44 protein-coding genes are annotated in these 57,298 nt (G+C 63.9%); 16 read left to right on the top strand and 28 right to left on the bottom strand.

The genetic code is table 11. The features are described from left to right. Nucleotides 1-57: 57 nt before the first annotated feature. The 3 genes from cmoB to F3J43_RS08010 form a co-directional block, all read right to left on the bottom strand. Nucleotides 58-1,014 carry a tRNA 5-methoxyuridine(34)/uridine 5-oxyacetic acid(34) synthase CmoB gene (cmoB, locus tag F3J43_RS08020; RefSeq protein ID WP_166884493.1) on the bottom strand — a complete coding sequence of 319 codons (957 nt, stop codon included), beginning with the start codon at nucleotides 1,012-1,014 and terminating at the stop codon, nucleotides 58-60. Next, on the bottom strand, nucleotides 1,011-1,754 hold the full coding sequence (gene cmoA / locus F3J43_RS08015; protein ID WP_166884491.1) for a carboxy-S-adenosyl-L-methionine synthase CmoA: 744 nt from the start codon (nucleotides 1,752-1,754) through the stop codon (nucleotides 1,011-1,013). Before cmoA ends, cmoB begins: the two co-directional genes overlap by 4 nt. An 89-nt stretch (nucleotides 1,755-1,843) precedes the next feature. Beyond that, nucleotides 1,844-2,236: a protease inhibitor I42 family protein gene (locus F3J43_RS08010; RefSeq protein ID WP_166884488.1), complete on the bottom strand. Its 393-nt coding sequence runs from the start codon at nucleotides 2,234-2,236 to the stop codon at nucleotides 1,844-1,846. A 124-nt stretch (nucleotides 2,237-2,360) separates the two neighbouring features. On the opposite strand from F3J43_RS08010, the gene F3J43_RS08005 reads away from it, so the two are divergent. The 3 genes from F3J43_RS08005 to F3J43_RS07995 all read left to right on the top strand — a co-directional run bounded on the left by F3J43_RS08005 (nucleotide 2,361) and on the right by F3J43_RS07995 (nucleotide 5,548). After that, a complete protein-coding gene (locus F3J43_RS08005; protein WP_166884486.1) occupies nucleotides 2,361-3,521 on the top strand; it encodes an alpha-xenorhabdolysin family binary toxin subunit A in 1,161 nt (386 codons plus the stop codon). 22 nt (nucleotides 3,522-3,543) lie between these two features. Further along, a complete protein-coding gene (locus tag F3J43_RS08000; protein ID WP_166884484.1) occupies nucleotides 3,544-4,542 on the top strand; it encodes an alpha-xenorhabdolysin family binary toxin subunit B in 999 nt (332 codons plus the stop codon). A 61-nt stretch (nucleotides 4,543-4,603) separates the two neighbouring features. Next, nucleotides 4,604-5,548 (top strand): hypothetical protein, encoded by a 945-nt coding sequence (locus tag F3J43_RS07995; protein WP_166884482.1) that lies wholly within the window; start codon nucleotides 4,604-4,606, stop codon nucleotides 5,546-5,548. A 33-nt stretch (nucleotides 5,549-5,581) separates the two neighbouring features. Here the strand turns inward: F3J43_RS07995 and lon are convergent, their stop codons facing one another. The 4 genes from lon to F3J43_RS07975 form a co-directional block, all read right to left on the bottom strand. Beyond that, nucleotides 5,582-8,005, bottom strand: coding sequence for an endopeptidase La (lon, locus tag F3J43_RS07990; RefSeq protein ID WP_166884480.1), 2,424 nt, complete (start codon nucleotides 8,003-8,005; stop codon nucleotides 5,582-5,584). A gap of 177 nt (nucleotides 8,006-8,182) precedes the next feature. Then, entirely contained in the window at nucleotides 8,183-10,594 is a 2,412-nt protein-coding gene (locus F3J43_RS07985; protein WP_166884478.1) for a glucose/quinate/shikimate family membrane-bound PQQ-dependent dehydrogenase, read from the bottom strand. Nucleotides 10,595-10,625: 31 nt separating this feature from the next. Further along, nucleotides 10,626-11,972: a carbohydrate porin gene (locus F3J43_RS07980; RefSeq protein ID WP_166884475.1), complete on the bottom strand. Its 1,347-nt coding sequence runs from the start codon at nucleotides 11,970-11,972 to the stop codon at nucleotides 10,626-10,628. 262 nt (nucleotides 11,973-12,234) lie between these two features. Then, a complete protein-coding gene (locus F3J43_RS07975; protein WP_166884473.1) occupies nucleotides 12,235-14,280 on the bottom strand; it encodes a TonB-dependent receptor in 2,046 nt (681 codons plus the stop codon). 190 nt (nucleotides 14,281-14,470) lie between these two features. Here F3J43_RS07975 and F3J43_RS07970 point away from each other — a divergent pair, with 190 nt between their 5' ends. Next, nucleotides 14,471-14,692, top strand: coding sequence for a VF530 family protein (locus tag F3J43_RS07970; RefSeq protein ID WP_011532490.1), 222 nt, complete (start codon nucleotides 14,471-14,473; stop codon nucleotides 14,690-14,692). Then, entirely contained in the window at nucleotides 14,692-15,318 is a 627-nt protein-coding gene (locus F3J43_RS07965) for a Pr6Pr family membrane protein (RefSeq protein ID WP_166884471.1), read from the top strand. The genes F3J43_RS07970 and F3J43_RS07965 overlap by 1 nt, the downstream gene beginning before the upstream one ends. A gap of 122 nt (nucleotides 15,319-15,440) precedes the next feature. Here F3J43_RS07965 and F3J43_RS07960 read toward each other — a convergent pair whose 3' ends face one another. The 3 genes from F3J43_RS07960 to F3J43_RS07950 form a co-directional block, all read right to left on the bottom strand. Next, entirely contained in the window at nucleotides 15,441-16,202 is a 762-nt protein-coding gene (locus tag F3J43_RS07960) for a siderophore-interacting protein (RefSeq protein ID WP_166884469.1), read from the bottom strand. Then, nucleotides 16,199-16,741, bottom strand: a complete 543-nt coding sequence (locus F3J43_RS07955) for a PadR family transcriptional regulator (RefSeq protein WP_166884467.1) — start codon at nucleotides 16,739-16,741, stop codon at nucleotides 16,199-16,201. The genes F3J43_RS07960 and F3J43_RS07955 overlap by 4 nt, the downstream gene beginning before the upstream one ends. Nucleotides 16,742-16,896: 155 nt before the next feature. Further along, nucleotides 16,897-19,950, bottom strand: a complete 3,054-nt coding sequence (locus F3J43_RS07950; protein WP_205297716.1) for a biosynthetic peptidoglycan transglycosylase — start codon at nucleotides 19,948-19,950, stop codon at nucleotides 16,897-16,899. A 493-nt stretch (nucleotides 19,951-20,443) separates the two neighbouring features. Between F3J43_RS07950 and F3J43_RS07945 the strand changes: the two genes are divergently transcribed. Next, nucleotides 20,444-21,862 carry an amino acid permease gene (locus F3J43_RS07945; protein WP_166884463.1) on the top strand — a complete coding sequence of 473 codons (1,419 nt, stop codon included), beginning with the start codon at nucleotides 20,444-20,446 and terminating at the stop codon, nucleotides 21,860-21,862. An 86-nt stretch (nucleotides 21,863-21,948) separates the two neighbouring features. On the opposite strand, the gene F3J43_RS07940 is transcribed toward F3J43_RS07945, so the two are convergent. Further along, nucleotides 21,949-23,568, bottom strand: coding sequence for an FMN-binding glutamate synthase family protein (locus tag F3J43_RS07940; protein ID WP_166884461.1), 1,620 nt, complete (start codon nucleotides 23,566-23,568; stop codon nucleotides 21,949-21,951). Between the two features lie 182 nt (nucleotides 23,569-23,750). Between F3J43_RS07940 and F3J43_RS07935 the strand changes: the two genes are divergently transcribed. Continuing rightward, nucleotides 23,751-24,008 (top strand): type B 50S ribosomal protein L31, encoded by a 258-nt coding sequence (locus F3J43_RS07935; RefSeq protein ID WP_166884459.1) that lies wholly within the window; start codon nucleotides 23,751-23,753, stop codon nucleotides 24,006-24,008. Between the two features lie 108 nt (nucleotides 24,009-24,116). Here the strand turns inward: F3J43_RS07935 and F3J43_RS07930 are convergent, their stop codons facing one another. After that, nucleotides 24,117-28,397, bottom strand: a complete 4,281-nt coding sequence (locus F3J43_RS07930) for a DEAD/DEAH box helicase (protein WP_166884457.1) — start codon at nucleotides 28,395-28,397, stop codon at nucleotides 24,117-24,119. Between the two features lie 146 nt (nucleotides 28,398-28,543). On the opposite strand from F3J43_RS07930, the gene F3J43_RS07925 reads away from it, so the two are divergent. Beyond that, a complete protein-coding gene (locus tag F3J43_RS07925; RefSeq protein ID WP_166884455.1) occupies nucleotides 28,544-28,957 on the top strand; it encodes an NUDIX hydrolase in 414 nt (137 codons plus the stop codon). Here the strand turns inward: F3J43_RS07925 and metR are convergent. Beyond that, nucleotides 28,941-29,858 carry a transcriptional regulator MetR gene (gene metR / locus F3J43_RS07920; protein WP_166884452.1) on the bottom strand — a complete coding sequence of 306 codons (918 nt, stop codon included), beginning with the start codon at nucleotides 29,856-29,858 and terminating at the stop codon, nucleotides 28,941-28,943. The genes F3J43_RS07925 and metR overlap by 17 nt on opposite strands. 200 nt (nucleotides 29,859-30,058) lie before the next feature. On the opposite strand from metR, the gene F3J43_RS07915 reads away from it, so the two are divergent. Continuing rightward, entirely contained in the window at nucleotides 30,059-31,054 is a 996-nt protein-coding gene (locus F3J43_RS07915; protein ID WP_166884450.1) for an alpha/beta fold hydrolase, read from the top strand. A 15-nt stretch (nucleotides 31,055-31,069) separates the two neighbouring features. Here the strand turns inward: F3J43_RS07915 and F3J43_RS07910 are convergent, their stop codons facing one another. The 7 genes from F3J43_RS07910 to F3J43_RS07880 form a co-directional block, all read right to left on the bottom strand. Beyond that, on the bottom strand, nucleotides 31,070-31,405 hold the full coding sequence (locus F3J43_RS07910; RefSeq protein ID WP_166884447.1) for a GlpM family protein: 336 nt from the start codon (nucleotides 31,403-31,405) through the stop codon (nucleotides 31,070-31,072). 25 nt (nucleotides 31,406-31,430) lie between these two features. Continuing rightward, nucleotides 31,431-32,759 (bottom strand): two-component response regulator AauR, encoded by a 1,329-nt coding sequence (aauR, locus tag F3J43_RS07905; protein WP_166884445.1) that lies wholly within the window; start codon nucleotides 32,757-32,759, stop codon nucleotides 31,431-31,433. Then, on the bottom strand, nucleotides 32,756-34,654 hold the full coding sequence (aauS, locus tag F3J43_RS07900) for a two-component sensor histidine kinase AauS (protein WP_166884443.1): 1,899 nt from the start codon (nucleotides 34,652-34,654) through the stop codon (nucleotides 32,756-32,758). The genes aauR and aauS overlap by 4 nt, the downstream gene beginning before the upstream one ends. Before the next feature lie 60 nt (nucleotides 34,655-34,714). After that, on the bottom strand, nucleotides 34,715-35,449 hold the full coding sequence (locus tag F3J43_RS07895; RefSeq protein ID WP_166884441.1) for an amino acid ABC transporter ATP-binding protein: 735 nt from the start codon (nucleotides 35,447-35,449) through the stop codon (nucleotides 34,715-34,717). Next, on the bottom strand, nucleotides 35,446-36,117 hold the full coding sequence (locus tag F3J43_RS07890; RefSeq protein ID WP_166884439.1) for an amino acid ABC transporter permease: 672 nt from the start codon (nucleotides 36,115-36,117) through the stop codon (nucleotides 35,446-35,448). Before F3J43_RS07890 ends, F3J43_RS07895 begins: the two co-directional genes overlap by 4 nt. Further along, entirely contained in the window at nucleotides 36,118-36,864 is a 747-nt protein-coding gene (locus tag F3J43_RS07885) for an amino acid ABC transporter permease (protein WP_166884438.1), read from the bottom strand. Between the two features lie 145 nt (nucleotides 36,865-37,009). Next, nucleotides 37,010-37,927, bottom strand: coding sequence for a glutamate/aspartate ABC transporter substrate-binding protein (locus F3J43_RS07880; protein WP_166884436.1), 918 nt, complete (start codon nucleotides 37,925-37,927; stop codon nucleotides 37,010-37,012). A 321-nt stretch (nucleotides 37,928-38,248) separates the two neighbouring features. Here F3J43_RS07880 and F3J43_RS07875 point away from each other — a divergent pair, with 321 nt between their 5' ends. Beyond that, nucleotides 38,249-42,367, top strand: coding sequence for an NEL-type E3 ubiquitin ligase domain-containing protein (locus F3J43_RS07875; protein WP_166884434.1), 4,119 nt, complete (start codon nucleotides 38,249-38,251; stop codon nucleotides 42,365-42,367). A gap of 45 nt (nucleotides 42,368-42,412) precedes the next feature. Here F3J43_RS07875 and glpD read toward each other — a convergent pair whose 3' ends face one another. From glpD to F3J43_RS07855, 4 genes are all read right to left on the bottom strand, one after another. After that, nucleotides 42,413-43,951, bottom strand: coding sequence for a glycerol-3-phosphate dehydrogenase (gene glpD, locus F3J43_RS07870; RefSeq protein ID WP_166884432.1), 1,539 nt, complete (start codon nucleotides 43,949-43,951; stop codon nucleotides 42,413-42,415). A gap of 208 nt (nucleotides 43,952-44,159) precedes the next feature. After that, nucleotides 44,160-44,915: a DNA-binding transcriptional repressor GlpR gene (gene glpR, locus F3J43_RS07865; protein WP_166884430.1), complete on the bottom strand. Its 756-nt coding sequence runs from the start codon at nucleotides 44,913-44,915 to the stop codon at nucleotides 44,160-44,162. Nucleotides 44,916-45,069: 154 nt separating this feature from the next. Beyond that, nucleotides 45,070-46,569, bottom strand: coding sequence for a glycerol kinase GlpK (gene glpK / locus F3J43_RS07860; protein WP_166884428.1), 1,500 nt, complete (start codon nucleotides 46,567-46,569; stop codon nucleotides 45,070-45,072). 67 nt (nucleotides 46,570-46,636) lie between these two features. After that, nucleotides 46,637-47,488, bottom strand: a complete 852-nt coding sequence (locus F3J43_RS07855; protein WP_166884425.1) for an MIP/aquaporin family protein — start codon at nucleotides 47,486-47,488, stop codon at nucleotides 46,637-46,639. A gap of 306 nt (nucleotides 47,489-47,794) precedes the next feature. On the opposite strand from F3J43_RS07855, the gene ybaK reads away from it, so the two are divergent. After that, complete coding sequence (gene ybaK, locus F3J43_RS07850) at nucleotides 47,795-48,265, top strand: Cys-tRNA(Pro) deacylase (protein ID WP_166884423.1); 471 nt, start codon at nucleotides 47,795-47,797, stop codon at nucleotides 48,263-48,265. 99 nt (nucleotides 48,266-48,364) lie between these two features. Then, nucleotides 48,365-49,144: a PhzF family phenazine biosynthesis protein gene (locus tag F3J43_RS07845; RefSeq protein WP_166884421.1), complete on the top strand. Its 780-nt coding sequence runs from the start codon at nucleotides 48,365-48,367 to the stop codon at nucleotides 49,142-49,144. 79 nt (nucleotides 49,145-49,223) lie between these two features. On the opposite strand, the gene F3J43_RS07840 is transcribed toward F3J43_RS07845, so the two are convergent. Together F3J43_RS07840 and argF are read right to left on the bottom strand one after the other, a co-directional pair. Next, nucleotides 49,224-50,333 carry an ABC transporter ATP-binding protein gene (locus F3J43_RS07840; RefSeq protein ID WP_166884418.1) on the bottom strand — a complete coding sequence of 370 codons (1,110 nt, stop codon included), beginning with the start codon at nucleotides 50,331-50,333 and terminating at the stop codon, nucleotides 49,224-49,226. Next, the gene (argF, locus tag F3J43_RS07835; protein ID WP_166884416.1) at nucleotides 50,330-51,250 is read right to left on the bottom strand and encodes an ornithine carbamoyltransferase; all 921 of its coding nucleotides are present in this window, start codon (nucleotides 51,248-51,250) and stop codon (nucleotides 50,330-50,332) included. The genes F3J43_RS07840 and argF overlap by 4 nt, the downstream gene beginning before the upstream one ends. Nucleotides 51,251-51,613: 363 nt before the next feature. On the opposite strand from argF, the gene F3J43_RS07830 reads away from it, so the two are divergent. The 3 genes from F3J43_RS07830 to F3J43_RS07820 all read left to right on the top strand — a co-directional run bounded on the left by F3J43_RS07830 (nucleotide 51,614) and on the right by F3J43_RS07820 (nucleotide 55,380). Further along, complete coding sequence (locus F3J43_RS07830; protein ID WP_166884414.1) at nucleotides 51,614-53,722, top strand: molybdopterin-dependent oxidoreductase; 2,109 nt, start codon at nucleotides 51,614-51,616, stop codon at nucleotides 53,720-53,722. A 90-nt stretch (nucleotides 53,723-53,812) separates the two neighbouring features. After that, nucleotides 53,813-54,148, top strand: a complete 336-nt coding sequence (gene grxD / locus F3J43_RS07825; protein ID WP_166884412.1) for a Grx4 family monothiol glutaredoxin — start codon at nucleotides 53,813-53,815, stop codon at nucleotides 54,146-54,148. Nucleotides 54,149-54,357: 209 nt separating this feature from the next. Next, on the top strand, nucleotides 54,358-55,380 hold the full coding sequence (locus F3J43_RS07820) for an alpha/beta hydrolase family protein (RefSeq protein WP_166884410.1): 1,023 nt from the start codon (nucleotides 54,358-54,360) through the stop codon (nucleotides 55,378-55,380). A gap of 48 nt (nucleotides 55,381-55,428) precedes the next feature. On the opposite strand, the gene bfr is transcribed toward F3J43_RS07820, so the two are convergent. Together bfr and F3J43_RS07810 are read right to left on the bottom strand one after the other, a co-directional pair. Further along, entirely contained in the window at nucleotides 55,429-55,902 is a 474-nt protein-coding gene (bfr, locus tag F3J43_RS07815; RefSeq protein ID WP_166884408.1) for a bacterioferritin, read from the bottom strand. A gap of 201 nt (nucleotides 55,903-56,103) precedes the next feature. Next, a complete protein-coding gene (locus F3J43_RS07810; protein WP_110995144.1) occupies nucleotides 56,104-56,325 on the bottom strand; it encodes a bacterioferritin-associated ferredoxin in 222 nt (73 codons plus the stop codon). A 213-nt stretch (nucleotides 56,326-56,538) separates the two neighbouring features. Between F3J43_RS07810 and F3J43_RS07805 the strand changes: the two genes are divergently transcribed. Further along, complete coding sequence (locus F3J43_RS07805) at nucleotides 56,539-57,141, top strand: peroxiredoxin (protein ID WP_009684560.1); 603 nt, start codon at nucleotides 56,539-56,541, stop codon at nucleotides 57,139-57,141. Nucleotides 57,142-57,298 lie beyond the last annotated feature (157 nt).

The raw sequence follows: 57,298 nt of genomic DNA, 5'->3' as shown, positions 1-57,298 counted from the left end.
TGCGCCGCGACAGCTCCCCGGCGCAGGTGGATTCGGGCGCCCGTACGGGCGCCTTTTTTATTTGCGCGCCAGCAAGGTCGCGCGGCGTGGGGCGGGCAGCCCCTCGATGGTCTTGCCGTGGTCTGCAGGGTCGAGGAAGTCGCCCAGCGACTGGTAGCGCATCCACTCGGTGCTGCGCTGTTCCTCGACGCTGGTGACGCTGACGTCGACGCAGCGCACATCGCTGAAGCCGGCGCGGCGAAGCCAGCGCTCCAGCGCTGGTACCGACGGCAGGAACCACACGTTGCGCATCTGTGCGTAGCGGTCCTCGGGCACCAGTACCTGGTTCTCGTCACCCTCGATCACCAGGGTCTCCAGCACCAGCTCGCCACCTTTGACCAGGCAGTCCTTGAGCGCCAGCAGGTGCTCGATGGGGGAGCGGCGGTGATAGAACACACCCATGGAAAATACCGTGTCGAAGCCTTCGAGGTTAGCCGGCAGGTCTTCCAGGGCGAACGGCAGGTGCCAGGCCGGTAGTTCCGGCAGGTACTGCTGTACCGCCTGGAACTGGCAGAAGAACAGCCAGTTGGGGTCGACACCGATGACCATGTCGGCGCCGGCGCCGAGCATGCGCCACTGGTAGTAGCCATTGCCGCAGCCGACATCGAGCACGCGCTTGCCCTCGAGGTCCAGGTGCGGGACGACCCGCGACCATTTCCAGTCCGAGCGCCATTCGGTGTCGACGTGCACGCCGAACAGCTCGAACGGCCCCTTGCGCCAGGGCGACAGACCCATCAGCGCCTGGCGCATCTGGGCACGGGTGGCGTCGTCGCAGGCGCAGTCCAGGCGCAGGCCATCGACCAGGTCGACGTCGCTGGGCGTCAGTCGCGGCAAGGCGTCGAGGGCACCGCGCCAGCGATCGAGGTCGCCATGGCCCTTTTCCAGCTTGGCTTCGAGTTGCGCCTGCAGGCCCTGGGACCAGGTGGCAAGGGGCGTGCCCGCCAGGCGGCGGACGAGGGGGGACAGATCGATCATGGCAGGGCTATCAGCGAGGCGAAGTTGAGGCATTGGAACCAGGGCACGACCTTGGAGAAACCAGCGGCGCGCAGGCGTTCCTGGTGCGTTTCCAGGGTGTCGGGCTTCATCACGTGTTCGATGGCGCTGCGCTTCTGGGCGATTTCCAGTTCGCTGTAGCCATTGGCACGCTTGAAGTCCAGGTGCAGGTCGTTGAGCAGTTGCTGTTGCTGGTCGTCGGCGAAGCGCAGCTTCTCGGAAAGAATCAGCGCGCCGCCGGGCAGCAGGGCCTGGCGAATGCGGCTAAGCAGTGCCAGGCGTTGTTCGGGAGCGATGAACTGCAAGGTGAAGTTCATCGCCACCACCGAGGCGGGCTCGAAGGGCAGGCTGAGGATATCGGCCTCGACCACTTGCACCGGCAGCAGCTCCTGGAACATCGAGTCCTGGGCGGTGAGGTACTGGCGGCAGCGTTCGACCATGGCCGCGGAGTTGTCCACCGCGATCACCCGGCAGCCATCGCTACGCACGTGGCGGCGCAGGGCCTGGCTGACCGCGCCCAGCGAGGCGCCAAGGTCGTACAGTGCCGAGTGGGGCTGGGCGAAGCGCGCGGCCAGCACCCCGAGGTTCTCGACGATGGTCGGGTAACCGGGCACCGAGCGCTTGATCATGTCCGGGAACACTTGCACCACGTCCTCGTTGAAGACGAAGTCGGGCACCTGCTCCAGGGGTTGGGCGAATAGGCGGTCGGGTTGTTTGCTCACGGTGGGTCCAGGCGGCTGGCAATCTACAGGGGCGGCATTCTAGCCAAACCGCGGCGAGCTTGCATGGCCGGCTGACCAGTGCCGTGGCTTCACTGCACCCGGACGGCGCAATCGAAGGTCTGTACCGGAGACTCTTCCGGGGCCCAGGGTTGCTGGTAGACCAGGATCAGGTGGCTTTCGCCTGCGGCCTTGGCCTGGAAGCGCCAGGTGGACTGGCCGCCGCTGCCGACGATGCCGGACGCTTCAGGGCCGCTGTAGACCTCGGGGCCGAGGCTGCGAAGGATCTCCGAGGCCGGGTTCTGCACCAGCCAGCGGTAGCCGGTGGTGGGGTTGCTGGGCAGGGTGAGGGTCAGGGACTGGCCGACGACCAGGTGCGTGGGGCATTCGCTTTCGCCGTCGAGTGCGACGGGGTGCTGGGCCTGTTGTGCGCAGGCGGTGAGCAGGGTCATGGCTAGCGGAACTAATGCGAGGTGGGATCTCATGGTTTCTCCTGTGAGAGGTTGGATGTGCAGATGTAGGAGGAATTACTGCCAACTGCAAGCCTTTGTTGGTGAGCTTTAGCTTTGTATCACCAAGCCATTCCGGTTTGGATACAAGGAGAAGCACATGAGCTTCAACAACGCGCAGTATGAAAAAGTTGCGGATGAGGCCACGACCCATCCAGGCACACTGGTGAACGCCATGGCCGAGCGTGATGGCGAGGCTGCAGGCGGCCTGACCCTCACCCGCGAGCACATCATCACCATCAACGAATATGCCAATTTTGCCTTTGCCTTGCCCGTAACTGCGGCAAGTGTCGAGCAGTGGCTGGGCTATCGAAAGATCGATGAACCTGAACTGGCTCCATCGTCCATGGGTACTTTATTCACCGACCTGCGCCGACACGCCGGTAGCTGGACGAAGTTGTCCGATACCAGCAAGGCGCTTTCCAGCCAGCTGGCCTCTACCGCGAACTTGATCAACACCACGGGAAATCGCATCGTCAAGGTGTGCGAGAACCTGAGTTTCCTCGAAGAAGAAGAGGCCTGGGAAAACCTCGAATTCAATGAACCCATCAGCCTTGGGGACAAGGACAAGCGAGTGGTCAGACGACTGAGCGCTTATATGGCGATCATCAAGGAAGACGTCGCGCAGTATGCCACGCGCGTGGCTGACGTGAAGAAAAGCAGTGAAGTGTTCCGAAATACCATCACCACACGTTTATTGCCAGCGGTGGGAAACAAGGACAGGGCACTGAAGCGTAAACAGCAAGATGGGCTAGTCGAGCGGCTTCGGAAAGAAATCAAAGACTATGACACGGATATCGCTGAGTTAAAGAAAGAGTACGACAAGTACTTGAGTGCCGGCTTGTCGGGATTGGCTGGCGGGCTCATCGGTGCCGCTATTGGTGACACGATCTACGGCATTAAAGCCGAGAAGGTCCGTAAAGAGCGGCTGCGCCTGGAAAAGAAGCGAAAGATAGCAGCTGCCCAACTGAAGGCTCGCGAGAATCTGGAGGGACGCATCAAGGAACTGGTTCAGTTTGTGGACGACCTTGACGCGCGTCTGCGTGAAGTGGGGACGTCGGCCTCTCATCTGCAATCGGCTTGGGCGAGTGTAGGTGTTTATATCGACACTTCGATCAAGGTACTGGCAGATATTACTGATGGCCAGGAACTATGGATCTTCATTACCCATTTCATGCGTTTTCTCGGGCAGTGGGAGCGTATTGAGACTACCTCGCTGCAACTGAACCGTGTTTTTGATGATGCCCTGTCGGCACGTTGATCAATATTCCAAGGCAATGACCATGAATACTAATGTTACCTACCTGACTGCTACTGTCCAACAACCAGAACTTGACCCGGTTCTCAGCGCTGCCGCCGCGTTCATGCTGGAGTGGCAGCGCGGCCACCTCAAGCCCCTGCCGACGCTTTATCGCTCGCTCGAGCGGCATGCCTATCAATTGAATGATGCGTCGAAAGAAATGATGGCTGCTGCCCAAACGTCAGAAGCTTATCTGCGGACCACAAACATGGGGCGAATCATTCAGCGAGCTGAAGTGCGTGGTGTGACGCCATCTGTCATATCGTTGGTTCAGTCAACGATCAATACAGTTCGGTCAAACCTGACGATCCAGACTGCCGAGCTCAAGAGTTCGCTCAAGCATGTATCGGCACTGCCTGTGCTCGATGCTTCTCGTGACCAGGCACGTCTGCTTCAGGAACAGGCGAGTGTGCAGACCATCCTCGCAGCCCGCAACGCCGAACTTGAGGTCGAGTCAGCGAAGCTGGAGGCGATGCAAGCGGCCTTGGCAGCGCTGGAGGCCATTGATGTCGAGGTCAAGTTCGACGGCATGCTGCCCACCCCTGAACAGCTGGCGGCACTGGCACTGCCGGGAGGGCAGGCGGCAGTTCTGGCCGAGGCCGCGGCCAAGGCGCTGAAAGATCTGGAGAAAGCGATCGGGCAACTGATCGGCAATCTGAACTACGGCCGACTGCAAGACGAACGTCGACAGCAGGCTGGCACGGTAAGGACTTTAAAGCAGGAGATTGCTGAGGCTGGCCAAGCCCTGAGGCAGTGCCAACTGCAGCTCAAGGCCCTGGAAATCATCCCTTCGCTGCTGGAGATGCGTAGTGGCTGGATGGCGGCGGTGAATGTGCTGATCGTGGCCATGGAGGGCTTCGGCAATCGATTGAGCATGGCCAAGCCAAAGGATGTAGAGGCCTTGCGAGATATCGAAGCGGTGTTCACTGCACTCCTGGCTTACCAGCGCAGCGTGATCAAGCAGATCAGCGATGCATTTTGATTCTTGAGTAGCCTGACCTTCGTCCGTGATGGCGCAGGTCAGGCTAGTGGAGTGAATGTCTATGAGAAGCATGATGCTGACGCCTGAATGGCAGATCGTCCAGGCGATGGAACAGAGGGTGCAAGCCCTGCGCAAAGAAGAGGCGGATGAAGAAAACCTTCTCAAGGTCGCGGTCACCGAACTGGATGCTTATGCCAGGACACTCGGTGGCTTACCACGTATTCCCGTTCTTTTTGAAGCATGGGCAGGTTATACGGCTGTTTCCGAATGGGTGCTGGAGCCTCGGCACATGGCACCGTTATTTTCCAAGCTAACGAAACATGCCATAAAATGGTGGGTGCTGCGAAAAAGCGGAGAGGTGTTGGGTAAAGCGCTGGTTGTTCATACTCAATCAGTCGCGCAGTTAGGTGCCCAACTAGAGAAGCTTGCGTCATCTCTGGATATGCTCGAAATCCGGGGGGCGGGATGGGAGCAGTTTTTAAACAGCGAAGAACGGATGTTGAGTGAGGGGGACCTTGCGTGCGTCGCGAAAATGCTTGGGCAGCTATTAACCCTGCGTCTTGAAATCTCGCTGTTCGGTGAATTGGTTGCTGGTTATCTGAACGCTATCGGATCATTTCGTGAGACGTACCGGCGTGATTTGCAAGCAGAGTTGAAACGGGCGCGAGCGGCGCTTGCCAAGGCCAAATTTCATGACTACAAGAAGTCTTATCCAGTCGTTATACCGCCCAATAAAGTACAGGTTATTACTCGCCCGGGCCTGGAAGCGCTCAGGCATGTATTGGGCGCGGATGCTTTTCAAGTTGAAGGGGTACTTGGAAGCACCGAGCGCTTGCACTCGGCCTGGCAAGTAATAGATACGTATGCCGAGAGCGCCAGTAGTAATTTGAAGCGTGTGAGCAGTCAGCGCGAACTGGCACTGTTCATGATCTATTTCGAGCGTTTTCTGGGGCAGTGGCAGCAGGTCGGGAAACAGTCGAAGAGGCTGCGTGATGCATTTGCCTGAGAGGCAGAGAGGGGCGTTAGCCCCTCTCTTCGTTCAGTTGAACAACACCTTCGCCACGTCGGCGAAGCGTTTGGCGAAGTGCACGGTCAGCCCTTCCTTCAGGTAGTCTGGCAGTTCCGCAAAGTCACCGCGGTTGGCCTCCGGCAGGATCAGCTCGAAGATCTTCTGTCGCCGCGCGGCGATCACCTTCTCGCGTACACCGCCAATCGGCAGCACCTGGCCGGTCAGGGTCAGCTCGCCGGTCATGGCCACACCTTTCTTCGGCGCCTGGTCGCGGGCCAGGGACAGCAGTGCGCTGGCCATGGTCACACCGGCGCTGGGGCCATCCTTGGGCGTCGCGCCCTCGGGCACGTGCAGGTGGATGAAGGCCTCGTTGAAGTAGCCAGGGGTACCGCCGAACTGCTTCAGGTTCGAACTGATGTAGCTGTAGGCGATTTCAGCCGACTCTTTCATCACGTCGCCCAGTTGCCCGGTGAGCTTGAGGCCGCGATTGAGGCTGTGGATGTGCGTGGCCTCGATCGGCAGGGTGGCACCGCCCATGCTGGTCCAGGCCAGGCCGGTGATCACACCTTTGCCGGCCAGCACCTGCTCGCTGCGGAACACCGGCATGCCGAGGGCAGGCTCGAGGTCCTTGGTGCCGATCTTGAGTTTCGCATCCGGGTTTTCCAGCAACTTGACCACCGACTTGCGCACCAGCTTGCCCAGCTGTTTCTCCAGCTGGCGCACGCCGGCTTCGCGGGCATAGCCCTCGATCACCGTGCGCAGGGCACCGTCGCTGATGCTCAGGCTGGTCTTGGCCACGCCGGCCTTGTCCAACTGCTTGGGCCACAGGTGACGCTTGGCGATGGCCAGCTTCTCTTCGGTGATGTAGCCGGACAGGCGGATCACTTCCATACGGTCGAGCAACGGGCCGGGGATCGAGTCCAGGGTATTGGCGGTGCAGACGAACAGCACCTTGGACAGGTCCAGGCGCAGGTCGAGGTAATGGTCGAGGAAGTCGACGTTCTGCTCCGGATCGAGGGTCTCCAGCAGCGCCGAGGCCGGATCGCCCTGGTAGCTCTGGCCCATCTTGTCGATCTCGTCGAGCATGATCACCGGGTTCATCACCTCGACTTCCTTCAGCGCCTGTACCAGCTTGCCTGGCTGGGCGCCGATGTAGGTGCGGCGATGGCCCTTGATCTCGGCCTCGTCGCGCATGCCGCCGACGCTGAAACGGTAGAACGGCCGGCCGAGGGATTCGGCGATGGACTTGCCGATGCTGGTCTTGCCGACCCCGGGCGGGCCCACCAGCAGCACGATGGAGCCGCTGATCTCGCCCTTCCAGGCGCCGACGGCGAGGAACTCGAGGATGCGCTCCTTGATGTCGTCAAGACCGGCATGATGGCGGTCGAGGACCTTGCGCGCGTGCTGCAGGTCGAGCTTGTCGTCGCCATAGATACCCCAGGGCAGGGCGGTGGCCCATTCCAGGTAGTTGCGGGTGACGGCGTACTCCGGCGAGCCGGTCTCGAGGATCGCCAGCTTGCCCAGTTCTTCGTCGATGCGCTTTTTCGCCTGCTCGGGCAGGGTCTTGCCTTGCAGGCGCTGCTGGAACTGCTCGAGGTCGGCGCTCCGGTCGTCCTTGGTCAGGCCGAGCTCCTGCTGGATGACCTTGAGTTGTTCCTTGAGGAAGAACTCACGCTGGTGCTCGCCGATCTGCCGGTTGACCTCGGCGGAGATCTCGTTCTGCAGGCGGGCGACCTCGACCTCCTTGCGCAGCATCGGCAGGACTTTCTCCATGCGCTTGAGCATGGGCACACAGTCGAGCACTTCCTGCAACTGGTTGCCGGTGGCAGAGGTGAGCGCGGCGGCGAAGTCGGTGAGCGGCGAGGGATCGTTGGGGCTGAAGCGGTTGAGGTAGTTCTTCAGCTCTTCGCTGTACAGCGGGTTGAGCGGCAGCAGCTCCTTGATCGCGTTGATCAGGGCCATGCCGTAGGCCTTCACCTCGTCGGTGGGCTCGGCCGGCTGGCGCGGGTACTCGACCTCGACCAGGTACGGTGGGCGATGGTGCTTGAGCCAGGTGCGAATGCGTACCCGGGTCAGGCCCTGGGCGACGAACTGCAGCTTGCCGCCTTCGCGGCTGGCATGGTGCACCTTCACCAGGGTGCCGTATTCGGGCAGGGCCTTGGTGTCGAAGTGGCGGTGGTCCTCTGGCGGGGTATCCATGAAGAACAGCGCCAGGGAGTGGTGCGGGGTCTTGGCCACCAGGTCGAGGGTTTCGGCCCAGGGCTCTTCATTGACGATCACCGGCAGCACCTGCGCCGGGAAGAAAGGGCGGTTGTGGATCGGGATCACGTAGACCTTGTCCGGCAACTGCTGGCCGGGCAGGGCGAGGTGGTGACCGGTGCCGGCCGCGCTGTCGCGAGGGTCGATTTCGCTGTGTTCGTCGGGGCGTTCCGGGAAATCCTGCTGGTCGCTCATGGGGCACCTGCGTGAATGACTATGGTGCTTAGATGGGGCGGGTCTGGACAGGTTTCAATGGTAGACGAAGGGCGTGTTCAGGCAGGGACCGCTGCGCCGGCAAGGCCGGCTCCTGCAGGTATTGAGCTACCCCTGCAGGAGCCGGCCTTGCCGGCGAAGAGGCTGGGTCAGGCGGGTTTACTCAGCCAATTTGTAAGCGATGATGTAATCGCCCATGCGGGTGCCCAGCGAGCCATGGCCGCCGGCGACGATCAGCACGTACTGCTTGCCGTCCTTGCCGGTGTAGGTCATCGGCGTGGCCTGGCCACCTGCCGGCAGGCGGGCTTTCCACAGCTCCTTGCCGTTGTTCACGTCATAGGCGCGCAGGTACTGGTCGAGGGTGCCGCTGAGGAAGCCGACGCCGCCGGCGGTGACGATCGAGCCGCCCATGCTTGGCACGCCAACCGGCATGCCGATCGGCACCGGGGTGCTGTCACGGGTGGTGCCGTTCTTGTGCTTCCACACGACCTTGTTGGTGAACAGGTCGATGGCCGCCACGTAGCCCCAGGCCGGGGCCTGGCACGGGATACCGATCGGCGACATGAACGGGTGCATGGTCACCGCGTATGGCGCGCCGGTGTTCGGCTGCACGCCGCTGGTCTCGCTCTCGCGCTTGCTGCCGGCGGCCACTTGCTCGCGTGGAATCATCTTCGACACGAAGGCCATGTAGTTCGGCGAGGTGAACATCAGCTGGCGCACCGGGTCGACCGACACGCTGCCCCAGTTGAACACGCCGACGTTACCCGGATAGATCAGGCTGCCCTGCTCGGATGGCGGGGTGTACTGGCCTTCGTAGCGCAGCTCGCGGAACTGGATGCGGCAGAGCATCTGGTCGAACGGCGTGGCGCCCCACATGGCCTTCTCGGTCAGCTCTGGGCCGAGCAGGTTGAGGTCGGAGCGGGCCTGGGTCGGCGCGGTGTGGTCGCCCTTGACGGCGCCTTGCGGTACCGGGATCTCGCGGATCGGCACGATCGGCGTGCCGTCGCGGCGGTCGAGCACGTACAGGCTGCCTTGCTTGGTCGGCACGATGACCGCAGGCTTGACGCCGTCATCGGTCTTCAGGTGGATCAAGGTCGGCTGGCTGCCGACGTCCATGTCCCACAGGTCGTGGTGAGTGAACTGGTAGTTCCAGCGCGCCTTGCCGGTGGCCAGGTCCAGGGCGACGATGCCGGCGCTGTACTTCTCGGCGCCTGGCGTGCGGTCGGCACCCCACTGGTCGGGGGTCTGGTTGCCCAGCGGCAGGTAGATCATGCCCAGGTCTTCGTCGACGCTGGCCAGCGACCACATGTTGGCCGAGTTGCGGCTGTACATCTTGCCATCAGCCAGAGGCTTGGTGTCGTCCGGGTTGTTGCTGTCCCAGTTCCACACCAGGCGACCATCGTGCACGTCATAGGCGCGGATCACGCCGGACGGTTCGTTGGTCGACTCGTTGTCGGTGACGTGACCGCCGATGATCACCAGTTCACGGGTGATCGCCGCCGGCGAGGTGGAGTAGTAGCCACCCGGGGTGAACGGGCCGATGCCACGGGTCAGGTCGATGGTGCCCTGGTTGGCGAAGCCTTCGCAGACCTTGCCGGTGTCGGCGTTGATGGCGATCAGGCGGGCATCGGCGGTCGGCAGGTAGAGGCGGCGCGGGCAGGCCTGGGCCACGGCCTGGCCGGCGTCGCTGACCTTCGGTGCCGGGCTGCCGTCACGGCTGACGTAGCTGTTCTCGTCATAGTACGAGACGCCGCGGCAGGTCATGTGGGCGAAGCCCTTGAAGGTCCCTACCGGGCTCTTGATCTGTGGGTCGAAGCGCCAGATCTCGTTGCCGGTGTCCGGGTCCAGGGCCAGTACCCGGCCGTGGGCGGTGCACGCGTAGAGCATGCCGTTGGCCTTGAGCGGGGTGTTCTCGTTGGTCAGCTCGACCGGATCGTTCTCGGTCGGCAGGTCACCGGTACGCATGCGCCAAGCTTCTTCCAGGCGATAGGCATTCTGCGGGGTGATCTGGCGCAGTGGCGAGTAGCGGTCACCGTGCTCGGTGCGACCGTAGGCCTGCCAGTCTCCGTCCGGCATGTCCGGCGCGGCGCTGGCCATCTCGCTGCTGTCGCGGCCCAGCTCGCCGAACACTTCGCCCGGATGGGTGAACTGGCTGCCCAGGGCGCTGGCGCCGGAGGCGACCACGGCAACGCTGAGCAAGGCGGTGTTGATCTTCGCGGCCGGGCCGATCAGCGGGCGGCGCGCCCAAGGCAGCAGCAGGACCACGCCGATGGCGAACCAGATGGCCAGGCGTGGCACCAGTTGCCACCAGTCCAGGCCGACTTCCAGCAGGGCCCACACCGTGCTGCCCAGCAGCACCAGGCCATAGAGGCCCAGGGCGATGCGGCGCATGGCCAGCAGCAGGATGCCGGACAGGGCGAAGCCGATACCGGCGATCAGGTAGTAAAGTGATCCGCCCAGCTGGCTCAACTTGATGCCGCCGGCCAGCAGGGCCAGGCCCATCAGCAGCAACAGCACGCCCATCAGGCGTGGCAGCCAGCGGGTTCCGTTGTTGGCACCTTCAGTGCTCATCGTAGGTTCTCCGTAGTGTGGAAGGGTCGGGTTAGAAACTGCTCTGGATCTTCAGGCCACCGATCAACGCGTCGTCGACGTGCGACACCCCGCCTGGATGGCGGATGTACTGCAGGTTCGGGCGAACGGTGAGCCAGTCGGCCAGATGGATGCCGTAGTAGAGTTCGGCGCTGTATTCGGTGTCCTGCACGGGCAGGAATCCGGGGTTGTCGTAGTCGTCGAGGTTGGCGACCTGGTTGTGCAGGCGGGCGTTCTTGCGGTAGCCGGGATTGACGTGCACGCGGGCCAGGGCGAAACCGATGTCGTCCTTGGCGCGGGCGTCGAAGGGCCCTTTGTAAACCACACCGGCCTGAACATAGTTGTCAATGGCATTGGTCTTCTTGTCGTGCACCGTGGCGTTGGCGAACAGGCTCAGGCCGCGCGACTGGTCCGATGCCAGCGAAGTCACCTGCTGCTGGGCGCCGAACCACATGCCATGCTTGCTCGAACTGCTGCGGTAGGCGGCGCCACTGATGGCGGCCGGCTGGCCGTTGCTGTCCTTGAGAACATCCTGTGCCTTGGCATTACTGTAGTAGTAGCCGGCGCGATATTCCCCTTTCAGGCCATCGATCCGTGGACTCCATACCAGTTCCACTGGCATCACCGCGCCCTGGGTGCCACTGCCGCTGAGCTTGAAGCCGTTGCCGCTCTCCAGGTTCGAGGGGTTCTGCTCGAACACGCCGACCTGCGCGTAGAGCTGGTCGGTGAGGTTGTAGCGCACGCGTAGCGCCCACTGGCTGACCGGCCAGTTGTACCAGATGCCTCCGACCCAGTTGCCGACCTGGGAGCCACAGAACGCCAGGTTCTGGAAGTCGCAGGGGAAGCTGTTGAAATCCTCGCCTTCGCCGAAGCGGCCGAATTTCACGTCCAGGGCGCCGTCGAAGTACTTCTGCTTGATCCACATCTGGGTGATTCGCCAGGTTTCGCCGCGGCCCCAGACTTCCTGGGCCGAGGTGAAACCACCGACCCGCGGATCATTGATGCGGTCGTTGCTGATGTTGTCGCCGTGGCGTTCGGTGAGGGTCAGTTGGAACTCGGTGTCGTGCCAGCCGAGGATCTTCTGCAGGTCCATGTTCACGCCGAAGGTGAACTGGTCGCTGTAGCGCGCAGTGCGGTCGTGGCTGTAGCCACCGTGCAGGTTGCTGCCCATCTCGCCGGTGTAGCCGAGGGTAAAATCGTAGCCTTTTTCCAGCAGTTCGCTGCGGGTTCCGCCCCAGTCGCCGAGCATCCATGGCGAATCCTTGGCGAACATTTCGCTGGCGCCGGTGGTAGGGGAGAGGCCGCCGAGCAGGGTGGCGAGGGCGAGTCCGGAGTAGCGGGTCTTGGGCAGTCGGAGCATGAGATAGCGCTGTCTTTTGATTATTGAAAAAACGGCAAGCGCAACGAAGCGCGGGTCTTCGAAGGGAATAGGTCGCAAAGGGTGTAAGTGAAGCGATTCAGCTTGCGGCGGGGAGGATATAGGGGAAGTTGTAAGAAAAAAAGACAAAATGTCGCAGTGGATTGTTGCTGATGAGGTAACAGTCATGTCGCACATCACGGGCAAGCCCGCTCCCACGTTCGCTGAACGAGCGTGTCGGAGCGGGCTTGCCGCCGCGATGACCTCAGAACGACGTGCGCAGACCGAACTCCACGCTGCGCCCCGGTGCCGGCGCGATGTCCCGCAGGATCGAACTGGCATAGCGCACCGTCTGGTCGGTCAGGTTCTCGCCGCGTACATAGGCCAGCCACTGGCTTTGGCCGATATCGAAGCGATAGCCCAGGCTGGCGCCGAGGGTGGTGTAGCCGTCGGTGCTGGTCTCGTTGGCCGGCTTGCGGTGCTGCGCAGCCGCGTGCTGCACGTCGACCCGTGCCTGCCAGCGATCCAGTTCCCAGACCAGGCCGCTGTTCAGGCGCAACGGGGCGATGCGTGGCAGTGGCTGGCCACTGTCGAGGTTCTTCGCCCGGGTGTAGTCGCCCGACAGTTCCAGGGCGAAGCTGCCGTAGCGGTTCTCCAGCAATTTCCAGCGATCCTGGGCCTCGATGCCGTAGAACCGTGCTCGCACACCCTGATAGGCGTACTCGGGGATGTCGCCGTGGTCGTGGTCGTGATCATGGTCATGGTCGTCGTGATCGTGATCATGTCCCTCGCGCAGGTTGCCGGTGCCGATCAGGCCGATGTAGTTGCGAAAGTGGCTGTAGAACACTCCGACGCTGCCCTTGTGCGTGCCGTTGTCGAAGCGCAGGGCCAGGTCGGCGGAGATCGCCTTTTCCTTGTTCAGGTTCGGGTCGCCCACTTCGTAGGCTCCGGTGGCGACGTGGGCGCCATTGGCGTACAGCTCGTAGAAGGTCGGCGCGCGTTCGGTGTAGCCCAGGTTGGCAGCCAGCGACCAGATCGGGTCGAGTTGGTAGACGGCACCGGAGGACAGGCTGAATGCGTTGAAGCTGCTGGCGCTGTCGGCATTGGCGAAGGTTTCGTTGCCCTTGGCGTCCGGATCGACCCGGGTATGCTCCAGGCGTGCGCCGAGGCTCAGGTTCAGGCGTTCGGTAGCCTGCCATTGTTCGAGCAGGAACAGCGCCAGGCTGTCGGTGTCGGTGTGTGGAACGAAGGCCTCTTCACCCAGGGCGGAGAACTCGTTGCGGCTGACCTGGGCGCCGATCACTCCTTCGATCGGACCGAGCGGCTGGTGGCGGGCTTCGATGCGTGCCTCATAGCCCTTGTTCTTGAAGGTGGTGTGCACCTCGCCGCTTTCGATTTCGCGATGCTGGTAGTCGGTATAGCCCGCGTCGACCTTGACCGAGCTGAACGGACCGTCGAGGTCGCGCAGTTCCGAGGCGAAGCCGTAGTGGTCCTGTTGCATGTCCAGGCGCACGCCGGGCTCGGCCACCGAGCCATAGTTGCTGTCGTAGCGGCTGTAGGACAGGCCGGCATAACCGTGATCCCAATGGTAGGAACCGCCGATGGCGCCGCCGTCCTGGCGACCGTCGCTGTTGTCCAGGCGATGCTTGGAGCCGGGGTCGTCAGCGTCGCGCACTTTCGAGCTGCGCGCGTAGCCGGGGATGCGCAGGTCGTTGAACTGGCGGCTGTTGGCGTCCAGGTGCAGGGCGAAGGCACCGTTGCCGGCCTCGAGCTTGCCGGCGCTGCTGCGGGTGGTGTCGGCGCCGCCATAGCGCAGTTCGCCGGCACCGTGGATACCGTCGATGGGCGAGTCGGGGATGCGATTGTCGAAGGTGTTGACCACCCCGCCGATGGCGTTGCCGCCGTAGAGCAGGGCCGCCGGACCGCGGACGATCTCGATCCGTTCGACGGTCACCGGATCCAGCGGCACGGCGTGGTCGTAGGACAGCGACGAGGCGTCCAAGGCACCGACGCCGTTGCGCAGGATGCGAATGCGGTCGCCATCCAGGCCCCGGATCACCGGGCGGCTGGCGCCGGGGCCGAACCAGGTGGAGGCGACGCCGGGTTGCTTGTTGAGGGTTTCACCCAGGCTGGCGTGCTGTTGTTGCAGCAAGGCGTCGCCCTCGAGCACGGTGCTTGGTGCGGCCAGTTGGGCGTTGCCGAGCGGGTTGGCGGTAATCACCTGGGGTTGCAGTTCCACGGCCTGGCTGGGCGAGGAGGCCAGCCAGAGCGTGACGGCAAGCGGGGAGAGGTGGAGCGGCATGTGACGCATGGGAATGTGGCGTTCCTTGGCAGAAGGGTCTTGTTGTTACAGTATAACATCACTATTTCAGCACAAGACTTTCCGCGAGTGCCAGTGGTTTTTGCAGGGCCGGCCCTGGCGCTATCACCGGGCCAGTCCGTTCCCACCAGCGCTCTACACTGGTGTAAGGTGCGCACCTTCCCGAACCTGGAGCATTGGCATGAGCACGGCCCAACACAACGCGCTGCACGGCAAGACCCTCGAGCAGATCCTCACCGAGCTGGTGGCGCACTATCAGTGGCAGGGGCTGGCCGAGCGCATCGACATCCGTTGCTTCAAGAGCGACCCGACCATCAAGTCGAGCCTGACCTTTCTGCGCAAGACGCCCTGGGCCCGGGAGAAAGTCGAGCAGCTGTACGTGAAGCTGCAGCGCAAAGGCTGATGCCGCGCCGCCCCTGGTTGACCTTGGCGGCCGTCCTGGGCTGGACGGGGTTGGCGGTCCAGTTGTATCTGGTGCTGCTGGCGCGCTGGCAGGAACAGGCCAGCCTGATCGGTGGGATGGTCAACCTGTTCTGCTTTTTCACGGTACTGACCAATACCCTGGTGGCGACCGTACTGAGCCAGGCGGCGTTCGGTCGCGAGTCGGCGGCCAGGCGCTGGTTTCTTTCACCCGCTGTCAGTTCGGGTGTCGCCGCCAGCATCGTTCTGGTGGCGCTGGCCTACAGCCTGTTGCTGCGGCATCTGTGGCAACCGCAGGGCTGGCAATGGCTGGCGGACGAGTTGCTGCACGACGTGATGCCGCTGGTGTTCGTCCTGTACTGGTGGTTCGAGGTACCCAAGGGGCACCTGCGGCTCTGGCACTTGCTGGCCTGGGCGCTGTATCCGGCGCTGTACTTTGCTTTCGTGCTGCTGCGCGGGCATGAGATCGGGGTGTATCCCTATCCGTTCGTGGACGTGGCGCGGCTGGGGTATGGGCAGGTGATGGTGAACGCGCTGGCGGTGCTGGCGGGGTTCTGGGGGATTGGCCTGGTGCTGGTGCTGGGGGATCGCTGGCGCGGGCGGAACTGAGGCTACTGGCGCCATCGCGGGGCAAGCCCGCTCTCACGATGTTGTCCGCCCAAGGCTGCAAGGCAGCCCTGAGTGAACAGTTTTACGCTCCCACGGCGGGCTTTGCGCGGCACAGGCGGGTATCACTCGTCGTCCGGAGTACCGTCCGCCCGCCAGTAGGCGGCCGCTTTCAGGGCGTTCTCCGGAATGCCTTTTTCCAGCAGCAGCGCCTTGGCCTGGCGGGTCAGCGCTTTCTCCAGCGCCACCCAGCCATACAAGCGGCCTTGAGGTAATGCCAGGTGCTTCACGCGCTCCAGCACATCCTCCTCGTGCCGACGCACCCAGATCACCTCGACCTGGGCCTTGCTCGCCAGCGCCTGGCGCTCCTGCTCGTCCTCGACCTGGATCAGCGCCAGCACCTGGCGCCCGGCTGGCAACTCCTCGAGGCGTCGGGCAATGGCCGGAATCGCGGTCTCGTCCCCGATCAGCAGGTAGCTGTCGAATATATCCGGTACCACCATGGACGCCCGGGGCCCGGCAATATCCAGGGTCTGGCCAGGCGCTGCCTGAGCGGCCCAGGTGGAGGCAGGACCGTCGCCGTGCAGGACGAAATCGATGTCCAGCTCATTGGCCGCCAGGTCGACACGCCGCGGCGTGTATTCACGCATGGTTGGCCGGGCGCCACCGTCACGGCCCAGGTTGCGAGCCTCGATGGCCTGCTGCTCTTCGGGCGTGCAGCCAAACAGCAACTTGATGTGATCGTCACTGCCGAGGCTGGTGAAGCCCGCCAGTTCCGCACCGCCCAAGGTGATGCGGCGCATGCGTGGGGTGAGGTCGGTGACCCGCAGGACGGTGAGGCGGCGTTGGCGGATCTCGTGGTTGACGCGATGGATGGTGTCGCTCATGGGGTGTTCTCCATAACGGCGGTGGCCGGCCCGGAGGCGATGGCCTTGGCGGTGTCGTTGAGCAGGGTACGCACGCGGTCGATTTCCTCGGGGGTCCAGTGACCACTGTGCATGTGCAAGGCGTGGCGCAGGTTGCCGACGGCCTCGTGGATCTCCGGCGGGCGGTCGTGGCCGCGCAGTGCACGCTTGCTGACTTCGATGCGCATGCGCACGCCGTCGAGGGCGACGGCTTGCTCGGCGAGGGCGTCACGGCCTGCGTCGGTGATGGCGTAGAGACGCTTGCTACCCTGGATCTGGCCGCTGACCAGCTCGGCTTCCTCGAGGTAGCTGAGGGTCGGGTAGATCACACCGGGGCTGGGGCTGTAGCTGCCGTCGAACAGGCCTTCGATCTGACGGATCAGGTCGTAGCCGTGGCCGGGCTGCTCGGCGAGCATCGACAGCATCAGCAGCTTCAGGTCGCCGGGGGCAAACACCCGGGGGCCGCGCTCGCCACGGCCGGGGCGGCGCTCGAAGGGATCGTGAGGGGCATGTTCACGCATGGCGGGGCGACTCCGTGTGTTTCGATATATCGCAAGATATTACTCAAGATATATCTAAAGACAAGCCCCTGAATGCGGATGATTATCATCTGATTAGTCGATGAGTAGAGGGGCATCGCCCCGGGCGCGGGCAAACCGCGTCGGGACGACATCGCTCAAGGCTGCGAAGCGACCTGCGGTGCCTTGCAGGCGTTGGGATTGCCGGGTTCCAGGTAGGGCATGAGAATCGGCGCCATGCCCTTGAGTACCTGCACCGGCAGCGCCGAGGTGAAGGTGAAGGCTTCGGCCGTGCGTCCAGGGACGAACGCGGTCAAGGTGCCGAAGTGGTTGTCGCCGAGGTAGAACACGAAGGTGGCGGTGCGGTTGAGCGAGCGCGAACCGATCAGCCGGCCACCGGCGCCGAAGCTTTCGATACGGTTGTCGCCAGTGCCTGTCTTGCCGCCCATCACCAGCGGCGTGCCGTCGTGCAGCTTGAAGCTGCCGGAGATACGCCGCGCGGTACCGGCATCGACGACCTGGGACATGGCGCCCTTGAGTGCCCGGGCGACCTCCACGGGCAGGATTCGCTGGCCCCGGTCGGGGTCGCTGATCAGTTGGGTCTCGTAGGGCGTGCCCTGGGCGAAGTGCAGGGTGTCGATGCGCAGCGTCGGCAGGCGCACGCCGTCGTTCTGGATGATGCCGACCAGCTCGGACAGCGCGGCCGGGCGATCACCGGAACTGCCGATGGCGGTGGCCAGCGATGGCACCAGGTGGTCGAACGGGTAGCCCACGCGTTTCCAGCGCTGGTGGATATCGGTGAAGGCTTCGATCTCGACCATGGTACGGATACGGCTGTCGCGGGCACCCTGGTGCCGGCTCTTGAACAGCCAGCTGTAGACCTCCTGGCGTTCGAAGCGGCTGGCGTTGAGGGTGTCCTTGAGCGAGGCGCCGGGGTTCTTCAGCAGGTAACCGAGCATCCACAGGTCCAGCGGGTGGACCTTGGCGATGTAGCCCTGGTCGGGCAGGTCGTACTTGCCTGGGCCATAGGCCTCGTACATTTCCACCAGACGGCTGTCGGTGAGCTTGGCCATGGCGGCCTTGTCGTCCTTGCTGTGGGCGCGGACGAAGGCGTTGAAGGTTTCCTGGCTGGCCTCGGGGAACAGGTAGCGATGCGCCGCGGCCAGGCGTTGCGGGGTTACCCGCATGCTGTCGAGGAAGGTGTCCAGGCGCTGCTGCGAGGTCTTGCGCTGGTACTTCTTCCAGAACCGCATCATGTAGTTGGTGCCTTCGCGGTCGGCGAAGCGGGCCAGGTATTCCTGACGGCGCGGATCGGCGTCGTCCTTGAGCAGCGGTTCGCGGTTGAATGGCTGCTGATAGGTGACGTAGCGCACGATGTCACGCATCAGGCGGATGAACGGCAGGTTGATCGACTCGCGCAGGGCGTCCTTGAGCGTCGGGTTGCGGTTGTTGTCTTCCTTGCGGAAGTTGTTGAACACGTGCATGCCACCGCCGGTGAAGAACGCCTCGCCGGTGTTGGCCGAGTACTTGCGGTTCAGCGCGGCATCGAGCATGGCGTCCAGATTCTGGTCCTTGCTGTTCTGCGCCAGCCATTCGAGTGACCACTGGGTGATCCGGTCGAGATCGGCCACCGGGACCTTCTTCAGTTCGGCAGGGGGCTTGCCGGCGTACTTGTCGTGCAGCTCGGCGATGATCTCCAGGTAGGTGGTCAGCACCCGCAGCTTGGCGGTGGAGCCGAGTTCCAGCTTGCTGCCTTCGTTGATGTCGAACGGCTGGTTGGTACTGTCGGTCTGCACCCGCACCCGCGAGCCGTCGGCGGTGCGTTCGAACAGGGTGAAACTGTAGCTCACCTGGTCGGTGGTCTTGCTGGTGAGCAGGCGCTCGCCGATCAGCCCCATCTGCGCGGCGAAGGCCGGGTCGGCCAGGTTCTTCAGGTACTGGCTGACTTGCACCTGCAGGTCAGCCTGCAAGGTGCTGGTGGCCGACAGGTCGAGGCGGTCGAGGTCGTACAGCGGGCGGTTGAGCATCGCGGCCAGGCGGTTGCGGGCCAGGCTGATGCCCTTGTTGGTGACGATCGGCACGATGGTCGGCTGGGCCACCCAGTCGCGGTACACCGCCTTGCTGGCCAGTGCTGCGTCGGCCAGCGGGCGGTCGACGATGCCGTTGGCGGCCAGTACGCGGATATGCGAGTCGGTCAGCTCGGCCAGTTCCAGGCGCCCCTTGGACAGGTAGTGGGAGGGGCGACGCTGGGCGATCATCAGCGACAGCACCTGGCGCAGGGCCAGGCCACGCTCGGCCAGGCTCTTGGCGTCGCTGGCGGTGGAGTTGAGCGTCTGGTTGACTTGGTCGAAGTCGGCGCCGTACCACACCCGCAGGCCTTCGGCCATGCCATGCACTTCGCCGTGGCCAGGCACCGCCGACAGCGGCACGCTGTTGAGGTAGTCGCGCACGATGCGTTCGCGGGCCTCGGTGGTGTCCGGGCCACCCTGGTAGGCGCGCACGCTGGCCGAGAGCATCTGGCGGATCTTCTCGGCGCCGGAGACGGTCAGGCCGTCCGGCGAATGGCGGTATTTCTCCAACTGGGTGGCCAAGGTACTGCCACCAGCCGACTGGCCGGGCAACGCCAGGTACTTGGCGATCTGGCTGTAGGCGGCCTTGGCGAAGCGTGGCCAGTCCACCGCGGGGTTGTTCTTCGGGTCTTTCGGGTCGAGCAACTCGCGGTTCTCGATGAACAGCAGGCTGTTGACCATCACCGGAGGGATCGAGGCGAAGTCCGGGTACAGGTGCTGCGGGTACTTGTACTGGTAGAGCATCTCGCCACGGCAGTCGGTAATCGCCAGGCCGGCCTGGATCTTCTCGACGTAGGGTACGAACAGGCCGTGCTCGACGTAGTTCATCAGGGCCGGCGAGAAGCGCACCTGCTGGTTGATCAGGTAGTCGCGCTTGAGCAGGCGCGGCAGGAACTCACCCAGCGCGCTGTAGCCCAGGCGCTTGTCGAAGGGGCCGTCGCCGGGATAGAGGATGGCGTCGCTGGGGCCGGGCTCGAGCCGGTAGGTGAGGGTGCTGGCCAGGCGGCTGAACTCGCGTGACTGCAGGCGCGAGCTCTGCATCTCGTCCCAGGCGGCAAAGCCCACCGCGACCATCGCCACGATCAGGATCAACAGGATCAGTCGCCACCACAGGCGGCGTTGACGGGGAGTTTTTTCTGGCAAGGGTGCTTCAGCCTGCGGTGCTTTGGGTGCTTCCGTTCTGGTTGGTTCCGATTGCCACAGTGCGCCCATAGTCTTGAGTCCGGCCAAGTGTTTTCGCGTTGCTTGCCTGAAGCTTAGACGGTGGTCGGGAACGATGAAGAATTTGTAGGAACCTTCTATTTATCAAGCATGAACATGAGTCTTTGGTGCGGCTTCCATTCTTTGGCAATGTTGCTATGGTAGCTGCCCCATTCCTGTGCATGGGCGGAGCGAGGCCATGTTGCACCTCCGTGAAAGGACTTTTGCCCGAGATTTCTCGCCAAATTTCCCGCTGTATATAGTGAAAAGCCCTACAAGTGCCTTCCTATACTGCTCGCCCCTTCGCCCTGCCGGCGCTTTGCCCGCAGCAGGCAGGCTGGCCCACAAGGCCACCTGGCAAGACGACGCCCCGCCTATCGGCGAGGCCGGTGCCGCACGAAGGATAAATCCAATAACAAAATGAGGTTGTATTGCTATGCCAGTCGGCAACCATCCTGCCCGCGGCGAGTCCGCCCAAGGCGGCCCGCTCAAGCGTGAACTGGGCGAACGGCACATCCGCCTGATGGCCCTTGGCGCCTGTATCGGCGTCGGCCTGTTCCTCGGTTCGGCCAAGGCCATCGAAATGGCCGGCCCCGCCATCATGCTGTCCTACATCATCGGTGGCCTTGCCATCCTGGTGATCATGCGCGCCCTCGGCGAGATGGCCGTGCACAACCCGGTCGCCGGTTCCTTCAGCCGTTATGCGCAGGACTACCTTGGCCCGCTGGCGGGCTTCCTCACGGGCTGGAACTACTGGTTCCTGTGGCTGGTGACCTGTGTCGCGGAAATCACCGCGGTGGCCATCTACATGGGCATCTGGTTCCCCGACGTGCCGCGCTGGATCTGGGCGCTGATGGCGCTGGGCAGCATGGGCGCGGTCAACCTGATCGCGGTCAAGGCATTCGGCGAGTTCGAGTTCTGGTTCGCCCTGATCAAGATCGTCACCATCATCGCCATGGTGCTGGGCGGCATTGGCATCATCGCCTTCGGATTCGGCAACGACGGTGTGGCGGTGGGGCTCTCCAACCTGTGGAGCAACGGCGGCTTCATGCCCAACGGCGTGACCGGGGTGCTGATGTCGCTGCAGATGGTGATGTTCGCCTACCTGGGCGTCGAGATGATCGGCCTGACCGCCGGTGAGGCACGCAATCCGCAGAAGACCATTCCCCAGGCCATCGGCTCGGTGTTCTGGCGCATCCTGCTGTTCTACGTGGGCGCGCTGTTCGTGATCATGTCGATCTACCCATGGAACGAGATCGGCAGCCAGGGCAGCCCGTTCGTGATGACTTTCGAGCGCCTCGGCATCAAGACCGCCGCCGGCATCATCAACTTCGTGGTGATCACCGCCGCGCTGTCGTCGTGCAACGGCGGTATCTTCAGCACCGGGCGCATGCTCTACAGCCTGGCGCAGAACGGCCAGGCCCCGGCCACCTTCGCCCGCACCTCGAAGAGCGGCGTGCCGCGCAACGCGCTGCTGCTGTCGATCGGCGCGCTGCTGCTGGGCGTGCTGGCCAACTACTTGGTGCCGGAAAAGGTGTTCGTCTGGGTGACCTCGATCGCTACCTTCGGTGCGATCTGGACCTGGGTGATGATCCTGCTGGCGCAGTTGAAGTTCCGCGCCGGGCTGAGCAGCGCCGAGCGCAAGGCGCTGAAGTACCGCATGTGGCTGTGGCCGCTGAGCTCCTACCTGGCCCTGGCATTCCTGGTGCTGGTGGTTGGGCTGATGGCGTACTTCGAGGATACCCGCGTGGCCCTGTACATCGGCCCGGCGTTCCTGGTGCTGCTGACGGCGCTGTACTACACCTTCCGCCTGGCGCCGAAAGAGGCCCAGGGGATGACGAGTAACGCCTCCTGACGAACAAAGCCCCGGCCAGTGCCGGGGCTTTGTTTTTGTGGGGTAGTCATTGCGGGGCAAGGCGTGCTTGTCCCGCGATGAGGCCTTCAGGCCGCCACTTCGCTGTTTGGCTCGAAGCTATCGGCCCGGGCCAGTTGCCACATCCGCGAATAGAACTGGCCACTGACCTCGCCGGTGAGCAGCTCGCCGGGCTTGAGGAACACATGCATCTGCGAGAACAGCTTGATCTCGGTGGCCGAGATGCGCCGCACCAGGTGCTTGGCCTCCAGCTGTGCCGGGTGTTCCAGGCCGGCCGCGGCGAGCATCTCGGCCAGGGCGCGCAGGGTGCTGTGGTGGAAGTTGAGCACCCGCTGGGCCTTGTCCGGCACCACTAGCGCGCGCTGGCGCAAGGCGTCCTGGGTCGCCACGCCGGTCGGGCACTTGTTGGTGTGGCAGCTCTGCGACTGGATGCAGCCGATGGCGAACATGAAGCCGCGCGCCGAGTTGGCCCAGTCGGCGCCGATGGCCAGCACACTGGCGATGTCGAACGCGCTGACGATCTTGCCGCTGGCGCCGAGCTTGATCTTGTCGCGCAGGTTCAGGCCCACCAGGGTGTTGTGCACGAACAGCAGGCCTTCGCGCAGCGGTACGCCGATATGGTCGGTGAACTCCACCGGCGCTGCGCCGGTGCCGCCTTCCTTGCCGTCGACGACGATGAAATCGGGGAGGATGCCGGTCTCCAGCATGGCCTTGGCGATGCCCATGAACTCCCACGGATGGCCCAGGCAGAACTTGAAGCCTACCGGCTTGCCGCCGGACAGTTCGCGCAACTGGGCAATGAACTGCATCATCTCGATGGGCGTGGAGAACGCGGTGTGGCGCGACGGCGAGATGCAGTCCTCGCCCATCAGCACGCCGCGGGTCTCGGCAATTTCTTTGGTCACCTTGTGCTTGGGCAGGATGCCACCGTGGCCGGGCTTGGCCCCTTGGCTCATCTTGATTTCGATCATCCGCACCTGCGGGTCGCGGGCCTGGGCGGCGAAGCGCTCGGGGTCGAAGCGCCCGTCGGGAGTGCGGCAGCCGAAGTAGCCGCTGCCCAGTTCCCAGGTCAGGTCGCCGCCGTGCTCGCGGTGGTAGGGGCTGATGCTGCCTTCACCGGTATCGTGGGCAAAGTTGCCGAGCTTGGCGCCCTTGTTCAGGGCTCGGATGGCGTTGGCGCTGAGCGAGCCGAAGCTCATGGCCGAAATGTTGAAGATCGATGCCGAGTATGGCTGGCTGCACTGCGGGCCGCCGACAATGATGCGAAAGCTCGCCGGATCGGCCAGGGGCGCCGGGCGCATGGAGTGGCCGATGAACTCGAAACCTGATTCGTAGACATCGATCAGGGTGCCGAACGGCTTGTCGGAGGCCTCGTTCTTGGCCCGGGCATAGACCAGCGAGCGCTGGGCCCGGGAGAAGGGCAGGGCGTCGCTGTCGGACTCCAGCAGGTACTGGCGGATTTCCGGACGAATGCCTTCGACCAGGTAGCGGATGTTGCCGAGGATCGGGTAGTTGCGGCGTACCGCGTGGCGTTGCTGCAGCAGGTCGAACACGCCGAGCAGGCTGAGTACCCCGGTGACCAGGGTAAAAGGCCAGAGCCAGTCGTATTCGAGGAACGGCAGGCTGGCGAGGGTGAACAGCACGCAGGCGGCGAAGAAGGCGTAACGACTGAGAAGTGACAGGCTCATACGGGGTCCTTGCGGATGGCTCGGTCAGGCTCAGGGCCTGGGGCAAAGTCCGACCATAGCCCGGTTGGGCGACGCTTTGCCAGCCTGTGGGAAGGTGGAAGAAATGAAAGTTAGGGTATCGAAAATCATTCGCGCTAATGTATGTTATAAAGTATCACTTTCGATCCTGAGGAGATTGCACCATGAAAGCTGGCATCCACCCCACCTATCGTCCTGTGCTGTTCCACGACACGGCTGCTGACGTGTACTTCCTGATCGGTTCGACGGTGGACACCGACCGTAGCCATGTGCACAGCGACGGCCGGACCTACCCCTACGTGGCCCTGGATGTCTCCAGTGCTTCGCACCCGGTGTACACCGGGCAGCAGCGCAAGACCACGGTGGAAGGGCGTGTGGCTGGGTTCAACAAACGTTTCGCCGGGTTCCAGGCCAAGCGCTGAGCGGGCTGCGCGGGAGCCAGCGCTGGAACGGTGGGCGGGTGGGGGCGGGCTACTGCGCGACAGGGCAGGCAATGCATTGCAGAGCCTGTTCGTTCAGCCGCTGTTCGATCAATACGTCATGCGCAACAACTGTTGCTGCCACTGCATCTGTTCGGCCGCCGATGCCTCCAGCAGAAGCTGATACCGTCCCGCCACCCGGGTGGCGACCGGCACGCCATCCCGGTAGAGCACGCGGTTGCCCGCCACCGCTGGCACCTTGGCCCCCGGCAGCAAGGTACCGACCAGGTTCAACGGGTCGCAGCCACTGACTACCTGCAACGCCCCGTCCGGCGCACGCTTGCGCACCTGGCGCAGCAAACCCACCGCTTCCGGCAAGGCGAACTGCTCGCCTGCCAGTCCGGCGATGAAGCGCCCGCCACGGATCTCGCCGCGGGCTTCGAGACGGTGATAACAGCGCAGCAGCTCGCGCCACGCTGGCAATACATCGCTCTCGCGCTCGAGCAGGCGCCAGCACACCACGCCATAGCGTCGCAACAGGCTGCGGGCCACGTGTTCCAGGCGCTGGTCGTTGTCCACGGCAGCGCCCGAGCGGCGCAACAGCGCCCAGCGTCCGGCTTGCGCCATGCTGCTCGACAGCGGCGGATGGCCGCGCCGGCTGTTGCGCGAGGTGCGTTTCGCCGCCGGGGTAATCAGGCTGCGCAGGCCGCAGAAGCCATCGGCGCTGACCAGGCCTGAGCCCACCAGCTCTTGCAGGGCCGTCTCCAGTTCGCTGGGCAGCAGGTGCGCTTCCTGGCCGAGTTCATCGAAGAACAGCGCGCCTTGTGCCTGCAGTGTCTGCAAGACCCGCTGGGCGCGTGTCCCCAGTTGTTCGAGGTCAGGTGCTGGCGCCAGGCTGCGCCATAGTCCCAGGTGCTCGCGAGGCAGCAGTACCAGCGGGGTGCTGGTCAAGGTACTGCTCGATACTGTCGCCGCCAGCCGGTTCCAGGCCCACTGGCCGCTACGACAGGCATCGTCGAGCCAGTGTGGGCTGTAGTCGCTGATTCGCGCGGGCAACAACTCGGCCTCCCAGGCCCCGGCCGCGGCGGGGAAGCCTTGCAACTGGGCAAGCACTTCGGCCACGGCCTGTGGCCCGCGCAGTCGGTTGTCGCCGGCCAGGTGCTGCCAGTCGAGCAGAAAGCGCAGGTAGTCCTGCAGGCTGACCGGCTCGATCTCCTGGCGCAGGCGCTTGACGGTATAGCGATGAATCCGCGCCAGCAGGTGCCGTTCGCACCACTGCAGGGTCGGCTGGCCAGGGCTGAAATGGCCACGCATCACGTAGCCTTCGCGCTCCAGGCGGGCCAGGGCCTGTTCGCAGTCCGCGGCGGCGAGCCCCAGGGGCGTGCAGATCTGCGTCAGGGTCAGCGGCCCGAAGCCGCCCAGGCGTGAGCGCAGCAGTTCGCTGAGCGCCGCGTCGGCATCGACAGGGGTATCGAACCCCGGCAGGACAGGCACGGCGGGTTCCTGCCGAGCAGCCGGGTACAGGGTCAGCATCGGCTGCAGGCGCTCACGGGCCAGCCACAAGGCCTGGCCGCCGATCTCCAGGCAACAGGCCCGGCCTGCCCTGAGCAACACCGCCAGCAGCGCCGGCCAATCGGCGCGGGCATCGATCTCCTGCTGGGTGAGGATGCCCAGGCTCATCAGCGCTTCGTGCAGTTCATCGGCGTTGCTTGCCTGCGGCCAGGCCTCTGCCTGCACGGCGGCAATGGCATCGGCGTCCAGCGCGCCCAGGTCATCGGCACTGTGCGCCTCGTTCCAGCGACGGTTGAGCACGGCCTGGGTCCGCCGTTCCTCCAGCGGTGCGTCGTCGAGGAAGGTGTACGGGCGGGCATTGAGAATCGCCGAGGCCAGTGGCGAAGGCGCCGGCAGGTCACGCGCGAGCAGGCACACCTCGCCGGCCTCCATACGACGTAGCAGGGCCAGCCAGCCTTCGCTGTCCATGGCCTCGTGCAGGCAGTCGTCGAGGGTCTGCTCGACCAGCGGGTGATCGGGGATCTGCCGCTCGCCGACGATGTTCTCCAGGCAGGCGATCTGGTCGGGGAACACTGCCGCGACCAGGTCTTCGCTCTTCATCCGCTGGATCTGCGGGGCGACCTTGCGCCCGCCCACGTAGCGCGGCAGGGCCAGGGCCACTGCGGCGTTCCAGCGCCAGCGCACGCCGAACAGCGGCGCGTCGAGCAGGGCCTGGACCAGGATCGGCTCGGCCGTGCGGCTGTTCAGGTAGCGCCACACTTCGTCCAGCGCGAAGCTGTGGCTGGTGGACAGCGACAGCACGATGGCGTCCTCGCTGGCGGCTGCCTGCAGTTCGAAGTTGAAGGTGCGGCAGAAGCGCTTGCGCAGGGCCAGGCCCCAGGCCCGGTTGATGCGGCTGCCGTAGGGCGAGTGGATGATCAGCTGGGTGCCGCCGGACTCGTCGAAGAAGCGTTCCATCACCAGTGTCTGCTGCGAGGGCAGGGCGCCCAGCACCTGCCAGGTGCGGCCGAGGTAGTCGAGCAACTGCCGGGCACAGGCCTCGTCCAGTGCATGCTCGGACTGCAGCCAGGCCAGCGCCTGGTCGAGGTCGCCGTCGTGCAATTGCTGGTCGAGCCGAGCTTGCAGGCGCGCCACCGCGGCGGACAGTTCGTCGCTGCGTCCCGGCGCTTCGCCGAGCCAGAATGGGAGGGTCGGCGGCAGGCCGTGGGCGTCCTCGACCCGCACCCGGCCGGGCTCGACGCGCAGGATGCGATAGGAGGCGTTGCCCAGCTGGAAAATGTCGCCGGCGATACTTTCCACCGCGAAGTCTTCGTTGACGCTGCCGATGTTCAGCGCCTGGGGTTCTAGCAGCACGGTGTAGTCGGCGGTGTCGGGAATGGTGCCGCCGCTGGTCAGCGCGGTCAGCTGGCTACCGCGGCGCCCACGCAGGCTGGCGTTGACCGCGTCGCGGTGCAGGTAGGCGCCACGCACGCCCTGGCGACCGCTGTAGCCCTCGGCGAGCATGTGCAGCAAGTCCTGGTAGTGGGCTTGGTCGAGGCTGGCATAGGGTGTCGCCTGGCGTAGCAGATCGAACAGCGCGACCTCGTCCCACGCCTGGTTGCTCACTTCGGCGACGATCTGCTGGGCCAGCACGTCCAGTGGCGCCCGGGGCACGTGCAGGGTGTCGAGCTCCCCCTGGCGCACGCAGTCGAGCAGTGCCACGCATTCGATCAGGTCGTCACGCGAGGTAGGGAACAAGCGCCCCTTGGGCACGCCGTCGACCTGGTGCCCCGAACGTCCGACCCGTTGCAGGAACGCGGCGATAGAGCCGGGCGAGGCGATCTGGCAGACCAGCTCGACCTCGCCGATATCGATGCCCAGCTCCAGCGAGGCGGTGGCCACCAGCACCTGCAGCTCGCCGGCCTTGAGCCGTTGTTCGGCGGCCAGGCGATGTTCCTTGGCCAGGCTGCCGTGGTGCGCGGCCACGGCGGTGTTGCCCAGGCGTTCGCCGAGGTGGCGGGTCAGGCGCTCGGCCAGGCGCCGGGTGTTGACGAACACCAGCGTGGTGCGGTGCGCGCGGGCAAGGGCGGCCAGGCGGTCGTACACCAGTTCCCAGGCATCGCTGGCCATTACCGCGCCCAACGGCACCGGTGGCACTTCCAGAGCGAGGTCGCGCTGGCGGACATGGCCAATGTCGACGATGGCGCAAGGGCGGTCGCGCCCGACCAGGAACTGCGCCACGCGCTCGACCGGGCGCTGGGTGGCGGACAGGCCGACACGCCGCAGCGGCCGACCGGCGAGGGCCTGTAGCCGCTCCAGGCTCAGCGCCAGATGGCAGCCACGCTTGTTGCCGGCCAGGGCATGGATCTCGTCGACGATCACGGTGTGCACGCTGGCCAGTCCCTCGCGTCCTGAGGCGGAGCCAAGCAGCACATAGAGCGATTCAGGGGTGGTCACCAGGATGTGTGGCGCTATCTTGCGCATGGCGGTGCGCGCCTTTTGTGGCGTATCACCGGTGCGCACGGCGGTGGTGATACGGGGCGCCTTGTGACCGAGCCGTTCGAGCTGTTGGGCGATACCTTCGAGCGGAGCTTCGAGGTTCAGGTGGATGTCATTGGACAGCGCCTTGAGGGGCGACACGTAGACCACTTGGGTCTGTGCTGGTAGTTCGCCGTCGTGCGCCAGCCCTTGACGGAACAGTTCGTCGAGCACCGCGAGGAAGGCGCTGAGGGTCTTGCCCGAGCCGGTCGGTGCGGCCAGCAGCATCGATTGGCCGGCGTGGATCAGCGGCCAGGCGCCAGCCTGGGCCTCGGTGACCGTGGCGAAACGCTGGCGGAACCAGGTGGCGACGGCGGGGTGGAACAGGTCGAGCACCGGGTGCTGGTGGGCGGGCAGGTTCATGAGGAGGTTATGGAGCGACGCTGCTGGTTTGGCAAGAGGCCATTCGTCCGGTGGACCCTGGCCGTAGGAGCCGGCCTTTGCGAAGTGACGCGATGAGGCGTCGTGTCGGGTATCCTGCGCTCCCTCCAACCCACCACGAGCCAGTCATGTCCAAGACCATCCATATCGCCGCCGCCCTGCTCGTCGACGCTCAGGGGCGGACCCTGCTGGTGCGCAAGCGTGGCACCCAGGCTTTCATGCAACCTGGCGGCAAGATCGACGCGGGCGAGTCGCCGGCCCAGGCCCTGGCGCGCGAGCTGCACGAGGAACTGGGGTTGCGTGTCGACCCTGCCGAGGCTGTCCACCTGGGCCGCTTCAGCGCCCCGGCCGCCAACGAGCCCGGCTTTGAGGTGCAAGCCGAGCTGTTCCGTGTCGAGTGCCATGAGGTCGTGGTGCCCGCAGCCGAAATCGAAGAGGTGACCTGGCTGGCCGCCGACCAGGCGAGCGAACTCAACCTGGCACCGCTGACCCGCGACCTGATCCTGCCGCTGTGGCGCGAAGGCCTCAACGCACCGCGCTGACCCCGTCGAGGGTGGCGAACGAGGTGTCCTTGGCAGTCAGCAGGAAGTCGCGCATGTACGGCGCATCGAGCATGTCGGTGCGCACCGCCGCGTAGAGCGTGGCGAACAGGCCTTTCTCGCCCAGGCGCTTGCCCTTCACATAGCCCCGCGAGCTGTACTCGTGCAGCGCCCAGTGCGGCATGCCGCACACGCCACGGCCGCTGGCCACCAGTTGCATCATCATCACCGTCAGTTCCGAGGTACGCACCGCGGCCGGCTCGATGTCGGCCGGCTCGAGGAAGCGGGTGAAGATGTCGAGGCGGTCGCGTTCCACCGGATAGGTGATCAAGGTCTGGTCGACCAGATCCTGGGGCACGATATAGGGTTTGCCGGCCAACGGGTGCTGGTTGGCCACGGCGAGCATGGCTTCATAGGTGAACAGTGGCACGTAGGTGATGCCGGCCAGGTCCAGCGGGTCGGAGGTCACCACCAGGTCGAGGTCGCCTCGGGCCAGGGCCGGCAATGGGGCGAAGGCGAAGCCCGAGGCCAGGTCCAGCTCCACTTCCGGCCAGACGTCGCGGAACTGGTCGATGGTCGGCATCAGCCACTGGAAGCAGCTGTGGCACTCGATGGCCATGTGCAGGCGTCCGGCGGTGCCACCGGCCAGGCGGGCGATGTCGCGTTCGGCGCCGCGCAGCAACGGCAAGGTAGCGTCGGCCAGTTGCAGCAGGCGCAGGCCGGCGCTGGTGAAGCGGATGGGTTTGGTCTTGCGCACGAACAGCGGCAGTCCCAGGCGTTCTTCCAGCTCCTTGAACTGGTGCGACAGCGCCGACTGGGTCAGGTGCAGGCGCTCGGCGGCCTCCACCAGGCTGTCGGCTTCGCGCAGGGCGTGAAGGGTTTTCAAGTGGCGGATTTCAAGCACGACGGGCTCCGTGAGCAATAACTGGGAGTAGCGAGAAGTGTTGTTGAGTTTCCCTCATACAGGCTTGCGCTGTCGACCGCGTCATAGGAGCGACCGTTCGGCAAGCTTCACGAAACTGTCACGGTTTTGTGGCAGCGCGCTCGAACGGATTTCATCAGACTCGCGCTCTACTGGGGATCTGCATTCTGGTGTTTCTTTTCATGCGGGCTTTTCTGTTTTTCTTTCTTTTACTGGTCAGCGTGCCGGCGAGCTTCGCCGATGCCCGCTGTGACGTTCATGTGCCGGTGCAGCGGGTCGAACTGGGCGAATTGAGCCTGGTCTACCAGAGCGTCGGCGCCCCCCGGGATCCGGCCTTGCTGCTGGTCATGGGGCTGGGTGGGCAGTTGATCCACTGGCCGGACGATGTGGTCGAGGCGCTGTGCCGCCAGGGCTTTCGGGTGATCCGCTACGACAACCGTGATGTCGGCCTGTCGCGCTGGAACCAGTTGCCAGCCTCGGCCAACCTGACCGTCGAGCTGTTGCGCTACAAGCTCGGCCTGCCGGTGGCCGCGCCCTATACCTTGACCGACATGGCCGGTGATGGCCTGAAACTGATGGATGCGTTGCAGGTCCGCCAGTTCCATGTGCTGGGGGTGAGCATGGGCGGCATGATCGCCCAGCGCATCGCGGCCATGGCGCCCGAACGGGTGCGCAGCCTGACCCTGGTGATGACCAGCTCGGGCGCTGCCGGGTTGCCGGCGCCAAACCCGGCGCTGGTGCAGTTGCTGGCGCGCCGCAACGCACCGAACCGCGAGGTGGCGATCGAGCAGCAAGCCGATCTGCTGGCGGCGCTGGGCAGCCCGCAGGTGAAGGACGAGCGCAGGGTGCTGCTGCGCCAGGCTGCCCAGGCCTATGATCGGGCATTCAATCCGGAGGGGGTGAAGCGCCAGATCATCGCGATTCTCGCCGAGCCGAGCCGGGTCGAGCTGCTCAATCAGCTACGCGTGCCGACCCTGGTGGTGCATGGCACCGCCGACCCGCTGTTGCCGGTGATGCACGGGGTGCACCTGGCGGCGCATATCCAGGGCAGCCAACTGCGGCTGATCCCGGGGCTGGCGCATCGCTTCCAGGAGCCGTTCAAGGCGCCATTGCTCGGGGCGGTGCTGCCTTACCTGCAGGCGCAGCGGCAGGACGGCACGCATATCGCCGGGCTATAGGCCGAATTGCAGGGCTCAATGCATTCTTATCCAAAGGCTCACCAGGACCGTCGCCGCCACCAGCCAGGCCACCGTGGCCAGCGCCAGCGATGCTTCCAGGCGCAGGCGGTCGACCAGCAGATACAGAGTCGCCAGGTAGACGAAGTACGGAATGATCGACCACATCCCGAACAGGATGGTGGTCTTCAGGTCTGCCAGCGGGCGGCCCTTGCCGACGATGTAGTGGGCGATCAGGGCGAAGGTCGGGAACAGCGGCACCAGGCCGGCGATGTAGTAGTTGCGGGTCTTCGACAGGACTGCCAGAAGCACCACCACGCCGGCGCCCAGCGCCGCCTTGAATACCAGGTCCACGTTGTCTTTCCAGGTTGGGTTGTGGTCAGCCGAGGCCGTACTTCTTCACTTTGTCGAACAGCGTGGTCTTGGCCATGCCCAGCTCCTGGCTGGCCTGGCTGAGGTTGCCGCCGCTGCGTTGCAGGGCGTCGGTCAGCAGGTTGCGCTCGAACGCCTCCACCGCCTCGGCGAATCCCAGCCCCTGGCTGGCACCGCCGCTGGGGCCTTTCTTGAAGGCCGGCAGGCCCAGGGCGTAGCGTTCGGCGACGTTGCGCAACTCACGCACGTTGCCCGGCCAGTCGTGGGCCATCAGCCGCGACAGGGTCTGGCTGTCGAGCTCAGGCGCCTCGCGGTCGAAGCGCAGCGCCGATTGCTGCAGGAAGTGTTCGAACAGCTGCAGGATGTCCTCGCGCCGCTCGCGCAGGGGCGGCAGTTCCAGGGTCACCACGTTGAGGCGGTAGTACAGGTCGCTGCGGAACTGGCCGCTCTGGCCGAGGGCGTCGAGATCGGACTTGGTCGCGGCGATCACCCGGCAGTCCACCGGGATGCTCTGGTTCGAGCCCAGGCGTTCCAGGGTGCGCTCCTGCAGCACGCGCAACAGCTTGATCTGCAGGTTGAGCGGCATGCTCTCGACCTCGTCGAGGAACAAGGTGCCACCATTGGCGTGCTCGATCTTGCCGATGCGCCGCTTGCCGGCGCCGGTGAAGGCATTGGCCTCGTGGCCGAAGATCTCGCTTTCGAACAGGTTCTCCGGCAGGCCGCCGCAGTTGAGGGCCACGAATGGCTGGGCCTGGCGCCGGCTGAAGTCGTGCAGGCAGCGGGCGACCAGTTCCTTGCCGGTGCCGGTCTCGCCTTCGATCAGCACATTGGCCGAGGTGTCGGCGACGTTGGCGATCAGCTCGCGCAACTGCTCCATGGCCGGCGAACGGCCGATGATACGGCCCTCCAGGCTGCTCTGCTCGGCCAACTGACGGCGCAGGGCGAACACCTCGCGAGACAGTCCGCGTTGCTCCAGGGCGCGGCGCACGACCTCGACCAGACGCTCTGGCGAGAAGGGTTTTTCCATGAAGTCATAGGCGCCGTTGCGCATGGCGCCGACTGCCATGTCGATGTCGCCGTGACCGGTGATCAGCACCACCGGCAGGCTGCGGTCGCGGGCCTTGAGACGGTTGAGCAACTCCAGGCCATCGATGCCGGGCAGGCGGATATCGCTGACGACGATACCGGCGAAGTCGTCGCCGATGCGCTCGAGTGCCTGTTCGGCACTGCCGACGCCTTCGCAGGCGATGTCTTCCAGGGCCAGCGCCTGTTGGCAGCCGAGCAGCACATGCGGGTCGTCCTCGACGATCAGGACGGTAAGGGGCGCTTGATTCATAGGGGTTCAGCCAGTTCGCTAGGGGGCGTGACCAGGGGCAGGGCAAGGACGAAGGCAGTGCCGCCACCGGCGGGGTGTTCGACGCTCAGTGTACCCTTGGCGGCGGTGGCCAGGCTCGCCGACAGCGTCAGGCCCAGGCCCAGGCCATGCTCGCCCGGTTTGGTGGTGAAGAAAGGTTCGAACAGGTGCTTGCGTGCCTCCGGATCGATGCCGTGGCCGTTGTCACGCACGCGCAGGCGGTACTTGTCGCCCTGGATTTCACCTTCGAGCCACAGCTGGGGCAGCGGTTGGCCGGCCATGGCGTCGAGGGCGTTGCCCAGCAGGTTGACCAGGATCTGCTCCAGCCGGGTCTGGTCGATGGCCAGCCACTGGTCGTCGAACTGGCGGTGCAGGCGGCAGTTGTCGATGCGGTTGGCCAGCACCTGCAAGGTGGCTTCGACGGCCTTCTCCAGGGAGGCTTGGCCGCTGTCGTCGCCACGTCGGGCGAACGAGCGCAGGCTGGCGGTGATCCGGCCCATGCGGTCGATCAGTTCGTTCATGGTGCGCAGGTTGGCGCTGGCGGTTTCCAGCGCACCGCGCTCGAGGAAGCGCACGGTGTTGCCGGAGAGCGTACGCAAGGCAGCCAGTGGCTGATTGAGTTCATGGGCGATGCTGGTGGACATCTGGCCGATGGCCGCCAGCTTGCCGGCCTGCACCAGTTCGTCCTGGGCGTGGCGCAGGGTCTGCTCGGCATGCCGGCGCTCACGGATCTGGCCCTTGAGACGCTCGTTGCTGGCGCGCAGGTCGGCGGTGCGCTCGGTGATCTTGCGCTCCAGCTGGCTGTTGGCTTCTTCCAGGGCCTCGCGGGCGGCCAGGCGCGTGGCGATCACCTTGCGCCGTTCGTTCCAGGCGATGGCGAGGATCGTCAGCAGGGCGAAGGCCACGCCGACCAGGATGCCCTGGACCATGGATTCACGGCGCAAGTCCTGCAACGGCGTGAGCAGGGTGAAGTGCCAGGGCGTGTCGGCCAGGCGCCGGGTCTGGGCCAGATAGGCCACCTCGCGCGGCTTGCCCTGGGAGTTCTCGCTGTTGGCCGGGAAGGTGAGTTTCTCGACGCCGTCGGCGAGGGTTTCGCGGGCCAGGGGTTGCAGTTCGTTGAGCGGCCACCAGTAGTATTGCAGGCTGCGGGCCAGGCGCTCCTTGATCTGCGGCGTCAGTGGACGTACCGATTTCAGGCGCCGGGCCGGGTCGCTGGAGAGGATGATGATGCCGTTCTCGTCACTGACGAAGGCTTCCAGGCGGGCACGCTGCCAGCGCTCCTCCAGGGTGTCCAGGCGCACCTTGATCACCGCCACGCCGATGATCTTGCCGTGCTCCTCCAGCCCATGGGCCAGGTAGTAGCCGGCTTCGCCGGTGGTGCTGCCGATGCCGTAGAAGCGTCCGGGCTCGCCGCGCACGGCGTCCTGGAAGTAGGCGCGGAACGACAGGTCCTCGCCAAGGAACGAGTCGGCGTCGCGCCAGTTGCTGGTGGCCTGGACCCGACCGCTGGTGTCGAGGACGAAGATCGCCCGGCTGCGACTGCGGCGGTTGAGGCCTTCGAGGTATTCGTTGACGGCCTGGCGGTAGCCGCCGTCCGGATCGGTGAGCAGGTGCGAGACGCTGTCTTCCAGCTCCAGCAGGCTGGGCAGGTAGGTGTACTTGCTGATTTCGCTCTCGACCGTGCGCGCGTGCAGCTCCAGCTGGCGCTCGCCGGTTTCGCTGAGGGTGCGGATGCCGTTGTTCTCGCTGACCAGGAAGCCGGCCATGCCCAGCCCGACCATCAGCAGGATGACCAGGGGCGGCAGCAGCAATTGGCGGATCAGGCGGGATTTCACGGCGGGCTGGACAGGCTGAAGGAGCGAAGGGTCGCATTTCATCACAGTGGCCTTGTCACGACCAGCACCCGCTGCCCGGCGTCAACCGGGCAGCAGGCCTGCTCAGTGCTGCAGGATCTTGCTGAGGAAGTGCTGGGTACGTTCGTGGCGGCCGGTGGGGTTGCCGAAGAAGTCTTCCTTCTGGCAGTCCTCGATGATGTTGCCCTTGTCCATGAAGATCACCCGGTTGGCGACCTTGCGGGCGAAGCCCATCTCGTGGGTCACGCACATCATGGTCATGCCTTCGTGGGCCAGCTCGACCATCACGTCGAGCACTTCGTTGACCATCTCCGGGTCCAGCGCCGAGGTCGGCTCGTCGAACAGCATGACGATCGGGTCCATCGACAGCGCGCGGGCGATCGCCACGCGCTGCTGCTGGCCGCCGGACAGCTGGCCGGGGTGCTTCTTGGCATGGGCGCCGAGGCCGACGCGGTCGAGCAGGGCCAGGCCCTTCTTGGTCGCCTCGGCCTCGCTGCGGCCGAGTACCTTGCGCTGGGCGATGGTCAGGTTCTCGGTGATGCTCAGGTGCGGGAACAGCTCGAAGTGCTGGAACACCATGCCGACCCGCGAGCGCAGCTTGGGCAGGTTGGTCTTCGGGTCGGCGATCGAGGTGCCGTCGACCACGATGTCGCCCTTCTGGAAGGGCTCCAGGGCGTTGACGCACTTGATCAGGGTCGACTTGCCCGAGCCGGACGGGCCACAGACCACCACCACTTCGCCTTTCTTGACCTCGGTGCTGCAGTCGGTCAGTACCTGGAAGTCCCCGTACCACTTGTTGACGTTCTTGATGGAAATCATACGGTGATCCTTTTTTGCAGGCGCTTGACCAGCCAGGAAGCGGAGAAGCTGATGATGAAGTAGACGACACCGGCGAAGATCAGGAACTCATGGGAGCGTCCGATGATGTCGCCGTTGGAGCGGGCCGAGTTGAGGAAGTCCACCAGGCCTACGGTGTAGACCAGCGAGGTGTCCTGGAACAGGATGATGCTCTGCTGCAGCAGCAGCGGGGTCATCTTGCGAAATGCCTGGGGCAGGATGATCAGGCGCATGGTCTGGCCATAGGTCATGCCCAGCGCCTGCGCCGCGCCCATCTGGCCCTTGGAGATCGATTGCACGCCGGCGCGGACGATTTCGCAGAAGTACGCGGCCTCGAACATCATGAACGCCACCACGCAGGAGGTGAACGCGCCCACGGGGGTGTCCTGGCCGGTGATCCAGCGCAGCACGAAGGGTACCGCCAGGTAGAACCAGGTGATCACCAGCAGCAGCGGGATCGAGCGGAAGTAGTTGACGTAGGCGCCGGCCAGGTTGGCCAGCAGCTTGTTCGACGACAGGCGCATCAAGGCCAGCAGGGTGCCCAGGGCGATACCGCCCACCACACCCATGACCATCAGTTGCAGGGTCATCACCATGCCGTCCCACAGGGCGGGCAGGGCGGGGATGATTTCGCTGAAATCCATGTCCATTTACTTGCCTCCCACGGAAATCAGGCCGGGCACGGCGACTTTCTTCTCGACCATGCGCATGAGCAGCATCAGGCCCATGTTCAGGGTGAAGTAGATCAGCGTGGCGAGGGTGAACGCCTCGAACAGGTTGGCGGAGAACTCGGCGGTCTGCTTGGTCTGTGCCAGCAGCTCCATCAGGCCGATCAGCGAGGCCACCGAGGAGTTCTTGAACACGTTGAGAAATTCCGAGGTGAGCGGCGGAATGATGATCCGGTAGGCCTGGGGCAGCAGCACGTTGGTGTAGATCTGCGGCAGGCTGAAGCCCATGGCGCGGGCGGCGGCTTCCTGGCCGCGGGGCAGCGCCTGGATACCGGTGCGCACCTGTTCGCAGACGCGTGCGGCGGTGAACAGGCCAAGGCAGACCACCACGCTGATCAGCGCCGAGGTGGTCGGGTTGAGGTCCTGCTTGAACCATTCCTGCAGGCCCTCGGGCAGCAGGTCCGGTACCAGGAAGTACCAGATGAACAGTTGCACCAGCAGCGGCACGTTGCGGAACAGTTCCACGTAGGCGGTGGCAATCCCTGACACCAGACGGTTGGGCACGGTACGCATCACGCCGAGGACGGACCCCAGCAGCAAGGCGATGATCCAGGCGGAAACGGCAATGGCGATGGTCCAGCCCAGGCCGGTGATGTACCAGTCCAGGTAGGTTTCGCTGCCGACGCCGGTGGACTTGAAGAACACGCCCCAGTCCCAGTTGTAATTCATCGGGATTTCCCCTCAGACGATTGTTTCACGGGCACCCTCGAGCATTCGAAGGTGCGCGAGGCACCCTCGAATGAAAGGTTAGACACTTAATGAGTGGCCTGTCGGATCGATTCGCGCACAGGTGCGCCAGGCCACTGCCCTGGGGTCAGGACTTCTTCTCGTCCGCCGCCTTGTCGGTCGGCTCGGCGATCAGCTTCTTCAACTCATCGCTCATCGGGAAGTTCAGGTTCAGGCCTTTTGGCGGGATTGGCTGCTGGAACCACTTGTCGTAGCTCTTGTTGACGTCACCCGACTTGAAGTACGCGACGATGGCTTCGTCGACTGCCTTCTTGAACGCGGCGTCATCCTTGCGAACCATGCAGCCATAGATTTCGTACGACTGCGGGGTACCGGTGATGACCCAGTCCGATGGCTTGCGGGCCTTGGCCATTTCGCCGGCGAGCAGGGCGTCGTCCATCATGAAGGCCACGGCGCGGCCGCTTTCGAGCATGTTGAAGGCCTCGCCGTGGTCTTTGGCCGAGATCACGTTCATCTTCATCTGCTTGTCGGCGTTCATTGCCTTGAGCAGGCGCTCGGAGGTGGTGCCGGCGGTGGTCACCACGTTCTTGCCGGCCAGATCCGGGAAGTCCTTGTAGGATGGCTGGCCATCCTTGACCTTGGTCAACAGGCGGGTGCCGACTTCGAAGATGCCGACGGTGAAGCCGACCTGCTGCTGGCGCTCGACGTTGTTGGTGGTGGAGCCGCACTCGAGGTCGACGGTGCCGTTCTGCACCAGCGGGATGCGGGTCTGCGAGGTGACGAGGTTGTACTTGACCTTGATGTCGGTGCCCAGTTGCTTTTTCAGGGCTTCGACAACGGCGAGCTGGATGTCGTGGGAGTAGCCTACCGGTTCCGGTTTGCCGGCCAGGTAGGAGAACGGGATGGAAGAGTCACGGTGGCCCAGGGTGATGGTGCCCGAATCCTTGATCTTCTTCAGGGTTCCGGTCAGCTCTTCGGCCATGACCGGCGATGCGATGACAGCGGCCGCGATGGCGGCGCCCAGCAATTGACGAACGATGCGCATCAAATTTACCTCGACGTGTTTGTTTTTTTTATGGAGCCGTTGGCGGACTCTTTCGTTCAACGAATACAGCATCAAGCGTGGTGCATTCGGCTACCAAGTGTAGAGCATGACTCGTGCCAAGCCCTGATATCGATCATAACGCCGTGAAAATAAACAGGATTAATCTTTTTTGACGCCTTGTTGAAGGTACGGGGTAGACGGTTTTCCGAATGGGTGATTTTTGGGTGTTCGGAAATCCGAATAGGGGTGCAGAGCAGTTTTAAGTACCACGCTTGTGCATGAGGGTCGTGGTCTGCTGGGTTTTTGCTCAGGAACCGCACCATGGCAGATAGTCAGTTGTTTCCCTCTACTTCAGTCGATCATCTGCTCGAGCGACGCTTGCCGACCTGGCTGTCACGCGCCACTTCGGAGCACCTCAACGCCTATCGGCAGGTGTTGCGTGAGCAGCAGGTCAATGACGAACGCATGCGTCACCTGCTCGAGCGCATCGTCCCTATCGAAGTCTTTGCCGCCCCTGTGCTCGAGAGGGCCTTGCTCGAAGCAGGATTTGGGCAGGTCGACCCTCGACATGCCTATGTCGTCATCAGCGAACAGTTCAAGCAACCTTCGGCAGCCGAAAAGCTTTACCAGCCCAGTGTCACCTACCGCTCGCGGCAGACTTTGCTGGCGGCCGCGCTGCATAACTACCAGGCGCAGGAAACTCAGCCATGGTACCTGCGCCAGGCCCGCCTGGTGGGCGCGCAGGACAATCGCCTGGCACTGGGGTTCGAACAGTTCGCCGGTCTGTGTCGCACCCTGGACATCGGCGGGCGCTACCAGGCCCTGCTCAAAAGCATCCTGCATCCCAAGGCGGGGCGTGGACAGCCAGAAGGACAGGCGCGCAAAAGCATCGAAGGGGTATTCCGCGACAATTTGCGTACGCGCCTGCAGGCTTCGGTGTACGAGGCAAGGTTCAAGGCAGAGCTGGATGAATGGGACCTTCAGCGGTTGCTGTCACTGTTTGCCAGGCAACCCTGGCAAGCCAAGAAGAAGGGAACGTTGACGCCGCGCCAGCTCTACGTATTGGGCAAATGCATGGTCGGTATCCTCACGTTCGAGTGGCGAGCTGCGCCGGACGCCGAAATCGACGAGGTGATCGCCTGGATTCCTGGCGATCCGCACAAGAGCGTGCGTCACTACGACAGTTGGGAGGACCTGTACGAGGATTTGGCGGTGCGTTTGTCGCAGCCGGCCTTGTGCAGGTTCTTCAAGCGTTTCGTCAAGGTGCGTGACCGGGTTGGCTTCGACAGTAGGCTTGAGCAACAGCTGGCCCGCTTGAAGAGTGGAAAGGCCATCGAGCTGGACGGGCGCAACCTGCCGATCGAAGGGGACCCTTTCGCCTATGCTGGGGCGCAGCAGATCGCCAGGATCTTCGATGATGCCCGCGCTCTGGCGGTGCCCACCGACGCTGAAGATCGCTTGAGCAGACAGGCTCGCCTGCAAGGCATGCTGGCTGCCGGGCTGGATCTGCTGGGGTTGGCTGCCGTGTTCGTGCCCGGGTTGGGCGAACTGATGTTGCTGGTCAACGCTGGGCAATTGCTGGGGGAGGTCTACGAGGGCTACCAGGACTGGCGGTTGGGTGATCGGCAGGGGGCCCTGGATCATCTGTTCGGCGTTGCCCAGTGCGTCGTGCTGACTGGGGTGGGCGCCGGTGCGATACACCTGCTGCAGCGAGTGCCTTTCGTCGATCTCCTGGAGCCTGTGGCTGGCGCCGGCGGTGAGGTGAAACTGCGGCACAACCCTGAGTACGCCCATCTTGAAGAAAGCCCGGCGGTCTTGCTGGAGGGGCTGGGTCAGTTCGACGCGTTGCTCGCGTCGCAAGGCGAGGACCTGCTCAAGATTACCGGCATCAGCCTCGACCAGCTCAGGCGCCTGCGTGTCGAACAGGCGCCAGCCCCAGCGCGGCTGCTTGACCTGCATGAACGGATCGGGCTGCATGCCGAGTCTCCTGAACTCGTCGGTTCGCAGTTCGAGCAGCGCCTGGCCAGCCGACGTCCGGCGCCCACGGCTGACCAGGCGCAGTTGATCGCTGCATTCAACGGGCTGTCGCCAAGGGCTGCCGAGGAAATCATCGGCCATGCCAGCACGGTTCAGCTCGAGCAATGGCGCAGTACTGGACGCATCCCGCTGAGCCTGGCGGAGCGGGCGCGTTGGCTGGTACGCGATAGCCGGATCGATAACGCCTGCCTGGGGATACGGCTGCCCAAGGCACTCAATCAGGATGGTGAGCGCTTGGTGGTTGGCCTGATTGATCGTCAGGCGCCCTGGTCAGGCGCGCGTGCGGTGCAGTTGCGTGAAGGTAGCGCCGAGGGGATGCTGCTGGCCGCCAGTCAGGCGCAAGCGACGGGGCCTGTCCGGACCATCGTGCGTCATGCCGCAGGACGCTACAGCCTGGATGGCGCTGAGGGTAGCGCGACGTTGTTCGAAGTGTTGCTGCAGTGCCTGGACGAAGAGCAGAAAGTGGCCTTGGGGCATGCTGCCATGAACGTCAGGCAATTGCGTGAGCGCTTGCTCGAGATCGTCCGTGCCGACCGCGAACAGGTTGCGCAGTTGATCGGGCTTGCCCCTGATGGAGAGGGCGTGCGTCCACCCAGACGTTTCGGTGACGGGCAACTGGGCTATCGCCTGAGCGGTGGCGGAGAAAGCAGCCAGCAGGCGATTCGTCGAGGTATCCACCAGATCTTTCCTACGCTCAGTGAATTGCAACTCGATGCCTATGTGAATGCGGTGCGCGCACGCGGACAGAACCTGTGGGATCACTATCAGCTACTGCAGCGGCAACTGGCCGACCTGAGGCAGGCACTGGGTGACTGGCAAGCGCAATGGCGCACACCGGTCGATGCCATTCGCCGGCGTCGGGTCGCCGATAGGCTGAGGCGCAGCTGGCGGCGCAAGCTGGTGGATGCAAATGATGAGTACGAACTGGTGATCGATGGCGAGCAGGTCGGGCAGTTGCCGGTCTTGCCGGCGGGTATGGACTATGCCCATGTACAGCGCCTGGTGTTGCGTGACATGGGCTTGCAGGATATCGACGCGGACTTCCTCAGGCATTTTCCCAATCTGGTCGAGCTTGACCTGAGCAACAACCGCCTTACCCAGGTACCTGAGGGCGTCGAGGCGCTTGTTCACCTGCGGCGGCTGAATCTTTCGCGTAACCATTTGATGATCGATGGCCAGGCCAGCCAGCGTTTTGCCCTGCTGCCGCTGCTGGACACCATCGAGTTGAGCTTCAATCCCTTGATGCAGGCGCCGGATCTTTCGGGGTTGCGGCATGTGCGCCATGTGCATTTGCGCTCCACCGGGCTGGTCGATGTCGGTGAGCTGCTCGAGCGTGCCTCATGGCGAGCGTTGGTCGATGCCCGCGACAACCGGATCCAGGAGATCGCGCAGGATCTGCATGGGCTGAGCCTGCGTTTGCCGCGGATCGACCTGCATGACAATCCACTGAGTGCCCTCAGTCGTGAGCGTATCGAGCGTTGGCGTGGCAACGGATTGCCCAGTCAAGGACGAGGCGTCTCCTACACGCACCGGGAAGCGAACAGCGCGGTACGCGATCTCTGGAGTGAAACCCGTGATGGCACGCTGCGCAGCCAGCGCGAGCTGACCTGGGATCGCTTGCGCCAGGAGCCAGGTTCTACCGACCTGTTTCGTTTTCTGGCCGACTTCAGCGCCACGGACGATTTTGCTGCGCATCCCGGCCACTATCGGCGCAGGATATGGCGCATTCTAGATGCCTGCGAGCGCAATGAGGTGTTGCGCGAAGCGCTGTTCCGCGAGGCGGGTGGTCCGCGCAGTTGCGAGGATCGCCTGTTGCTGCTGCTCAATCAGTTGGAGGTCGGCGTGCTGGTCCAGCAGGGTGTGGCAGGACTACCCGTGGCCATGACCGAGCAGAGCCTGGTGCGTCTGGGGCGTCAGCTCTACCGGTTGGACCAGGTGGATGCCATCGCCGCCCGCGAGGTCGCGCGGATGCGTGCTGTCGGCGATGTCGAGGTCGATGAGGTGGAGGTGCGACTGATCTACCGTAACCGGCTGGCGCAGGCCTTGGAATTACCGGTTCAGGTCGAGGACATGCACTTTGCCGCCTACGCCAATGTCGACGAGGCCGACATGATCAAGGCGCAAGTAGAGGTACTGAGTCACGAGACGGCGCAAGCAGTGCAGGAGACGCTGGCCCACCGGCCGTTCTGGGAGCGTTACGCCAGGCAGCGCCATGCGCAACGTTTCGATGCGCTTGCCGAGCCTTTCCATCGTCGCCTGGCCGATCTCGAAGCACGGGCCGCCGAAGGGGGCGAGCAGTCCTATGTGCAAGGGGCCAATGCGCTGATGCAGGAGCTGGAGCAGGCCGAGCGGCAACTGCTCAGGACCTTGGCCGAGGAAGCCTGGTCGAGGTGTCTTTCCTGACTGCAGGCCGTGGCCCGACGAGACGGGCCACGGTCGTGGTTGCGGTCAGGCTGCGCGGGTACCGGATGGGCTCGCCTGGCGATGCTGCAGGTAATCCTCCAGCGCCTGCTGCTCGGTACTGCTGGTGAACAGGCCAAGCTTGGTGCGGCGCCAGAGAATGTCTTGCGCGCCGCTGGCCCATTCCTGGTCGCAGAGGTAGTCGACCTCGCGTGCAAACAGACCACCGCCGATGGACTGCCCCAGGTCTTCCGGGCCGTGCACGCCCTCGAGCAGTCGCCAGACGCGGCTGCCGTAGGTATGGGCCCAGCGCCTGGCGATATCGACCGGCAGCCAGTCATGGCGAGCCAGCAGCAGGTCGACCAGCGCCTGGGCAGTGGTCATGTCCTCGCCGCCTGGCAGCGGTGCTGTCGCGGTCCAGCTGTCGCGCATCTGGGTGAAGTAGGGCTTCAGCTCGCCCATCGCCGATTCGGCCAGCTTGCGGTAGGTGGTGAGCTTGCCACCGAACACCGACAGCAGCGGGGCCTGGCCTTCAGCAGCCGACAGCGCCAAGGTGTAGTCGCGGGTCACGGCGGATGGGTTGTCCGACTCGTCGTTGCACAGCGGGCGCACGCCGGAATAGGTGTGCAGGATATCGTCACGGCTGAGTTGGTGGTTGAAGTGGGCATTGACCACCTTGAGCAGGTAGTCGGTCTCTTGCTCGGTGATCGCCACCTTGGCCGGGTCGCCGCTGTATTCCCGGTCGGTGGTGCCGATCAGGGTGAAGCGCTCCAGGTAGGGGATGCAGAAGACGATGCGTTGGTCTTCGTTCTGCAGGATGTAGGCGTGTTCGCCCTCGTACAGGCGCGGCACGATGAGGTGGCTGCCCTGGATCAGGCGGATACCGTACGGGGCGTCGAGCTTGAGGTCGTCCTTGATGAAGCTGGCCACCCAGGGGCCAGCGGCGTTGACCAGGGCGCGGGCGCGGATGCTCTGCAGGCTGCCGTCGGCGTGCTGCAGTTCGACCTGCCATACGCCGTCGACACGCTCGGCGCGCAGGCAGCGGGTGCGGGTATGGATATGCGCGCCTTTTTCCCGGGCGGCCATGGCGTTGAGCACCACCAGACGGGCGTCATCGACAGCGCAGTCGGCGTATTCGAAACCACGGGTGATGGCTGGCTTGAGCGGGTAGCCCGGGCCGAAGCGCAGGCTGCGCGAGGCGCCCAGTCGCTTGCGCTTGCCCAGGTGGTCGTACAGGAACAGGCCGGCGCGGATCATCCAGGCCGGACGCAGGTGCGGGCGGTGCGGCAGCACGAAACGCATCGGCTTGACGATATGCGGGGCCTTGGCCAGCAATACTTCGCGTTCGGCCAGGGCTTCGCGCACCAGGCGGAACTCATAGTGTTCCAGGTAGCGCAGGCCGCCGTGGATCAGCTTGCTGCTGGCCGAGGAGGTGTGCTGGGCCAGATCGTCGCGTTCGCAAAGGAACACCCTCAGGCCGCGTCCGGCGGCATCGGCAGCGATACCCACGCCATTGATGCCACCGCCGATCACGGCGAGGTCGTAGCAATCGTGGAGGGGGGGCTGGGACGAAACGGGCTGGGACACGGGCAAGGCCTCCTGGGGCAGCTCACATCGAATGTGAACATTAATGTTCGTTTCCGAAAATACTAGCGCAATGAACAGGCGGCCGCCAGTCAGTCTTTATAGAAAAAACTGATCATGTGACAGGGAAATGAACATAAACGAAAATAACGGCGCAGGTTCGCCGTCGCGCGGTCACCGGCCAGGGGGGGCGGCGACGCTGGGCGCGCGTTCAGACGACGTCGAGGCGGATCTTGTACTGGTTGAGCAGTTGGGTGAGTGCAGTCGAAGGCGGCTGGTCGGTGACCAGGCAATCGATCAGGCTGATCGAACCCAGGCGGACCATGGCATTCCGGCCGAACTTGCTGGAGTCGGCAGCCAGCAGCACCTGGCGGGCGTTGGCGATGATCGCCTGGGATACCCGCACTTCCTGGTAATCGAAGTCCAGCAGGCTGCCATCCTCGTCGATACCGCTGATGCCAACCACGGCGAAGTCGACCTTGAACTGGTTGATGAAGTCGACGCTGGCCTGGCCGACCACGCCGCCATCGCGGCGTACCGTGCCGCCGGCCACCAGCACCTCGAAGTCATCCTTGGCGGCCAGGATCGCGGCCACGTGCAGGTTGTTGGTGATGACCTTCAGGTGGTTGTGGTTGAGCAGGGCGCGGGCGATGGATTCGGTAGTGGTGCCGATGTTGATGAACAACGAGGCATGGTCGGGGATCTGCTGGGCCACGGCGTCGGCGATACGCTGTTTTTCGTCGCGCATCTGGTCGGCACGCATGGCGTAGGCGGTGTTCTCGACGCTCGAGTCATAGGCCGCGCCGCCGTGATAGCGCCGCAGCAGGTTGGCTTCGGCGAGCTGGTTGATATCGCGGCGGATGGTCTGTGGGGTGACGACGAACAGCTGCGCCATCTCCTCGATGCTGACATAGCCGCGTTCGCGGACCAGCTCGAGGATTTGTTGCTGGCGAGGAGGCAGATTCATGGGCGGTCCTTTGGGGCAGCCGGACAAATTCTGCAATGATGCCGTAGGTCGTGGTGTAGGACCAGCCTGGCAAGTGGGGAAAGGGCCGACGCGGAGCAAGCCCGGCTCCACGTTCAGCGTTGGTGGAGGCGGGCTTGCCTGCGGCGGTGCGGGGTCAGGCGTCGTGATCTTCCCAGTCGCGAGTACGGTCGACAGCCTTGCGCCAGCCCTTGTACAGCTTCTCTTTCGCGGTTTCGCCCAGTTGCGGGCTGAATTCACGTTCGATGATGGCCTTGTCGCGCAACTCGTCCAGGCCACTCCAGAAACCACAGGCGAGGCCGGCGAGGTAGGCGGCGCCCAGGGCAGTGGTTTCGCGCATTTTCGGGCGCTCGACACAGGTGCCGAGAATGTCGGCCTGGAACTGCATGAGGAAGTTGTTGGCCACTGCGCCGCCATCCACGCGCAGTTCGGACAGGCGCTGGCCGCAGTCCTGCTGCATGGCATCGAGCACGTCGCGGGTCTGGTAGGCGATCGACTCCAGGGCGGCGCGGATGATGTGGTCGACCTTGACCCCGCGGGTCAGGCCGAACAGCGCACCACGGGCATACGGATCCCAGTATGGCGCGCCCAGGCCGGTGAAGGCCGGTACCAGGTACACGCCGTTGCTGTCCTTGACCTTGCTGGCGAAGTACTCGGTGTCGTAGGCGTCGTTGATGATCTTCAACTCGTCACGCAGCCACTGCACGGTGGAGCCGCCGTTGAACACGGCGCCTTCCAGGGCGTAGGCCACTTCGCCGCGCGGGCCGCAGGCGATGGTGGTGAGCAGGCCGTGGGACGACTTGACCGCCTTGTCGCCGGTGTTCATCAGCAGGAAGCAGCCGGTGCCGTAGGTGTTCTTGGCCTGGCCCGGCTCCACGCACATCTGGCCGAACAGCGCCGATTGCTGGTCGCCAGCGATACCGGCGATGGCGATACCGCTCTTGGTGTGGCCATAGACCTCGGACGAAGGGCGAACCTCGGGCAGCATCTGACGCGGGATGCCGAGGATGTCCAGGAGCTTGTCGTCCCACTTCAGCGAGTGGATGTTGAACATCAGGGTGCGCGAGGCGTTGGTGTAGTCGGTGACGTGTACCTTGCCGCCGGAGAACTTCCAGATCAGCCAGGTATCGATGGTGCCGAACAGCAGTTCGCCACGCTCGGCGCGTTCACGGGCACCCTCGACGTTGTCGAGGATCCACTTGAGCTTGGTGCCGGAGAAGTACGGGTCGGTGACCAGGCCGGTGGCTTCGCGGATGTACTCTTCGTGGCCATCACGCTTGAGCTGGGCGCAGATCTCGGTGCTGCGGCGGCACTGCCAGACGATGGCGTTGTAGACCGGGCGACCGGTTTCCTTGTCCCAGACCACCGTGGTTTCACGCTGGTTGGTGATACCGATGGCGGCGACCTGGGCGTGGCTGATACCGGCCTGGGCGAGGGCCTCGACCATGGTCGCGCTCTGGGTGGCGAAGATCTCCATCGGGTCGTGCTCGACCCAGCCAGCTTGCGGGTAGTGCTGGGCGAACTCGCGTTGCGAGGTGCCGACCACATTGGCATCACGATCGAAGATGATGGCGCGGGAACTGGTCGTGCCCTGGTCCAGGGCGATGATGTAGTTCTTGTCCAGGGTGTCTGTCATGTCGATGGCCTTGCACGGAATTTGGGAGTGGGTCAGGGCGTGGCGGGCGTCGAGCCCAGCGCTGGCATCAGGAAACCTGGGTGTCGCCCTGAGGATTATCGTCTGTCTGGGGGGCCTTGGCCTGCGCGACTGGCAAGTGTCGGGCAATCATGCCGCGGTACAGCGCCGCGCCTAGGCTGGCGCCGAGGATCGGTGCGAACACCGGCACCAGGAAATACGGGATGTCACGTCCACCAGTGAAGGCTATGTCGCCCCAGCCGGCCAGGAACGTCATCAGTTTAGGGCCGAAGTCGCGCGCCGGGTTCATCGCGAAACCGGTCAGCGGGCCCATGGCGCTGCCGATCACGGCGATCAACAGGCCGATCAGCAGCGGCGCGGTGGCGCCACGGGGCAGGCCGTTGTTGTCGTCGGTCAGGGCCATGATCACGGCCATCAGGATCGCGGTGATGATCACTTCGACCAGGAACGCCTGGCCAGTGGAAAGTGCCGGATGCGGGTAGGTGGAGAACACCGAGGCCAGCTCCAGGCTGGCCTGGCTGCCACGCAGCATGGCGTGGGTCTGTTCGAAATCGAAGAACAGGTTGCTGTAGAGGTAGTACACCAGTGCCGCGCCGCAGAAAGCGCCAAATACTTGCGCCAGTATGTAGAACGGCAGCTTGCGCTTGTCGAAGCCGGCGAACACGGCCAGGGCGATGCTCACCGCCGGATTCAGATGCGCCCCGGACACGCCGGCGGTCAGGTAGATCGCCATGCTCACGCCGACGCCCCAGATGATGCTGATTTCCCATAGCCCGAAGCTGGCGCCGGCAACCTTGAGCGCAGCGACACAGCCGGTGCCGAAGAAGATGAGCAGGGCGGTACCGAGGAATTCGGCCAGGCACTGGGCGGATAGCGTCGGTTGTCGTACGGCAGTCGTCATGTGTGACCTCGGTTCTTGTTGTTGTGAGGCGCTTGGCGCTCGACAGCAAAAAAGCCCGGGGTCGATCCCCATTGACACCGGGCGGGTACAGGAAGTGCACCTTATAGGTGCACCATTTATTCAGAAACGAAAAAATATAGACAAGAAACGCTGATGTCAAAGGTCGAAAATGAACGGCTGGCCACATTCTGACTGGCACGCCGTGTCGTGAATCGATGGCCGCTGCTCTAGCCTGGGGCACTGCGCTGGTCGCTGCGGTGGAATTGACCTACAGTACCGGCGACCTGCGATCGACTGGAGCCCCTGATGACCCCTGCCCTGGACCTGCTTAAGAAGGCGCGCGCCGAGCACCGCGTACACAGCTATGAACATGACCCGAAAACCGCCTCCTATGGGCTCGAGGCTGCGGAAAAGCTCGGCCTCGATCCACAGCGGGTGTTCAAGACGCTGCTCGCCGCGAGCGAAAAAGGCGAGCTGCTGGTGGCCGTGGTACCGGTGGTCGGTACGCTCGACCTGAAAGCGCTGGCCCATGCCGCAGGCGTGAAGAAGTGCGAGATGGCCGACGCCCAGGCCGCGCAGCGCGCCACTGGTTACCTGGTGGGCGGCATCAGCCCGCTGGGGCAAAAGAAGCGCCTGCGCACCTTTATTGATCAGTCTGCGCAACAACACGAAACCATTCATGTCAGCGCGGGGCGTCGTGGGCTCGAGGTGGAACTCTCGGCCGCGGTGCTGGCGACCCATACCCAGGCGCAATTCGCCGAGATCGGTCGTAGCTGAGCATCTGTACTGATTCAAATTGCCTGAGTCTGTCACTGTTCGGTCAGCATGGGCATACCCCATGCTCGGTGTTTTCCCGCCGAACACAGGAGTCGTGGCATGCAGCTGCATTTTCATCAGGTCGACGCGTTCAGCGACCATCCCTTCGCCGGTAACCCCGCCATGGTCTACCACTTGGAACAGTGGCTCGACGATGCGCTGATGCAGCAGATTGCTGGCGAACACAACCTCGCCGAGACTGCCTTCGTGGTGGCCGAGGGCGAGGGTTACCGCATCCGCTGGTTTACTCCGACGACCGAAGTGCCGTTGTGCGGGCACGCCACGCTGGCGGCGGCCCATGTGCTGTTCGAGGTGTACGGGGAGACCGCGCCGCGCCTGGACTTCCAGAGTCGTTCAGGCCTGTTGAGCGTGAGCAGGGACGAGGGGCGTCTGTGGCTGGATTTTCCGCGTATCGAGCCATTGCCGCTGGAGCAACCGGTCGCGGTGGCCGAGGCTCTGGGTTGCGCGGTGCAAGAGGTCTATCAGACGAAGGAGTTGCTGGTGGTGCTGGCGTCGGAGCAGGCCGTACGCAACTGCACGCCGGACATGGCCGCACTGGCCTGTCTGCCCGGGCTGGGGGTGATCGTGACTGCTCCAGGTGAGCAACACGACTTTGTCTCCCGTTATTTCGCTCCGGGTATTGGCATCCCCGAGGATCCTGTGACCGGATCTACCCACTGTTCGTTGATCCCGTATTGGGCGGCACGTCTGGACAAGACCACATTGCGTGCTTTCCAGTGCTCGGCCAGGGGCGGGGCGCTATTCTGCCGCCTGGAGGGGGCGCGGGTGAAGATCGGCGGCATGGCCCGGCGTGTGGCCTGCGGGACACTGATGCTTTGATAAGCCCTGTGGTGCGTCTGGCTCCTACAGGTCGCAGGAGCCAGCCTTGCCGGCGAACACCGGCAGCAGGCACGTGTGGTCAGTGTGCGGAGCTGACCCGGCGCACCCCATTTTCATGGTGCGCCAATTGCGCGGCAACGCTGCCGGGCACCGGGAACAGCACCAGGTGATCGGCCGCCACGGCAATGCCGACATCCTGGCCAACCGGGTGATCGTTATGGCTTGGGAAGATCGCTTCGAGCTGGCTGCCGGTGGGCAACTGCAGGCGATAGAGGGTTGAAGCGCCGAGGAAACTCTTGCCGATGACCTGTGCGCGCAGGGCGCTGTCGGGAGCATGGACGATATCGTCAGGACGCAGCAGCACATCCACTGAGCTGCCAGGGGCCATGGTGTAGGCCCGGTTGCCACGCAGCTCGCCCAGCTCGGTGGTCACGGCGTCGTGGCTGCTCATCTGGCCGCGGATGAAATAGCCCTGGCCGATGAAACTGGCGACGAATGCGGTCTGCGGTTCGTGGTAGAGGTTGTAGGGTGTGTCCCATTGCTCCAGGCGGCCTTCCTTGAATACGCCGACATGATCGCTGACGGCGAAGGCTTCCTCCTGGTCGTGGGTGACCAGGATGGCGCTGGTGCCGCGGCTCTTGAGGATGTCGCGAACCTCATGGCTCAGGCGTCGGCGCAGTTCCACGTCGAGGTTGGAGAAGGGCTCGTCGAGCAGCAGCAGTTGCGGTTCGGGCGCCAGGGCGCGCGCCAGGGCAACCCGTTGCTGCTGGCCGCCGGACAGTTCGTGCGGGTAGCGCCCGCCAAGCCCGGCGAGCTTGACCAGCTCGAGCATCTCTTCGACCACCACCGCCTGCCGAGGGTGCTTGCCGATGCCAAAGGCGATGTTCTGCGCCACGGTCAGGTGCGGGAACAGCGCGTAGTCCTGGAACACCATGCCGATCCGACGTTTCTCCGGCGCCAGGGTGAACCCCGCGCGGGAGATGACCTCGCCAGCCAGCTGGATTTCACCTTCATGCACCGGCTCGAAGCCGGCGATGGCGCGCAGGGTGGTGGTCTTGCCACACCCGGAGGAGCCCAGCAGGCAACCGATGTCGCCTGCGTTCAGGTGCAGGTTGAGGTTCTGGACGATGCGCTGGTCGCCATAGCCGCAGGCGAGGTTGCGCAGGTTGAGCAGCAGGGAATGACTCATGCGTGGTGGTAAGCCGGTTGTACAAGGAATTCCAGAAGGGCCTTCTGTGCATGCAGGCGGTTCTCAGCTTCGTCCCAGGCGACCGAACGAGGGTCGTCGAGCAGGTCCTGGCTGATCTCCTCGCCGCGGTGGGCGGGCAGGCAGTGCATGAACAGGGCGTCGGATGCCGCCAGGTCGAGCAGTTCGCGGGTCACCTGGTAGGGTGCGAAGTGCGCCAGGCGCCGTGCAGTTTCCTCCTCCTGGCCCATGGAAGTCCAGACATCCGTGGTCACCAGATGGGCGCCGCGCACGGCCTCCCGTGGATCACGGATGATCTGCACACGCTCGCCACCCAGCTGCAGGAAGCGTGGATCGGGGTCGTAGCCCTCGGGGCAGGCGATGCGCAGCTGGAAGTCGAACTGCAGCGCGGCCTCGATGTAGGAGTTGCACATGTTGAAGCCGTCGCCGATCCAGGCCACGGTCTTGCCCTGGATCGCGCCGCGGTGCTCGAAGAAGGTCTGCATGTCGGCCAGCAACTGGCACGGGTGCGATTCATCGGACAAACCGTTGATCACCGGCACCTTCGAATGGGCGGCGAACTCGGTGAGGGTGCTGTGGGCGTGGGTGCGGATCATCACCGCGTCGATCATGCTCGACAGCACGATGGCGCTGTCGGCTACAGGCTCGCCGCGGCCCAGCTGGGTGTCGCGCGGCGAGAGGAAGATGGCCTGGCCGCCGAGCTGGATCATGCCGGCTTCGAACGAGACGCGGGTGCGGGTCGAGGACTTTTCGAAGATCATGCCCAGTACGCGGTTCTTCAGGGGCTCGAACAGCACGCCGCGCTTGCGCAGGTCCTTCAGCTCGATGCCTCGGCGGATCACACCGAGCAATTCGTCGGTGGTGAAATCCAGCAGGGAGAGAAAGTGCCTAGCGCTCATGATTGACTACCTTATCTGCAACGATGTGCAGGTCGACCGTATGGGTTTTGTTGACAACGGGGGAGACCTGCGGCGTAAGCCGCACGGGGCGGACGGAATAGGGGAAGGCGCAATACTATAATTAAATGTCGCCTGAAACCAAGAGGGGAAACAGCGGCTCTGTGTCAAAGGGTGTCGTAACCTATTGGTGAGCGCTGTTTTTTATTTGCTACAGCGGTTGTACACGGCCCGGCGCGCATTTGGCAAACCTGCTGTCGCGAATCGCCCGCCTGATGTCGCCCGATTCACGCCGCGAAGCGCGCTGGCAGCTGCAACGGGTACGGCGCATAGTCGAGCGTCCAGAACAACAAGACAGAGGCGGCCATGACCAAGACCCTGCATCATCGAGCCTGTCACCTGTGCGAGGCCATCTGCGGCCTGAACATCGAAGTCAGCCACGAAGCCGATGGCCGGGCCCGGATCAGCTCGATCAAGGGCGATCCCCAGGACCCGTTCAGTCGTGGCCATATCTGTCCCAAGGCCGTGGCCTTGCAGGACATCCAGGAAGACCCCGATCGTCTGCGCCAGCCGCACCGGCGCATTGGCGGGCAGTGGTTGCCGATCGGCTGGGACGAGGCCTTCGAACTGGCCGCTGAGCAGTTGTGGAAGGTCCAGCAGGCCCATGGGCGCAATGCCGTAGCGGTGTACCAGGGCAACCCCAGCGTGCACAACTATGGTCTGATGACCCACAGCAACTATTTCCTTGGCCTGCTCAAGACCCACAACCGCTTTTCGGCCACTTCGGTGGACCAGTTGCCCCAGCACCTGACCAGTCACCTGATGTACGGCCATGGCCTGCTGCTGCCGATTCCAGACATCGACCATACCGACTTCATGCTGATCCTCGGCGCCAACCCCTTGGCGTCGAACGGCAGCATCATGACCGTGCCCGACGTGCAGGCGCGGTTCAAGGCGCTGAAGGGGCGGGGAGGACGCCTGGTAGTGGTGGACCCGCGACGTAGCGAAACGGCGGCGATCGCCGATCAGCACCTGTTCATCCGCCCCGGAGGCGATGCGGCGCTGCTGGCTGCGTTATTGCACACCTTGTTCGCCGAGGGCCTGGCCCGTGGCTCGCACTTGCCGGTCAACGGCCTGGAGCAGGCACGGGAGGCGATGGCGCCTTTCGATGCCGAAGCCATGAGTGTGCTCTGTGGCATCCCAGGTGAGGACATCCGTCAGTTGGCCCGGGACTTTGCCGCCGCCGACAAGGCTGTGTGCTACGGGCGGATGGGTGTGTCGACCCAGGCTTTCGGCTCGCTGTGCCACTGGCTGGTGCAGTTGATCAACCTGGTCACCGGCAACCTTGATCGTGAGGGCGGGGCCTTGTGCACGGAGCCTGCGGTGGACCTGGTGGGCACCACCTCGGGCGGGCATTTCAACCAGTGGCAGAGTCGTGTCTCGGCCTTGCCGGAGTATGGCGGTGAACTGCCGGTCTCGGCGCTGGCCGAGGAAATCCTCGAGCCGGGCGAGGGGCAGGTGCGGGCATTGATCACGGTCGCCGGCAACCCCGTGCTGTCCACGCCCAATGGCCGCCAACTGGACGAAGCCCTGGCGAATCTCGACTTCATGCTCAGCATCGACCTCTATCTCAACGAGACCACGCGCCACGCCGACCTGATCCTGCCGTCCACCTCGGCACTGGAGAACGATCACTACGACTCCACCTTCAACCTGCTGGCGGTACGCAACGTCACCCGTTTCAACCGGGCGATCCTGGCCAAGCCCGAGGGGGCATTGCACGACTGGGAGATCTTCGTCGGCCTGGCCAAGGCATTTGCCGCACGGGCCCAGCTCGAACTGAAGGCGATGCTGCCGCCGGCGCAGATGATCGACCTGGCGCTGCGCAAGGGGCCCCGTGGCGAGGCTTCGTCGTGGGCGTTGTCGTTGCAGGCGCTCGACCAGCACCCGCACGGACTGGACCTTGGGCCGTTGCGGCCGAGCCTGACGGGCCGCCTGCGCACAGCCAGCCAGGCGGTCGAAGCGGCGCCGGCGCTGCTGCTCGCCGACCTTCAGCGTCTGGCCCGGCAACTACCGCCTGAACCCGATCAGTTGCTGCTGATCGGTCGCCGTCATGTGCGCAGCAACAACTCCTGGATGCACAACTACCAGCGCCTGGTCAAAGGCAAGCCACGCCATCAGTTGCTGATGCATCCGGACGATCTGAACCAGCGGCAGTTGCAGGATGGCCAGATGGTACGCGTTCGTTCGCGCACAGGGGTGTTGGAGGTGGAGGTACAGTCCAGCGACGAAGTGATGCCTGGCGTGGTCAGTCTGCCTCATGGCTATGGCCATTCCCGTCATGGGATTCGCTTGCAGGTGGCACAGGCTCAGCCAGGCGCCAGCGCCAACGACCTGACCGATGAATGCCTGCGCGACGCTGTCTCGGGCAATGCGGCGCTCAATGGCGTGCCGGTGCAGGTGGGGGCGGCATGAGGGCGGCAAGGCCGAGCACGTTGCTCGGCTTTCCGTTACAATGCGCCACCGTGCCGACGATCACGTCGGAAAGTTCAGCCGAGGTGCTTCATGGATATCATCGAAACAATCAAAGAGCAGATTGCCAACAACACCATTCTGCTTTACATGAAAGGCTCGCCGAATGCCCCGCAGTGCGGCTTCTCGGCCCGTGCTTCGCAGGCCGTGATGGGCTGTGGCGAAAAGTTCGCCTACGTCGACATCCTGCAGAACCCGGAAATTCGCGCCAACCTGCCCAAATACGCCAACTGGCCAACCTTCCCGCAACTGTGGGTAGCCGGTGAGCTGGTCGGCGGCAGCGACATCATGCTGGAAATGTTCGAAAAGGGTGAGCTGCAGACCCTGATCAAAGAAGCGGCCGCCAAGGCCAAGGCCGACCAGGCCTGATTTCGCGAGCCGAAAGGCTCCTTGCAGGCAGACCCGCCTCGAGGCAGGCGGGTTGCCTCGCATCTTTCGCGCTCCCTGCGCCCTTAACACTTGTTCACTGATTGCCTGACCCGGGGCATGGCACTGTAGCGCCTGCCCGGCGGCGTACCTGAATCGCGGACACAACCTTGGCCGCTGGTGCCCGTCCGCCATTTCCCGATGGGGCGATGATGTCGCGTACTTTGGTGCTTTCAATCATTTGCGTGGGCCTGCTGCTGACGCTGGCAGTTTTCTTTCATGGGCTTGTGGACTTCGAGCTGCCGGGGACTGCTCAGCAACGAACCCTTGGCTTTTTCCATGATGGCGCACGGCTGGAAGGGACCTTGGTCTTGCCTGAGGCCGTAGAGCATCCCCCTGTCGTGGCTCTGGTCCATGGCGACGGTGCCCAGGATCGCTGGTCCCAAGGGGGGTACCTGCCGCTGGTCAATGCGCTGTTGGCGCGGGGGATCGGTGTTTTCAGCTGGGACAAGCCAGGTGTAGGGGCGAGCAGCGGCAGCTGGCTTGACCAGCGCATGGACGATCGCGCTGGTGAGGCCGTGGCGGCGCTCGAAGCTTTGCGTCAGGTGCTGGGGCGGCAATCCGGCGCGCTCGGGCTGCTGGGATTCTCCCAGGCTGGTTGGGTGGTCCCCGAGGCCAGTCAGCGTGCCGGGGCGGACTTTGCCGTGCTGGTGGGGCCAGCGATCAACTGGCGTGACCAGGGGCGTTACTACCTTCGCCAGCGGCTGCAGGGCGAGGGGCAGACTGGGCCTGGTCTTGAACAATGGTTGATCGAGAGTGATCAGGCATTCTCACGCAACTACACCCTACAGAGCGTTGCCCGGCCTTGCGCAGGGCAGTGCGATCGCAAGGACTTCGAACGACGCAATGCGCTGGTCGATGCGCGCCAGGCGATTCGGGCCATGACGGTACCGGTGATGGTGCTGATGGGCGAGAGGGATCGCAATGTCGATCCGCAAGACACCTTGTCCACATGGAGAGCGCTGCTGCCGAGCGATACGCAGGCCTGCATCGGCCTCGTCAAAGAGGGCACTCATGGCCTGTTGCGGGCGAACCTGTTCGATTACCAGTTGGCCGAGCAATGGCCCCTGTGGGTCAAGGGTGTTTTTCTGGGCTGGGGACGAGGGGCTTATGCGCCTCAGGCGCTTGATGAGATTGCCGGCTGGGTGCTGGCGCGACACTGCGAACAGCCTTGACGCGAGTCGCCCCGGGAGAGGAGCGCTGCCACTCCCGGGACGTGGACGTTATTCTTCGCCCATCTGCGACTGCAGGTAGTTCTCGATGCCGATCTTGTCGATCAGGCCTAGCTGGGTTTCCAGCCAGTCGATGTGTTCTTCTTCCGATTCGAGGATGTCTTCGAGCAGTTCGCGGGAGCCGAAGTCACCAGCGGTCTCGCAATGGGCGATGGCAGCCTTGAGGTCGGCGTGGCCCTTTTTCTCGATCTTCAGGTCGCACTCGAGCATTTCCTTGGTGTGCTCGCCGATCAGCAGCTTGCCCAGGTCCTGGACGTTGGGAATGCCTTCGAGGAAGAGAATACGCTTGATCAGTTTGTCAGCGTGTTTCATCTCGTCGATGGATTCCTTGTACTCGTGCTTGCCGAGCTTGTTCAGGCCCCAATCTTCATACATGCGAGCGTGCAGGAAGTACTGGTTGATTGCGACCAGCTCGTTTCCGAGGATCTTGTTGAGATGCTGGATGACGCTTACGTCGCCTTTCATGATGGGGTCCTGCCCTGTGGAAGTTGAGCCAATGAAATCAAGTTTGAGCCCGACGCCCCACTCTGTCAAACCTAAGTTATTGAATAATAAGTGAAAATTAATAGGAATAAGAATGTTTGTGAACCGCGTTGGAGCGCTAACTTATTGAAATTTAGACATAAAAAAACCGGACACTAGGTCCGGTTCTTCGAATTCGGGTATTTACGCGGCGTTGAATTCAACGGGGTAGGGCAGGGCAGCCTGCTGGCTGAGTTGCAGTTCGGTCAGCGTCTCACGGACCACCTGCTTGGCCAGGCAAGCGCACTTGCCGCATTGGCTGGCGACATTGGTGGCGGCTCGCACATCCTTGTAGCTGCAGCATCCTTCGTAGATCGCATCGCGGATCTGTCCATCGGTGACACCGACACAGAGACACACATACATAAAGGCTGACCATCGCGGGTTGAGTCGATGGGTTGGAGAGTAATGGTAATGAGAATGCTTGTCAAAGCACTTTATGGAAGGCCCTGTGCTTGAGCGACCGGTGGTAGAGATTCGGTCTGTCAGCAGAAGCCGTGTATGATGGTCGGCCTTTGCCGGATCCGGGGAATCCGTTTGCCCGGGCAAGGTTCTTCACCCCTCATCAGGAGAAATCGCATGAGCGTACTCGTTGGCAAGAAAGCACCAGACTTCACCGTTCCGGCCGTGCTGGGCAACGGCGAAATCGTCGACAGCTTCAACCTGGCCTCGGCCATCAAGGGCAAGTACGGCCTGGTGTTCTTCTACCCACTGGACTTCACTTTCGTCTGCCCGTCCGAGCTGATCGCCCTGGACCACCGCATTCCTGACTTCCAGGCGCGCAACGTGGAAGTGATCGGCGTGTCGATCGACTCGCACTTCACCCACAACGCCTGGCGTAACACGCCGGTCAACAATGGCGGCATCGGCCAGGTCAAGTACACCCTGGCTGCCGACATGACCCACGAAATCTGCAAGGCCTACGACGTTGAGTCCGAAGGCGGCGTGGCCTTCCGTGGCGCCTTCCTGATTGACACCAACGGTGTTGTCCGTTCGCAGATCGTCAACGACCTGCCGCTGGGCCGTAACATGGACGAGCTGCTGCGTCTGGTCGACGCCCTGCAATTCCACGAAGAGCACGGCGAAGTCTGCCCTGCTAACTGGAAGAAAGGCGACAAAGGCATGAACGCTTCGCCAGAAGGCGTTGCCGCCTACCTGAGCGAGAACGCTGGCAAGCTGTAATAGCCACGCGTAAAAAACCGGCCCTTGTGGCTAATGCCAGTCAGTTAAGACTGACGCTTTGAGCTTTAGCCCGTAGGCCGCAAAATCCGATGCTTGGAAACGAGCATCGGATTTTTTATGCGCCTAGCAAAAGCACTGTCCCTCACTCACGAAATGG

Source organism: Pantoea sp. Cy-639, assembly GCF_011752525.1.
GTDB lineage: Bacteria > Pseudomonadota > Gammaproteobacteria > Pseudomonadales > Pseudomonadaceae > Aquipseudomonas.
This window is presented reverse-complemented; position numbering and strand designations above follow the sequence as displayed.

Excerpts from the sequence above, each read along its gene's own strand:
- cmoB (WP_166884493.1), bottom strand. The coding sequence starts at position 1,014 with ATGATCGATCTGTCCCCCCTCGTCCGCCGCCTGGCGGGCACGCCCCTT.
- F3J43_RS08010 (WP_166884488.1), bottom strand. The coding sequence starts at position 2,236 with ATGAGATCCCACCTCGCATTAGTTCCGCTAGCCATGACCCTGCTCACC.
- F3J43_RS08005 (WP_166884486.1), top strand. The coding sequence starts at position 2,361 with ATGAGCTTCAACAACGCGCAGTATGAAAAAGTTGCGGATGAGGCCACG.
- F3J43_RS08000 (WP_166884484.1), top strand. The coding sequence starts at position 3,544 with ATGAATACTAATGTTACCTACCTGACTGCTACTGTCCAACAACCAGAA.
- F3J43_RS07995 (WP_166884482.1), top strand. The coding sequence starts at position 4,604 with ATGAGAAGCATGATGCTGACGCCTGAATGGCAGATCGTCCAGGCGATG.
- lon (WP_166884480.1), bottom strand. The coding sequence starts at position 8,005 with ATGAGCGACCAGCAGGATTTCCCGGAACGCCCCGACGAACACAGCGAA.
- F3J43_RS07985 (WP_166884478.1), bottom strand. The coding sequence starts at position 10,594 with ATGAGCACTGAAGGTGCCAACAACGGAACCCGCTGGCTGCCACGCCTG.
- F3J43_RS07980 (WP_166884475.1), bottom strand. The coding sequence starts at position 11,972 with ATGCTCCGACTGCCCAAGACCCGCTACTCCGGACTCGCCCTCGCCACC.
- F3J43_RS07975 (WP_166884473.1), bottom strand. The coding sequence starts at position 14,280 with ATGCGTCACATGCCGCTCCACCTCTCCCCGCTTGCCGTCACGCTCTGG.
- F3J43_RS07970 (WP_011532490.1), top strand. The coding sequence starts at position 14,471 with ATGAGCACGGCCCAACACAACGCGCTGCACGGCAAGACCCTCGAGCAG.
- F3J43_RS07965 (WP_166884471.1), top strand. The coding sequence starts at position 14,692 with ATGCCGCGCCGCCCCTGGTTGACCTTGGCGGCCGTCCTGGGCTGGACG.
- F3J43_RS07960 (WP_166884469.1), bottom strand. The coding sequence starts at position 16,202 with ATGAGCGACACCATCCATCGCGTCAACCACGAGATCCGCCAACGCCGC.
- F3J43_RS07955 (WP_166884467.1), bottom strand. The coding sequence starts at position 16,741 with ATGCGTGAACATGCCCCTCACGATCCCTTCGAGCGCCGCCCCGGCCGT.
- F3J43_RS07945 (WP_166884463.1), top strand. The coding sequence starts at position 20,444 with ATGCCAGTCGGCAACCATCCTGCCCGCGGCGAGTCCGCCCAAGGCGGC.
- F3J43_RS07940 (WP_166884461.1), bottom strand. The coding sequence starts at position 23,568 with ATGAGCCTGTCACTTCTCAGTCGTTACGCCTTCTTCGCCGCCTGCGTG.
- F3J43_RS07935 (WP_166884459.1), top strand. The coding sequence starts at position 23,751 with ATGAAAGCTGGCATCCACCCCACCTATCGTCCTGTGCTGTTCCACGAC.
- F3J43_RS07930 (WP_166884457.1), bottom strand. The coding sequence starts at position 28,397 with ATGAACCTGCCCGCCCACCAGCACCCGGTGCTCGACCTGTTCCACCCC.
- F3J43_RS07925 (WP_166884455.1), top strand. The coding sequence starts at position 28,544 with ATGTCCAAGACCATCCATATCGCCGCCGCCCTGCTCGTCGACGCTCAG.
- F3J43_RS07915 (WP_166884450.1), top strand. The coding sequence starts at position 30,059 with ATGCGGGCTTTTCTGTTTTTCTTTCTTTTACTGGTCAGCGTGCCGGCG.
- aauR (WP_166884445.1), bottom strand. The coding sequence starts at position 32,759 with ATGAATCAAGCGCCCCTTACCGTCCTGATCGTCGAGGACGACCCGCAT.
- aauS (WP_166884443.1), bottom strand. The coding sequence starts at position 34,654 with ATGAAATGCGACCCTTCGCTCCTTCAGCCTGTCCAGCCCGCCGTGAAA.
- F3J43_RS07895 (WP_166884441.1), bottom strand. The coding sequence starts at position 35,449 with ATGATTTCCATCAAGAACGTCAACAAGTGGTACGGGGACTTCCAGGTA.
- F3J43_RS07890 (WP_166884439.1), bottom strand. The coding sequence starts at position 36,117 with ATGGACATGGATTTCAGCGAAATCATCCCCGCCCTGCCCGCCCTGTGG.
- F3J43_RS07885 (WP_166884438.1), bottom strand. The coding sequence starts at position 36,864 with ATGAATTACAACTGGGACTGGGGCGTGTTCTTCAAGTCCACCGGCGTC.
- F3J43_RS07880 (WP_166884436.1), bottom strand. The coding sequence starts at position 37,927 with ATGCGCATCGTTCGTCAATTGCTGGGCGCCGCCATCGCGGCCGCTGTC.
- F3J43_RS07875 (WP_166884434.1), top strand. The coding sequence starts at position 38,249 with ATGGCAGATAGTCAGTTGTTTCCCTCTACTTCAGTCGATCATCTGCTC.
- glpR (WP_166884430.1), bottom strand. The coding sequence starts at position 44,915 with ATGAATCTGCCTCCTCGCCAGCAACAAATCCTCGAGCTGGTCCGCGAA.
- glpK (WP_166884428.1), bottom strand. The coding sequence starts at position 46,569 with ATGACAGACACCCTGGACAAGAACTACATCATCGCCCTGGACCAGGGC.
- F3J43_RS07855 (WP_166884425.1), bottom strand. The coding sequence starts at position 47,488 with ATGACGACTGCCGTACGACAACCGACGCTATCCGCCCAGTGCCTGGCC.
- ybaK (WP_166884423.1), top strand. The coding sequence starts at position 47,795 with ATGACCCCTGCCCTGGACCTGCTTAAGAAGGCGCGCGCCGAGCACCGC.
- F3J43_RS07845 (WP_166884421.1), top strand. The coding sequence starts at position 48,365 with ATGCAGCTGCATTTTCATCAGGTCGACGCGTTCAGCGACCATCCCTTC.
- F3J43_RS07840 (WP_166884418.1), bottom strand. The coding sequence starts at position 50,333 with ATGAGTCATTCCCTGCTGCTCAACCTGCGCAACCTCGCCTGCGGCTAT.
- argF (WP_166884416.1), bottom strand. The coding sequence starts at position 51,250 with ATGAGCGCTAGGCACTTTCTCTCCCTGCTGGATTTCACCACCGACGAA.
- F3J43_RS07830 (WP_166884414.1), top strand. The coding sequence starts at position 51,614 with ATGACCAAGACCCTGCATCATCGAGCCTGTCACCTGTGCGAGGCCATC.
- grxD (WP_166884412.1), top strand. The coding sequence starts at position 53,813 with ATGGATATCATCGAAACAATCAAAGAGCAGATTGCCAACAACACCATT.
- F3J43_RS07820 (WP_166884410.1), top strand. The coding sequence starts at position 54,358 with ATGTCGCGTACTTTGGTGCTTTCAATCATTTGCGTGGGCCTGCTGCTG.
- bfr (WP_166884408.1), bottom strand. The coding sequence starts at position 55,902 with ATGAAAGGCGACGTAAGCGTCATCCAGCATCTCAACAAGATCCTCGGA.
- F3J43_RS07810 (WP_110995144.1), bottom strand. The coding sequence starts at position 56,325 with ATGTATGTGTGTCTCTGTGTCGGTGTCACCGATGGACAGATCCGCGAT.
- F3J43_RS07805 (WP_009684560.1), top strand. The coding sequence starts at position 56,539 with ATGAGCGTACTCGTTGGCAAGAAAGCACCAGACTTCACCGTTCCGGCC.